The following is a 55578-nucleotide window of genomic DNA, read 5'->3' on the forward strand; positions in this document are numbered from 1 at the left end:
GGTTGCGGTCACATGACCGGTCGCTGCGATCTGGATCTGTTCGCCGTCAACATCGACGCGAACAACTACGGAGAGCTTGTCGCTGGACAATGTGTTGCCTTTCATCAGGTTGCTGCCACGCTGCAGCGACCCCCAGCGTATGTGTCCGATGTGACCTACGCAACATTGCGACGGCGGGGCTGGCCTGGGTGCGGCCACCCGTTTCGCAAGGTGGGCGGGTGCAAGCGGCCACCAGCCGGGCCACTATGTCCGCAGCGTGGATATGGGCTCGTGGCCCACAATCCAGCTGTCCCGGAAGTTGTCTTAGTGACAGCTGTTTGAAGGGGATGTTTTGGGACAACATACGGGACGGCAATGTTACGCGGACGCTGGACGGGGATTTCATCAGCCCCGACCGCGTCTGAATGCATGCGCAAAGCCGCCTGCACGGCATGGTGCGACGGCAGGAATGCTGCGAATGGCCCCGAATCCGCAAATGGGCGGTGTCCCACCAGGAGTGTCCCAGTTCCAAGGATGTGGGACGGTTCAATGACGGCACTTTAACCGCAAGGAGCTCTGCGCCCGCTTCTCTACCCTAGGAGCGGGAGTTTGAAGTTCAACCCTGTCACGCGCTGGGACGACTGCCTGCCGGGACTAACGTCCCTTCCGTCCAATGTCATCAGAGCGCCGATGGCTGACCCCGACTTCTCAACGATGAGGATAACTTCGCGGGTCGGAGGTTCGGGGGAGCAGGTATTTACCCTAGAGCATCACATTGCTAGTCTTGTCTGACAATCTGTCACCCAAACAAAAGGAGCAATGCGCCGTGAGGGTTCTCGTAGTAGGTGGGAGTGGGTTGCTAGGCTCAGTGGCCGCGGCGGCACTTGATGAGCGACATCAAGTCATCAAGGCCTCCCGGTCAAGCAAGATTCGGGTGGATTTGGCAAAGCCTGAATCCATAGAAAACCTGTTCAGGGATATCGGGGTGGTGGATGCGGTCATCTCTTGCATGGGGTCCGCTCCATTCAAGCCGCTGGCCGAGCTGACCAGTCAGGACTTCAGGGCTGGCTTCGAGGACAAGGTTCTCGGCCAAATCAATCTCGTTCAGGTTGGCATCCAGTATTTGGCGGAGGGGGGCTCCTTTACCCTGACCACGGGAGTCCTCGCGCGCGAACCCATCCTCGCGGGGGCGGCTGCTTCCCTTGCCAATGGAGCGCTTGAATCGTTCGTGATGGCAGCGGCCCCGGAACTTCCAAATGGCATTCGCATCAACGCCGTCAGCCCGTCGGTACTGGCCGAGGCCAGGGGATATCACGCGTCCTTTCCGGGCTTCCCGCAGATCGCGGGCAGTGAGGTGGGCCGAGCCTATGTGAAATCCGTTGAGGGCATCCAGACGGGCCAGGTTTATGCATTGGGCTAGACCCAGGTGCCCCGCAGATCTTCGCCAGAAACTATGCGCTAAGGGCTGGACGTGGCGCTAGTCACAGCACTAAGCTGACTTTATTGTTTGACAATATAACAATCTTTTTAGCTGTCCAATCAGCGATATCAATAGGAACCGAGAGGTCATAGTGTGCACACCTTAGTGATTGGTGGAGGCGTCATTGGCCTGACGCAGGCTTACCACCTCGCCCGCGAAGGCGGGACTGTCACCGTCATCGACGCCCGAGCCACAGGCCTGGGAGCCTCCAAGGTCAACGCTGGCTGGATCTGCCCGGCGGAATCGGCACCGGTACCGGGCCCTGGCGTCGTCCTGAAGTCCATGAAATGGATGCTCCGCCCTGACAGCCCCCTGTACATCAAGCCCTCACTCCAGCCAGACTTCGTGAGATTCATGTTTGGCATGTGGCGCAAGTCCAACGCCCGTGACCAGCGCGCGGGATTCGAAGGTCACCTCCGCCTTGCCGCTGACACCCTGCAGATCTTTGACGAGTACCGCGCCGATGGCATGGACTTCGAAATGCACACCGACGGACTGCTCATGGCGTTCATGGAACAGGACAACTTCGACCATCACATCGACAACTTGGATCTCGCCTCGCAGTACGGGCGCCAACCACGTGTACTGAACCGGGACGCCGTTCACGAGCAGGAACCACAGCTCACCGACGAAGTCCTCGGCGGCATCTACTTCCCACACGAACGGCACGTTGATCCGGGAGCAATGACGGCAGCGCTGCACCAGCGGCTGTCAGCAATGGGCGTCGAGATCATCGAGAACTCGCCGATCGATGCTGTGGAACGCAAAGGCGACCAAGTAACCACGGTGCATAGCGGGGGAAACCGGTACACCGCTGACAACTTTGTCCTCGCTGCAGGCGCCTGGAGCGGGAAGCTGTCCCGGCAGTTTGGGGTGGCGCTACCCGTGCGACCAGGGAAAGGCTACAGCGTTGAGGTTCCCGCCCTGGGCCTGCGCAGCGCGGTGAACCTTTGGGACGCAAAAGTTGCGGTGACCCCGTTCAACGAACGACTTCGCCTGGCCGGCACCATGGAGTTCGGCGGACTGGACGAGAAGATCAACCAGGTCCGCGTCGATGCCATCCTGCGCGCGCCCTCGAAATACTTCCGCAACTGGGAGGCGCCCGCTGTGAAGCCAACACCGATGGCCGGCATGCGGCCGATGACGCCTGACGGACTTCCGGTCATCGGCCACCTTGGACAACTGCAGAACACCTTCGTCTCAACCGGCCACGGAATGATGGGCATCACCCTGGCACCCGGCACCGCCGCTGCCCTCACGGATCTGATCGTTCACGGCCGTACGGCGCCCACCCTTCAGCCCTTCAGAGCCGACCGTTTCCGGGGCGTTCAACGCCAACCGGTCCCGGCCCTATAAGACCTCCCCCTCGTCAAACACCCGAAAAGGACTTCACACCATGTCTCACATCAAAAAGGAACTCCGCGGCATCCTTGCTGCCGTCACCACCCCGTTCAACCAGGACGGCAGCGCAATCGACGAATCCGCCCTGCAGCGCCAAGTTGACCGCTTGGTTAAGGCCGGCATCCACGGCATCGTCCCCACCGGCACCACCGGTGAATTCACCACCCTGTCAGCTGACGAATACCGCCGCGTCATCGAGCTTTACGTCAAGGGTGCCGACGGACGGATTCCTGTAGTCGCAGGCATCGGCGCACTCTCCACACAGGGGGCCATCGATCTTGCACAGCACGCCGAGTCTGTCGGTGCCGACGCGATCATGCTGGTCCCGCCCTTCTATGATCCCCTTGACCTGAAAACCCTCAAGTCCTTCCTGTCAGCAGTCGCAGAATCCATCACCATCCCGATCGTCTACTACAACGTTCCGGGAGCCACCGGAATCCAGCTCACTGCCGCTGAGCTCGCCGAGCTGGGCGACATCGACGGGGTCGACTACATCAAGAACACCTCCGACGACGCTGTTGGCCTTGCCGAACTCTTGGCCGCACGCACCGACCGCATCAAGGCCTTCAACGGCTGGGACACCCTCACGTTCTTCGGCATCGCTTCCGGCGCTGAAGCCTCCGTATGGGGCACCGCGGGTGTGGTTCCAGAACTCGCCGTCGAATTCTGGAACGCGCTGGCGGAAGAGAAGGACCTGATCCGCGCCCGCGAACTGTGGAAACACCTCTGGGCCATCAGCGACTTCCTCGAGTCCGTCAACTACGTAGCGGGCATCAAAGCCGGTCTGGAACTCATCGGTGAACCCGTGGGACCGGTCCGCCTGCCCATCCAGCCCCTGCCCGCCGAAGAGCGCGAACGCTTCGCGACTATCCTGCGCGCCGCAGGCGTCCATCTGGTAGCGCCATAGCGTCTCCTGACGCTCACGCGACAACCTGATTACCCCAGGATGAAGGGCCTCTGGGACATCTCCGGCAAATTGCCGAAGGACCCAGCGGCGCTCCCGTGGTCACAGACAGCCCCAGTAAAGGGACGCGCGCCAAGTGCCCAATCCACAGCAAAGAATGAAAGCAGGAGTTGTGAGCCAGTTCATTAATGGCAAGATCGTCAACGGAACCACCGGGGAAACCGTGGACATCATCGACCCGTCCAACGGAACAACCATCGCCACTCTCACCCTCGCCGGCAGTGACGATGTAAAGCTCGCCGTTCAGGCTGCCCGGAATGCCTTCCCGGCCTGGTCCCGCGCCACCCCGGCTGAGCGCTCCGCGGTGCTGACTAAGTTCGCGGCCCTCATGGAAGAGCGAGCCGAGGAATTCGCGCAGCTCGAAACCCGCCAGGCCGGCAAACCCATCCGCCTCACACGGGAGTTCGACGTCCCGGGCACCATCGACAACATTGCTTTCTTTGCGGGGGCTGCCCGCAACCTCGAAGGCAAGGCCACCGGCGAATACTCGCCAGATCACACCTCTTCCATCCGCCGCGAAGCGATCGGCGTCATTGCTTCCATCTCGCCGTGGAACTACCCCCTGCAGATGGCTGCATGGAAGATCCTGCCAGCCATCGCCGCCGGCAACACAATCGTCCTCAAACCCGCCGAGATCACCCCCTTGACCTCCCTGCTGTTCGCCGAAGTGGCAACGGCAGCGGGCCTGCCCCACGGTGTCGTGAATGTCCTTACGGGCCGCGGGTCCACTGTCGGAGCCGAGCTGCTGCGCCACCCGGACGTGGATATGCTCTCCTTCACCGGCTCCACCAGCGTGGGCCGGACCGTACTGGAGGCTGCAGCAACCACCGCCAAACGGGTTCACTTGGAACTCGGCGGCAAGGCACCATTCGTAGTGTTCGACGACGCCGACCTCGAAGCAGCCATCCACGGTGCGGTCGCAGGAAGCCTCATCAACACCGGTCAGGACTGCACCGCAGCCACCCGCGCCATAGTCCACCGCTCCTTGTACGAAGACTTCATTTCCGGTGTTGCTGAGCTGTACGCCAAAGTAAAGCTCGGCCGCACCCAGGACCCCGCAACGGACCTCGGCCCACTCGTCTCACAGGCCCACCGGCAGAAGGTAGCCGAAATGGTGGACCGGGCACGCGGCTACGCCCGTGTCTTCGGAGGCGGAATTCCCGGCGGCGACTTAGCCGCCGGCTCGTACTACCGACCCGCCCTGGTAGCCGACGCGACTCCGGACAGCGAAATCTTCCGAGACGAAGTCTTTGGACCGGTCCTCGCCGTCACCCCGTTCGATACCGACGACGAAGCCATCACCCTCGCCAATGACACCCCTTACGGCCTCGCCGCTTCCGTCTGGACCAAAGACATTTACCGCAGCCTCCGAGCCACCCGCGAAATCCGCGCAGGCGCAGTCTGGGTCAACGACCACATCCCCATCATCAGCGAAATGCCCCACGGCGGTATGAAACAGTCAGGCTTCGGCAAAGACATGTCCACCTACTCCCTGGACGAGTACACAGTCATCAAGCACGTCATGTTCGACCTCACCGGAGATAAAGCCAAGAGCTGGCACCGGACCATCTTTGCCCTCGAACAATAGGCAGAACTGGCGGGCAGGGACTCTTCGCGGCCCCCGCCCGCCCGTTCTTCCTTGACCACACAGGAAACCTGACGCAATTGAAGCCATTGTCCGGAGCAAACAAGTAAGAGAGGAATTACCGTGGACCTCAGACGCATAGATGACTGGTCAACACTGAGCGGCGCCAACGTGCAGATCCGCTTGCACGGACATACTGTCTGCGCCGGAATTGTGGATGCAGTTACCGAGAACGGACGGATTCTCTGGATCCTGCCCACGGGGGACAGCAGAAGGCTCTACGAGCAGGACGGATCTTATGAGGTCTGGGCTACTGAAGAGAAGGCCGGCTTCCATTACCGAGTGTCGCTGGGTCTAACGTGCGCGCTTAGGGTCTGACAGACCCGCGGACCGTGACGTCCTAAGGCGCACCGACACGAAAGAGATTCGGGCAGGCTGGTGGTAGAAGCCCTTTCCTGGAGCTAGGACGCACTCCGGCTGGCAAGCAGAGTGATGAGATCCTGAGCGCTTTTAATCGTGTGGTCAGTAAAGGCTGCCTTGATGACTTCCAAGTCACGCGTCCTCAAAGCTTCCACCAAGTGCTCGTGTACGCGATGGGCGCGGGCTGGGTCGGCGCGGGTCGCCTGATCCTGGGCAAGCACAATGGTGAGATGGGCCTCTGTGACTGGCCAAAGCCTCAGCAGAAGCGCGTTCTCAGATGCAGCCCAGATATTGCGGTGGAAAGCAACATGGTTTTCGTGTTGCACCAACGGATCGGGATCCATGGACAGCCGGCTGTACTGTTCCCAACTGTCTTCGACCATCTGCATCCGCCGCCCTGAGGGGTCATCGACTATGGCAGAGGCCGCGAGGAGATCCAAGGCAAGCCTGGCATGGGCGAGGTCCATGATTCCCGTGGCATCAAGAGTAGCGACTCGTAAACCGCGATACGGCTCCTGCACAAGAAGACCCTCCTGGGCCATCTGATTCAGGGCCTCGCGAACCGTCGGGCGACTAACGTTGAGCCATTCTGAAAGCTGCACTTCGGTGAGCTTCTCGCCCGGTTTAATGTTGCCGAGCACAACTGCCCGCCGGATCTCGTTGACAACGCCATCCCGGCGCGAAATCGTCGCCACGGGAGACATCCTTGTCACTTCAGGAGCTGACCCCACTTTTACCTCCATAAATATCCGCAGATTGTCTGACAAAACGATAGTGCATTTGGGGCCGGGTGTAAATCACCCGGCCCCCAGAGCGAACAATATCGAGTGAACTCGTACCGCCTCGCAGGATCAGACCATGGTCGTCGTTTCCTCCGCTGTCATTGGTGCAGCTTCGGTGACGCTCCCTTGTCGGACATATCCCTTGCGCTCCACGTCGGGAAATGCGTCACCGCTGACGACGAACCGCGATGACGCTTCAACGGTTGAGCCGGTCTTCCAGTCACGAGTCCGGCCCATGGAGAGCGCTTGGGTAACCAGTCGTCGGTCGTTCTGGCTGGAAATGATGCGTTCTCGGAGACCTATGACATCGAAGCGTTCGAAGATCAAATCCCGGAGGTGGAGTTCCACTTCCTGGTGTTCGTCCTGTCCTGCCAGGTTTTTGAGTTCGTGGGGATCGAGTCTCAGATTGAACAGCATTGGGGCGTATGCCTCCGAGTAAACAAGCTTGTAATCACCTTCCCGGACCATGAACCGCGGCGCGACGGTGGCGTTGTCGTGTCCTTCAACGAAAGCCACCGTCGAGATGTCTGACTTTGTGTTGTCCAGAAGGTCAGGGGCAAGGGATGTCCCATCGAGGTGTGGGTGTCCTTGCTCGCTTCTTGCGCCGACAAGATCCAGCACCGTTGGCAGGACGTCAACAAGTGAAACCGGCCCTGTGGAGCGCCGTGGTGTGATCCGACCGGGGTAGGAGATCAGCAACGGGACTTGAACTGAAGGTTCAAAGAATGTCTTTTTGAACCACATTCCTCTTTCGCCCAGCATCTCGCCATGATCAGAGGTGAATACGACCACGGTGTCCTGGGCTTGACCGGTTTCTTCGAGGGCTTGGAGAACGGCGCCGATTTTAGTGTCAACGTAACTGATCATCGCGAAGTACGCTCGTCGGGCCCGCCGGGTCTCGGATTCACCGATGGAGTATTTGGCCATTCCGTTGATTTCGTAGACGAGTTTGCTGTGCTCGTCGAGGTCCTCGTAATTGACGGGGGACACGGCAGGCATCGGAATTGTGTTCTCGTCGTAGAGGTCGAGGTACTCCTGTGAAATCACGAAGGGATCGTGGGGGGATGTGAAGGAAACTGTTGCCATCCATGGGCGTAAACGGCCGGCCCTGGCGGCATTGAGAATGTGGTGGCGCGCCAGAAGAGACACTTCTTCGTCGTGTTCCATCTGCATTGTCCAGACCGCGGGTCCCGAGTCCAGGACCGTCCCAACGTCCGAGTTGCCTGCTCCCGTTTCGTAGGGGTATCGGGTAGCATCGCGCTGCCACCGGGGTGTCCAGGAGAAGTCACATGGATAGAGCTCAGGGGTCAGCCGGTTCTCGAATCCGTGTAATTGGTCGGGTCCGAGGAAGTGCATCTTGCCGATCAGTGTCGTGTCGTAGCCTTCGTTGCGTAAGTAGTGGGCGATCGTTGGGACCGATGCGGGGAATTCAGCGCCGTTGTCGTACGCTCCGATGTTACTGGGCAGGCGCCCGCTCATCAGCGATGCCCTTGAAGGGGAGCAAAGTGGGTATGCGCAGTAGGCGTCGGCAAAGTTGGCCGAGCGCTCAATGAGCTTGGCGATGTTTGGCGCGACGATATCGCCCTTGGTGATTAGGTCGATGCTTGCGGAGGTCATCTGGTCCGCCATCAGAACCAGAACGTTAGGTTGAGAAGCCATGGAATTCCTAAAGGTAGTATCGCGTATCAATGCGTGAAGGTCGGTGGGAGGCAAGCCCGGTAAACCAGCGAGGCCATTGCTGTGAAGTCGAAAACTGGCAGGCCGGTTTCTCTTGCCAGGCGGTGGGCGTAGGGAGGGATGTCTGAGCATTCCAACACCAGTGCACCAACGTCAGGATGGCTGCGGAGCATGTCAGCAACTTCGCCTACCAGCTGGTCCTCAAAGGCTTGGGAGTCGAGATCGGGTTTGCGCTGAGTGCGGATGACGTCCACGAACTCGGGGCAAGAGTCGACTGCGGCGACGGCCAGAGCTGTTGATTGGCTAACTCCGGACTGTTGAAGGAAACCGTGTTCGAAAATGCGGTTTCCCGCAGCGGTCACCACACCGACTTTCCGGTCTGGGCCGATCATTCCTGCGACCATCGGGATCAGCATCAGCGGCGAAGTGAAGACTGGAACATTCAATTCTCGTGCCGCATGTTCCTGGAAGACAGCGAACAGTCCGCACGTCGTTGTAATTGCGGCCGCGCCCTGTCGTTCCAGTTCCAATGCAGCCGTCATGAAGGCCTCACGGATGGATTGGTCTGGTCCCTGTCCTTCAAGCCACCATCCGGGCCTGATCTTTGCAGTGGCATACTTCACCGGGAAATCGAAGCTGGACGGGTTGGCCATGTTGCCTCGCGCCTTGGGATAGGTCGAATCCAGCTCAACAATTCCAAGGACCGGACGTGTGGCGTAGTCCCCTGAGGTGAGCCTTTGCGGAGACGCTTCAGTGTCGTGAGCTGTCGTCGGCATTGGTGGGTGCCTCCTCTGTAGTTAGCGGCTGGGGGAGGGTGCGCTGCCCTTTGGCCCTCGCGCGGCGCTTGCGGATAAGGCGGAATGCCGAGTAGGCCGCAGCGGCCACTGCCAGCGCTATCAAGGTTCCAGAGATCGGGCGGGTCATGAAGATCGTCAGGTCCCCACGTGAGAGCAGGAGTGATTGACGGAAGGCGGGTTCCAGGATGGATCCGAAGACGAATCCGAGGATCAGCGGTCCGCCTTCGAAGCCGGCCTTGCGGAGGAAGAAGCCGACGATGCCGGCGATGATAGCGACCCAGATGTTGAAAACGTCATTTGCTGCCGAGAAGGCGCCCACGAGGAGTACAAGCATCGTGCCGGTTGTCATCAAAGCGACAGGCACCCTGGCCACCTTCACCCATACCCGGACGAGCGGCAGGTTGAGGATCAGGAGCACAAGGTTACCGATGAACATCGAGGCGATCACGCCCCAAAAGATGTCAGGATGTTCCACGACCAAGGAAGGGCCCGGCGTGATGCCCTGGATCAAGAGAGCGCCGAAGATGACGGCAAGAATGGGATTGGGAGGCAACCCCAAAGTCAGTAGCGGGATGAATGTCGCAACGGCTCCAGCGTTGTTTGCCGTCTCAGGCCCGGCAACCCCTTCGATGGCGCCCTTGCCGAAGCGGCTTGGGTCTTTGGCTAGGCGCCGTTCGAGCGAGTAGGACGCCACGGAGGGAAGATCCCCGCCACCGCCCGGGACGGTTCCCAAAAGACTGCCCAGGATCGAGCCCCGAATGATCGGTCCGGCGCTCCGGCGCATGTCGTCTCGCGTAGGAAGTACCTTCCCGACGGGGCCTGCGGCGGCAGTGGGTGTCGGCTCCATAAGTCCGGAAAGCAACTCGCTGATGCCATAGACACCAATGATGATGACCACAAGGTTGAACCCGTCCAGCAGTTCGGGCACACCGAAATCCAAGCGTGGGGCGGCGTCAACGGGGTCCAAACCTACGACAGCCAGCAGAAGACCGATGCCGGCGGAAATGACGCCCTTGATCAGCGGGCCTTGGCTCATAGCGCTGACCAGCAGCAAGCCCAAGAGTGCAATCACCGTGTATTCCGGGGGGCCAATTCTGAGGCCGAACTCGGCCATGAGCGGAGCGATGAGCACCAGGGCGCAAGTGGCGACCAGGCCGCCGACGAAGGAGCCGATTGCCGCGATACCCAGGGCCGCGCCGGCTCTTCCTTGGCGTGCCATTTGGTAGCCGTCAAAGGTGGTCACTACCGAGGCGGACTCGCCAGGAAGTTTTAGTAGCACGGCGGTGATGGTGCCGCCATACATGGCCCCGTAGTAGACGCCGGCCAGCATGATGACAGCTGTGGAAGGCTCAAGTGTAAAGGTGAGCGGGAGGAGTAAAGCGACCGTTGGTCCCGGGCCCAGCCCGGGAAGAACACCGATCAGCATGCCGATCAGCACACCAATCAAGACGAAGAGAAGATTCGCAGGCGTGAAGGCAACCATGAATCCATCAATGATTCCCTGCATTAGAGGGACCCTCCAAAGATCAGCCCGGCCGGCAGTGAAATTCCCAGCCCGACAATGAATATTACGTAGACCGCAGCAGTAAGGATCAATGCCCAAAGCAACGAATACTTCGTTGAGCATCCGTGGAGCACCTTCAACGAGTAGAAGGCCAGCAGGGCAGCGGCGATCGGCGTTCCGGCCACTAGAAGAAGAGGCACGAAGAGAAGCAGAGGCAGGATGGCCAACGCGAGGAGCCGCCACTGGCTTATAGTCAGCGGTTGATTCGAAGCCGAATCAAGGTGCGGCGTAAAGAGAAGTACGATGCACAGCACAATGACCACCGAGGCGATAATGGCTGGCCAAAATCCGGGACCAGGCGCTGTCGGATCTCCAACCCGGTAACTCAACGAGATAGCGAGTATTGCTGCAGCCGTGGCCATGATGCTCAGGGTGACAACGTGTTTGGACAAGAAGCCGTGTCGCTTACGTTCCACGTCCTCGATCCTTTGCTCGTTGTCCGGGACGGTGTTCCCCTCATTGAAGGGCTTTTTGTTCATATCTACAAGCATTGCTTCCACCCCTACTGGGCGACCTTGATGTCCAATTTCGTGATCAGGTCATTGACTTGGGTCAGGGTCTGGGACATCTGGTCATCCAGTCCCGCGCCGGAGACATCCCCGGCCTCGTAAACGCTGTTCTTGAGGAATCCTGAGACCTTCTCGGTTGCCAGGGCGTCCTTGACCGCTCCCTCGAGAGCATCTGCGATTTCCTTGGGCAAGCCCTTCGGTGCCAGCAACACTTCACTGGCAGTAATGCCTGCGTCAGGGAAGCCCGCTTCACTGACGGTTGGGACGTCAGGCAGCTGCTCGACGCGCTTTGGCGTTGAGACGCTCAGGGCTTTGAGCTGACCGGACTTGATGTACGGCAGAGCAACACCAACTTCGGTAGCTGTGGTGTCCACCTGGCCTCCCAGCAGGGCTGTGACAGATGGCGCGGACCCGTCGAAGGGAACGCCTTGGGCGTCGACCTTAGCGGTACTGAACAAGGAAGCCTGGCCAACCTGCACCATGCCACCTACGCCCGGGTGGGCATAAGTGAGCTTGCCTGCTTTGAGCATGTCACCCAAGCTGTTCCAAGGAGAGTCTGCTTTCACGACTTGAACCAAACCGTATGAGCTCTCCTCCGCAATCGGGTCAAAATTCTCCGACGTGTAGGACGTGTTGCGCAGCTTCTGCTGCGCTGTGAAGGCAAAGCTGTTGGTCGACAGCAGCGTGTAACCGTCGGGCTTGGCCTTGCTCACGGCATCAGTGCCCAACACTCCTGCTGCCCCGGGCTTGTTCTCGACGATGAACGTACCGTCCAACTCGTCCTCTAGCTGAGAGGCGATCTGGCGCGCCACAGCATCACTGCCACCACCGGCATTGAACGGAACAACGATCTTTACCGGACTCTTGGGGTAATTCTGCACAGCGTTGGCAGCTCCACCTGAACCGCAGGATGCCGTACCGAGGAGAACGACGGCAAGAGCAGCGAGGGAGGGAAATAGACGTTTCTTCACAGTGACACTCCGTTGAAGTAGGATGCTGATTGTTAGACGATCTGCATTCAGGCTAGTTACTTGGGTCACACAATTCAAGGGGTGGTCGGAAATAGCGGCAGCCAATCACGGGGCTACGTCAGCCCGACGTCGCTGCATGGCTGAGTAAGCGGGCCGCGTACAAAGAAGAAGGAACACATGGAGACACGTCAGGACTCGGAAGAACCCGAAAGCAGGGCATGTTGTACGCCGCCGCGTCGGGCCGCAGCTCCGGTCAGCTCAATGAATCTGTCGGGAATCACAGGAGGGCTGAGGGGCGCGATCTCCCACGAAGATGTACGCATTCCGGCCGGCAACTTCCGTATGGGCGATGCCTTCGGAGAGGGGTACCCAGCAGACGGCGAGGGTCCGGTTCATGAAGTAGAACTCGACAGCTTCCAAATCGATGTCGTAACCGTGACCAACGAAATGTTTGCTACTTTCGTCCAAGCCACCGGGTACACGACAGAAGCGGAAGTCTTCGGCTCATCCGCGGTGTTCCACCTGATTTCCACCGCCCCTCAGAGCTATGTCCTAGGCGTTGCTGAGGGAGCGCCATGGTGGCTAAATGTCCAGGGTGCAGATTGGGCCCACCCGGCTGGGCCATCATCGACAGTCGAGGAAATACTCGACCATCCCGTGGTGCACGTGTCCCACAACGACGCCAAAGAGTACTGCCGCTGGTCAGGCCGCCGGCTACCGACAGAAGCTGAATGGGAATTCGCCGCCCGGGGCGGTCAGAGCGGCAAGCGCTATCCCTGGGGGGACGAACTGACGCCCCAGGACGAACACCGTTGCAACATTTGGCAGGGCACGTTCCCGCAGTCGAACACCATCGAAGACGGATATCTTGGCACCGCTCCCGTACGTTCCTACCCGCCTAACGGGTACGGACTCCATGAAATGGCAGGGAACGTCTGGGAGTGGTGCTCAGACTGGTTTCTGCCCAAGTATTACCGCGCCTCGCCTTCTAGCAACCCCTCGGGCCCAAGCATAGGGGCGGGACGAGTCATGCGTGGTGGCTCCTACCTCTGCCACGAGTCGTACTGTAACCGCTACCGCGTAGCTGCAAGGACAGCTAACTCCCCGGAATCATCGTCCGGTAACTGCGGGTTTCGAACGGTAACCATCTAATGAGCCGACAGACCACCGAGGAACAGGGGGAGGAAGTGCAAGCAGCGTTACTCGAGCGCGCACACCTTGATCCTGCCGTCCGCAGCGGCTTATCGGCTCGGATCCTGCGAGGGGGTAGCGAGCCCGATCCGCGCTTCACTCTGGGCCTCGGTCAAGGTTTCACGACTGACGGATTGAACGGGTTGGGTGTTCGGCCACGTATTATGCCCTTTTCTTCTTTTCCGGCCACGGGCCAACAGGCTCCTTGCGCGACGAGTCCACGGTGGACGTGTCGGCGAGGTCGCCTACCTTGTGGACCTTCAGGGAGTTGGTGGAACCGGCCTGTCCTGGAGGCGAACCGGCTGCGATGACCACCAGGTCGCCTTCCTCCACAAGCTTCATGTCCAGAAGGCTGCGGTCAACCTGTGCAGTCATTTCGTCGGTGTGGCCCACGGTGGGGACCAGTACCGGCTGAATGCCCCAGGTGAGTGCCAGCTGGTTCCAGACGTGCTCCACCGGGGTGAAGGCGAAGACGGGCTTGACGGGGCGCAGACGCGAGAGGCGTCGTGCCGAGTCGCCGGACTGGGTGAAAGTACAGATGTACTTCGCGTCCAGCTGGTCGGCGATTTCGACGGCGGCGCGGGTGATGGCCGCGGGTCTTGGGCTTGGTGCCCAGCGGGGGTACGCGCTCAAGACCGTGCACTTCGGTGGACTCGATGATCCTTGCCATGACCTTGACGGTCTCGATGGGGTACTGGCCCACGGAGGTTTCGCCGGACAGCATCACCGCGTCGGCGCCGTCGAGAACTGCGTTGGCGCAGTCGGAAGCCTCGGCGCGCGTCGGACGCGGGTTGTCGATCATGGACTCGAGGACCTGGGTGGCCACGATGACCGGCTTGGCCCAACGGCGTGCCAATTCAATGGCGCGCTTCTGGACGATCGGCACCTCTTCAAGCGGCAGTTCCACACCGAGGTCGCCACGGGCAACCATGATCGCGTCGAAGGCGTCGATGATTTCGTGGAGCTGCTCCACTGCCTGAGGCTTCTCGATCTTGGCGATCACCGGTACGCGGCGGCCTTCTTCATCCATGATCTCGTGGACGCGCTTGATGTCTGATGCATCACGCACGAACGAGAGGGCGATGAGGTCAGCGCCACGCTTGAGGGCCCAACGGAGGTCGTCCTCGTCCTTTTCGCTCAAAGCGGGGACGTTGACGGCAACACCGGGCAGGTTGATGCCCTTGTTGTTGGATACCTTGCCGCCGACTGTCACGACAGTGACCACCTTGACGTCGTCTACTTCCACGGCACGCAGTGCCACCTTGCCATCGTCAATGAGCAGGGCGTCGCCCACGTTGACGTCTTCGGTAAGGCTCTTGAGCGTGGTGGAGCAGATGTCCTTGGTGCCGGGGACATCTTCGGTGGTGATGGTGAAGGTGTCTCCGACGGCCAACTCGTGGGGTCCGTCAACAAAACGGCCAAGACGGATCTTGGGTCCTTGGAGGTCGGCCATGATGGCCACAGGCTTGCCGAGCTGGGCAGCAGCCTTGCGGACGTTTTCGTAGGTGATGTCATGCACGGAGTAGTCGCCGTGGCTCATGTTCATGCGAGCAACGTCGACGCCGGCCTCCAGCACCGCGAGGGTGTTCTCGAAGCTGGAGATAGCCGGTCCGAAAGTTGCCACAATTTTCGCGCGTCGCATATACCTACCCTTGTACCTTTCTGTTGTCTGGATTTCGGGCATGGAAACACTCGCCTGCGTTTCCCCGGGCGGGTGTTTCTGCTTCCGGCGGTATGTAGTTCGGCTAGAGGAGGCTTGTTCCGATGTCTTTGCCGATTTGTTGGAGCAGGGCGGCGGAGAGATAGGAGTCTTTGGAGGAGTCTTGATCGGTGTATTCGGTCAGGGTGTAGACCCGGGTGAGGGCCATCTCGGACCATCGGTTCTGGGGGAGCAATGAGCGGCCGGCCACGGCGATGATAGGGAGGGTGCCTGAGCGTCGTGCAACAGCAGCGGGCAGTTTCCCGGCCAAGGTTTGTTCGTCGATGCTTCCTTCTCCGGTGATCACCACGTCGCAGCTGTCCTTGCGGGTGTTGAAGTCCAGCAGGTCCAGGAAGTAGTCGGCTCCGGATACCTGTTTGGCGCCCAGGAGCAGGCAGGCGTAGCCAATGCCACCGGCGCTTCCGGCGCCTTCATGTGCTGCCAGTGACTCGGCGTCGGCGAATCCGGCTTCTGCCATCTTGGTCACGAAGTGCCTCAGACTCTCATCAAGGAATGCAACGTCCTCCCTCGTGGCACCCTTTTGTGGGGCGAAGACCGCCGGTGCGCCGTGGGGGCCACGGAGGGGGTTGTGGACATCGCTCGCAACGACAAGTTCGGTGTCGTGCAGTTCCGGGAGGGCGGTGCGGTGAACGGATTGGATCTGTCCCAACGCCGCTCCACTGCCATAGAGCTGGTGCCCTTCGGAGTCGTGGAAGCTGTAGCCCAGGGCGGTGAGCATTCCCATGCCGCCGTCGGTGCTTGCGCTGCCGCCCAATGCCAGCACGATCTTTGCAGGTTTAAGGCTGAGCGCGAACTGGACGGCTTCACCGAATCCGCGGCTGGAGGAGTTCAATGCTTCCAGTTCGCCTCCGGGTAGCAGTCCGAGCCCGCAGGTGTTGGCCACCTCGACGACGGCGGTGCTGCCGTCGAATGCGATGCTGGTTTGGACGGGCTGTCCGGTGGGGCCGACCACAGTGTAGTTGTGGCGGGTGAATCCGGAGGTGACGGCGGCATCGACGCTCCCGTCACCTCCGTCCGCCAGGGGAAGCAGTTCACAATGAACTGCTCCGGCCGTGCCTGGGACGTTCGCGGCGGAGCGGATCCCTGTTGCCAGGGCCTGCGCTACTTCGCTGGCTGTGAGGCTGCCCTTGAACTTGTCGGGTGCGATGAGGGTCCGCACGGTTTTGGGGCCGGTGGTTGTGTTCATGTCAGTTAGACAGTCTCCGAGTGGGTGGGGCGAGTCCCTGCTGGGGCAAGCTCGGTAACTGGGCCTGCGGGCTTGGAAACACTTTCCTTGGATCCGTGGTGGCCGTATTCGGTGAGGTCTTCATCGATGTCGGTGACCTCCTCAAGGTGGATGGGGTCCTCCGAGGGCATGGGCTCGACGGTTTCGCCGGCGAAGACGCGGCGGGCGCGGTCTGCGTCGAGTGTGCGGTCCCACCAGGCGATGAAGAGGGTGGCTACGGCGTTTCCGGTGAAGTTCACCAGGGCGCGGCATTCGGACATGAACTTGTCGATGCCGAAGATGAGCATGATGCCGGCCGCGGGGATGGTGCCGATGGTGGTCAGGGTTGCGGTCAGGGCGATGAATCCGCCACCGGCAACTCCTGCCGCGCCCTTGGATGTCAGCAGCATGACTGCGAGGAGACCCAGTTGCTGGCCGATGGTGAGGTCCGTGTTGGTGGCCTGAGCGATGTAGAGGGCAGCGAGGGAGAGGTAGATCGCGGCCCCGTCGAGGTTGAAGCTGTATCCGGTGGGAACAACCAGGCCTACTGTTTCCTTCTTCACGCCGGCGTGCTCCAGCTTGCGCATCAGGCCGGGCAGGGCAGGTTCCGCGGTGGAGGTGCCCAGGATGAGCATGTACTCCTCCTTCAGGTGGCGGATCATCGTAAAGATGTTCAGCTTCAGGAAAGCCATGACGGAACCGAGGACAACGACGACGAAGAGGATCGAGGTGACGTAGAACAGGGCGATCAGTCCGCCCATGCTGGTCAGCGACGAGACACCGTACTTGCCCACAGCGAAGGCCATCGCGCCGAAGGCACCGATGGGGGCGGCCTTCATGATGAAGCTCAGGATCTTGAACATGACACCGGTGAGGCGCTGCACACCGTCCAGTACAGGGGCGCCGACCTTGCCCATGGCGTTCAGGGCGATGCCGAAGACCACGGCGATGAAGATGATCTGCAGGATGTCGCCCTCGACGAAAGGGCCAACAATGCTGTTCGGGATGATGTGCGTGAGGAATTGCCACCATTCCTGGTGCGCGCCTGCGTCAATCAGCTTTGCCGCGGAATCAGAGGTCTTGATGGTGCTGGCGTCCGCGTTGACGCCGTCGCCCAGACGGAAGATGTTGATGGCCACGAGGCCGAAGACCATTGCGAAAATGGTGCCGACTTGAAAGTACGTCAGGGCCTTCAGGCCGGTCATGCCGACCTTTTTCAGGTCAGCGACGCTGGCGATTCCGCCAACGATGGTGAGGAACACGATGGGGCCGATGAGCATCTTCATCGAGTTCACGAACGTAGTGCCGATGGGCTCCATGGCGATTCCGACGGCCGGTGCCAGCCAGCCGACCAGGATGCCGATAACAATGGCTGTCAGTACCCAGAAGTAAAGCTGCCGGTACCAGCGGGTTTTGGGCGCCTTCGTGGCTGCCGCTGTTCCGCCGGCGGTGTTGATGTGATCCATGATTCCTACCTCGTTGTGGAATAGCTGGAGAGTCTTTGATGAATGTGGGGCCGACAGAAATGAGCGGCGGCGGTATGCTGCACCGCCGCCCATTCCGGGCTGTGTACTGAGCGCCAGGGCTGGTCGGCCCCGGCGGCCGGAGTTTCTGGTTAGACGGTCGCTGGTGCGAGGGTCAGTGCCTTGACGATTGCCTCGGTGACATCGTCAGTGTTGGCGCTCCCGCCGACGTCGCGGGTCAGGTGACCGGAGCCGGTAGCGGTCTCGATGGCGGCTTCAACCTTGCGCGCTTCCTCATGCAGACCGAAGTGGTCCAGCATCAGGGCGGCGGAGGCGATCGCACCGATCGGGTTGCTGATGCCCTGGCCGGCGATGTCCGGAGCCGAACCGTGGACCGGTTCGAACATGGACGGGAAGCGGCGCTCCGGGTTCAGGTTCGCGCTGGCCGCAAGACCCAAGCTGCCGGCAAGCGCCGATCCGAGGTCAGAGAGGATATCGGCGTTCAGGTTGGACGCCACGACGACGGACAGGTCTTCGGGCTTGAGGATAAACTTGGCGCTCATCGCATCAACAAGTACGCTCTCGGTCTGCACGTCCGGGTAGTCCAGGGCAACGCGGTTGAAGACTTCGTCCCAGAGGACCATGCCGTACTGCTGGGCGTTGGACTTGGTGACCGAGGAAACCTTCTTCACGGTGCGGGTGCGGGCCAGGTCGAAGGCGAAGCGCATGATGCGTTCGCAGCCCTTCTCAGTGAAGAGCGCGGTCTGCAGGGCTACTTCGTTGCCGGGGCCGCGTCCGCTGAGGTTGCGCCCGCCAAGGCCGGCGTATTCGCCTTCGCTGTTTTCGCGGACTACAACCCAGTCCAGTTCGGTGTTGTCGGCCTTGCGCAACGGGGACTGGACGCCGGGGAGGAACTTCACCGGGCGGATGTTGGCCCACTGGTCAAAGTTTTGGGTGATGTTCAGGCGCAGGCCCCAGAGGCTGATGTGATCCGGGACGTTTTCCCAGCCGACGGCGCCGAAGTAGATCGCGTCGAAGTCCTTCAGGGTCTCCAGGCCGTCGTCGGCCATCATTTTGCCGGTTTCTGCGTAGTAGCCGCAACCCCAGGGGAATTCGGTCCAGTCGAAGGCGAACTTGCCGTTGGAGTTCTCGGCCAGGGCATCCAGGACGCGGCGGCCGGCGGAAACGACTTCCTTGCCGACACCGTCGGCGGGGATGGATGCGATGCGGAAATTCTGGGTGGCGCTCATGTGCCTACCTCCTCGTTGAGTGTTTAGCAGTGAGCCTGTTAGCGGGGTCACACTGTTCTTCCTCTTCAAGTAGACGGCTTGCTCTTATGCGGCGTCCAAGACCAAGATTCGATACGGCTTATAGGAGATGCCTATCGATGGGGGTGGTGGCTGCTCAGGGTCCAGGGGAGGCATGGAGTTCTGCCACGGCCAGGAAGGCTAGGGCGGCGGGTGTCAGATCTTCCTTCCGGCTCAAGATCGCAACGTCCAGATGGGAGACGGGTTCGATGAGCCGGGTTCTGAGTCCTGACTTGTGGGCCAGGGGCGCCCAGGATGAAGGCATGACCGCGTGCCCGACGCCGGCGAGCACGAGGGGGAGGATGGAGGTCCGGTGGGCGACTTCGACAACGATTTCGGTGTCGACACCGTGGGCCAGCGCGTCATCGACCAGCCAGCGCATCAGGGAACCCCGCTGACTTGCGATCAGCCGGTGACCGCCCAAATCTTCTCGTTGTATCGCGGTTCCGGGGTTAAAGGTGTCCGCATGCGGGTTGACGATGAGAATCAGAGGTTGGCGCTCCAACTCAAGGACCTGGACTCCCGGCACCTTGATCGGCGTGGGAGAGCCGGCGAGCCCGATCTCGGTGCTGCCGGTCCGGACGGACTCTATGACTTCTTCGGGCGTGAAGGCGGCGCTGACGTTGAGCCGTACAGAAGGATGCAGCCGGGTGAAGCCGGCGATCATGGATGTCAGCGGTTCGATGCCCGGGGAGGGCATGGTGATGATATCCAACCGACCACTCCGGACGCCGCGCAGTGCCTGTACGGCCGAGGCCGCAGCATCAAGGTCCCGCATAACCAGCCTGGCGGGTCCGACGAGTTCCTTTCCCGCTTCGCTGAGGACGGCGCGGCGGCCAATGCGATGAAACAGCGGCACTCCTAAGTCCTTTTCCAGACTTGCGATGGTCTGCGAGAGCGAGGGCTGGGCGATCAGTAAATGTTCTGCCGCTCGGTTGAAGCCGTCGTGATCAACCACGGCCAGAAAGTACTTCAGCTTTCGCGTATCCAAGTCAGCTTCCCTAGGTTTCAGTCATTACGGTTGCAGGCAATTCTGCCCTGCTGCGCGTTGGCGAGGCGCCCTTTGATAGGTTGCGCCTATCGAGTGTATTGCTTCTAGGTCTTGGACGCTGCCGCAGAGGAGTGGCTCTAATGGGAACAATAGAGCAACCTGCTTGGAAGCGATGTTTGCGTAAATCAGACGTCTCCACTGGCATCCTACGAAGGTCATCACATGTACATCTCGAATCAACGGGCCTCCCTTGCTGTGCCCAGCTCACTTCGCTTGGAAGTGACGACCTGGCACCAGCTGAACGCCGGCGACACGATCGTGCTGTTGACCTCAGACAAACTCAATCCACGGTTCGCGGGACGCGTCGATGACATCTCCCCGGATAGTCGCTACTTATGGCTGATCCAGAGCAACGGTGCCGGGCGCCGTCTATTCCACCGCGCCGAGGGGTTTACGACCCTTCTGGACTCAGTAGCGCCTAGGAATACGGATGCCGATATAAGGTAATTCGAAGCCACGCGCGGCCTCCGCTTTAGCGGTTTTATGGGCAGAATGGGCTCATGTGCGGCAGATACGTGATGTCCAAAGCAACAAGCGACCTTCTGAGCCACTTCGATGCCAAGGAAGTTGAAGGCAACCCACCGGGGCCGAGCTGGAACGTCGCCCCCACCCAGAACGTGCCGATCGTAGCCGAACGCTTAGACGAAGGAGCCCTTGACCGGCGCCTCCTGATCGCCAAATGGGGTCTGGTGCCGTCCTGGGCAAAGGACACCAAGATCGGCTCCAAGCTTCTCTGCACTAACTGATCATCAGCAATTGGGCAGTGTCCCATCGAGGAGTGTTCCACTTCTAAGGAAGTGGGACATGGAATTAAGCTCCGTATATGCCCGGGCACGAGGGGCTCATGACCTGATACGTGTATCGCGGTGCGTCTGGGGCTGCGGGTCGATGCGGGGAATGCGTATTAGACGTCAGAGAATGGGGGGATGGGAAAACCTTCACGCCGTGAGAACCGACGGAACCGAAAGAAGGACCGCCAAGTTCCCCTTAGCGGGCTGAAAGTTGCTGTCGCTACGACTCCTGGTTCGTCTTCCTCGCTGTCGGTGGTAAAGGAACTCGAGCTTGTGAAAGCGGCGGTTCTCTACGCTGACCAGGTGAGTCTCCTAAGCCCTGTGGCTGCCCTGACCCTCGGCGTGCACCAACTTACGATTTCTGATGATGAACAGCTGCTGGATTTCATGTTCAGTTTGGACGATAGAACCCTTAGCAGGATCGGCGTCAGCCAGCAGCATTCCGAGGCTCTTAACCCGTTACGGAAGCTGACGTCACATTACGGATCTGCTCACCTGGCGGGCATACGGGATTCCACACTCACTTACGAAGATGCTAGAGACATGCTGTCACGGGATACAGGCCAAGAGGCCTTGAACAAGATGCGGCAGGACCTCCAGTCCGATCTAGGCCTCCGTGGCGGGACGGAGCTGCAACTTGGTGTTGCCTCGGGGCTCGTCCAAGTGTCCGACGGAAGCCTCCCGGTTGATATCACGTCTAATGATGAGCTGATAAGAATTTATGTCGACACACTGGTAGGCATGCTCCGCGATCCATCGACCCACCTGATCTTTGATGACTCAACGGGGACGCTGGTCCAAGCCTTGATCGACGGAAACAAAATCAGTCCAGATGCTCTCTCCCTTGCTCACTCAAAGAATGTGTCGGTAGGAAGCGGCCTCATCCGCAAGCTTCCTGCCCTCACGTCGGCACCGATGGACGAAATCCTTGACCTTCGCCGAGAGGCAAACGGTTCTCTGAGCAGATACCGCCGGGCCGTATCCAACCTCACCCCGAAAATCGCTTCGGCAGCGTTTGGTTCTGACTTCAACGAAGAAGTAAACGACCTGTGGTTAAGGGAAGTCGAACCAGCCATCGACGAAATCAAAGAGACCCTGGCCGATCACACCCTCGTCCGAGAAGCTGCCCGTCATCTTTCGATCGATCTCAAGAGTTATGTCTTTGCCGCCACGGGGCCATTCGTGGCAGTCGGAGTGCAGACCCTAGGCACTCTGGACACCTTGATGACAGCGGCTCTTTCGGCCACACCAGCCGCACTAGCTGGAGTGCAATTGCTCGCCGGAGCTGATCGAGATCGCCGAGCAGGACTCAAACAGGCGCAGAAAAGCGATCTTTTCTATCTCTATGATCTTGGGTCGAGACTCAAATCTCGCTAGGGCATCTCTTCAGAAAGTCTGGACCTGTTTGTGGCGGTCGAGGTGAGCATGGAAGGTAGTTGTGATGGATGGATCTGGTGGACGACCGCTTGGACGTCCTGACGTCGCGCCCGTGGATCTGGTTTGGCCTCCGGATCTGCTGCCGCCTTCAAGACCGCCAGCGTTGCTCTATCTGGACCTGAATCATTGGATCGGACTCTCTAAAGCGCGGTTGGGCCGGGAGACTGGAACCCGGTATCAGCCATTGCTTGAAGCTTTGCGGCTGGTCATCGAAGGTCGCAGGGTTAGGATTTTGCTGTCGGGTTCCCTTGTCCAAGAAATCTCCGCAATCCGGGATCCTGGCCAGAGGGAGCACCTGGCCGCGGTGATTGAGGAACTCACTGAGTTTGAGTACTTAGCGGGACTTGTTGATGTAAGAAAACTTGAGCTACAGGCGGTCATGGATGCCATGACCGGGACACGCGGTCTTGGTCATGGGCCTGTTCAACTGATAGGGAAATCTCTCCTTCATTCATTTGGAATGGTCGGCGGCCTGCGGGTCGTCGACGCAAATGGTGAACCGATGGCCGTTGGAGCCCAAGATCGCCAGCGTCTCGCTGGGCTTGAACGGATCGCGGAAAAGATGTTTGTAGCCGGCCCGACTGATGACGAGGTGTCTGGACTGCAGGAATTGGGCTACGCACCCGAGATCCCAAGAGATGCTTTGGTAACCAACGCTTTGATTGAGCAGAATTTCGCGGATAGCCAGTTGAGCGAAACGTGGCGCCGCGGGCGTCTCCGTGACGTACTCATAGCCCGTGAAGTAAATCTGGAGCTGAACGAGATGCTCGGAACGGAGTTGCATGCCAGAGGACTGAGTCTTGCAGACGTAGCAACGAGCCTTCCCGAGGCCAGGGGGCTTGTTCTTAGCATGCCGAGCAGCTGCGTGGTGGTGGAGATGAAAACCTCTTATCATCGAGACTCACGTAAGAGATGGACGATCAACGACCTTCACGACATCAGTGCCATGTCTCTTGCGGTTCCATATTGTGACATCGTATTCACCGATGCCGCGGCGCGTGACGCACTCAGGAGAGCCAAGTTACACGAACGAATGAACACTCTTCTACCTCGAACGCCGGAAGAACTCCGCGAGATTCTGCAGGGACTGCCGGGGAGCGGTTAAGGTAACCAGCCGGGAACCGGCATTTGCGTAGTTCTTGTCATTCCCAGCAGGGTGTCCAGGTACCAAGGGAATGGAACATCCTTGGTTGGGAACGACCGTGTTAGTTACGTGTGTTCTTTGTTTTTTTGGGGCTACCCGGATGCTCTGCGCCAGGGCTGCGGTGCCAAGCCAAAGTGGACTCTATTCAAATTGACATTGCCTGTACCGGTAACAGACGTGAGTTTGGAGAACTTTGGGTACAGTTTTCAGTGTTGGGCCGATGGTGCGGCGCAGGTGGACAGGACGACGCCCGGGTGGCGTCTGAGTACAGAGCGATTCTGGTCAATATCACTGGAAGCTATCGCCCGCCGGCTTGCCCAGCCAGACGTGGCGTGCCTCGTAGAGGAGCCCTCGGTAGATGCCGGGTTGGAACGTCAACCTCCTGCGGCGCAGCCGGCAATCGGTGGAACCGCAGGAGGTTACTAAACCCGGCGGGTGCGCAGGTTGCTATCAATCCGTGCGCCAAGGCTGCGGAGCTCACGGATAAATCTGTCGAATTCTTGATGTTGTGCAGCGCCAGGTGAAGACAATTTGAAGCTAGACCGGGCGGCTCGTGGGCTGACCACCCTGAGCGTCGTGCGCGCAGGGTTCCACCGGACCCGCCAACCTTGGGCCACAAGATTGTTTTCCAAGGTTTCAAGGTCATTGCTGAGGTGCGGGCGGTTGGCTGAAACAACCGTCGTTAACGAAACAGTCTCCCGAACTGCTCGTGGCCCTCTTCTGTGTATCTGATCGCCGAGCGTCATCACAGCAGGGCGGAGGGCAGATCTAAGGTTGCCGTCTGAACGAGCCGCGCTGTACCGGGCCTGAGTAATCCCTGCAAGATCCGATGGGAGCTTTAGGGAAACTCCGTTCGGGTGGACCATATAGGTTCGGTCCTTGCCCAAGGCGCCTACGAACAAGCCCAGCTCAAAAATGACATTGTCGCGCGGCGCCTGAAACAACACCTCTCTGCTTTCGACGGCATCGTCAGGGCTCAGAACCAAGACGGCGTAGTCGACAGACTTTGCTTGCTCCATCAAGCCATCGAGCACATGAGTGCCGACGTCGAACACGCCCTGAGTCCAGACCGTGGACTCAATCGAGCCCATCTCCTCGAGGCCTACAGCCAACCGCTCGGCCACGTCCTTGCCTTCGCTGGAAGAACCGATGAACACACGTGAGACAGTCAAGCCTCCTACTTCCCCGGATTGGCAGGAATTACCACTCCCGCAGACCGGAGCCGCACCAATACTTCATGTGCGGCATGTTCGAGAGCTTCTCCGGAGATTTCGTACCGAAGTGCATCCACCGCGACCGCGTGGAGCTCCTCGTAGGTGGGTGCTAGATGGTTATGGGTCATACAAGGCAGATTACTTTACGGCCGAATGTAAGGGTGCACTTCCCTCGTGCCCTGCGAAGGTGTTCCGTGTTCCGGTTCCGGGGATGTGGGAGGCCGGTACGTCTCGGTGGGCAACCCGCAGCACAAGGATCCACCTGGATCTCCACAGGGGAGTGTCCCACTAATGGTGTCCCACTTCTAAGGATGTGGGACACCGAAACCGCAATGGAGCAGGGAGGCCCGATTAGGGTGATTTCCTAGCGAGTAAGAAGGCGCGAGTACATTTACATGTCCTTGCGCTGGCCGCCAATCTCTAGCCAGCTCCTCAAGGTCCCTTCCCGTACGAACCCGCTGCGCTCGGCTGCGCGCCAGGAGCCCTCATTCCAAGGCTCGACGTAGAGTTCCAATCGCTGAATCCCGGGTTGCGCAAGACCCCAGACGGCGAGGGCAGCTAAAGCAGAGGAAGCAGCTCCCTTCCCACGATGACTTGGCGCCACCCAATAGCCAATGCTCGCCCGGCCCTGGCTGAGGTTCTTCAGCCACAGCCCGATTTGGCCAACCGCCTGATCGGAGGAGGAATCAGCAATAGCGAAGGAGTACCCGGTGCCATCAACTAGGCGTTGGTGCTGTCTTTCGATGAAGGCCAGAGCTGCCTGGCGTGAACCGCTGGCGGGAACTGTCGTGATGGCAGGAATTAGTGGATCGCGCGAGGCTTCCTGGACCACAGGAACATCGGCTGTCGTAAACGGACGGAGCCTGTAAGGGGGCGCAACGAGTACAGGCTGCTCCAAGGGGTTCATTCTCAGACTCTACGCGGAGCCCCCATAGCAGCGTTCGAGATACCGAAACTGCCACCGTCCCACTCCCAAGGAAGCGGAACATCCGGATGACCTAGGTCAGGGAAACGCCAAGTGCCGCCGTCGTACTTCTACATGAAGTACGACGGCGGCACTTGCCGTATGTGCCTCGGTGGCCGCTAAGCGGTCTGGCCAGCGTGCTGCCCCTCGGAGATTTCCTCCACGAGCTTGCTATTGAATGCCGGGAGGTCGTCCGGGTTGCGGCTGGTGACCAGGCCTTGATCGCACACCACTTCTTCGTCGGTCCAGTTGGCGCCGGCGTTCTTCAGGTCCGATTGGAGCGTGTGGTACGACGTGACGTTGCGGCCCTTGATCACGCCGGCGTCGATGAAGATCCACGGTCCGTGGCAGATCGAAGCCACCGGTTTGTGCTGCTCAAAGAAGGCCCGCGTGAAGTTCTGCGCGTCCTTGTCCACGCGGAGGTTGTCCGCGTTCACGACGCCACCCGGGAGTACCAGTGCGTCAAAGTCGGAGGCGTTGGCGTCGGCCACTGCGAGGTCGACGTCGAACGTGTCGCCCTTCTCCACGCCGTTGAATCCCTGGAGCTTTCCTGTGGAAAGCGCTACAAGCGTGGGCTCGCCACCTGCATCCTTCACGGCCTGCCAGGGGCTGGTGAGCTCAACCTGCTCCACGCCGTCTGTCAGGAGAAAAGCGACCTTCTTGCCTGCGATGTTGTGTTCTGACATTGTTCCTCCTCGTTGCGCAGCGGGGTGCTTTTTGGGCGATACCGCCGCTGTGAGAGTTGTTTGTCTGACCTGTTCCAGCCTAGGTAAGGGCGCTTTAGTAAGCAAGCTGACTATTTCCTCTCCTAACATTGGATCGATTGCATAACGATCGAATCTCGATAGAATCAGGTTGTTGTTCGATAAAGGAGTTCCGATGGGTAAGCTGACGATCCTCGCATTGCGGGTTGTGATCGCGATGGTGCTGGCAGGCTCGCTGTTCGTCCAGGTGTGGATGGTGCCGCTGCTTTCTACGGACCTTGTTGAGGTCGGTGCGCCCGACGGTCCGCGGATTACGCTGCTGGTGATTGTGGTTCTGGGAATCCTCTGCATGCAGGTAGTTGCGGTCTGCGTGTGGAGGTTGCTGACGATGGTGCGCCGCGGGACGGTGTTCTCCCACGGGGCTTTCCGGTTTGTGGACATCATCTTCGGGGCTGTATCTGTGGCCGCACTGCTGATGTTTACGATTGCGGCGCTGCTGGCTCCGGGCGACATTGCGCCCGGTGTTGTTCTGCTCATTTGCGGCGCTGCGTTGATGATCGGGGGAGTGGCTCTTCTGGTGCTGATCTTGCGTACGCTGCTGGCCCAGGCCGTTGCGCGTGACGTTGAGGCTGCTGGCTTGCGGGCCGAGCTCGACGAGGTGATCTGATGCCGATCATCGTGGACATCGACGTCATGCTGGCCAAGCGCAAGATGCCGGTGGGTGTGCTTGCCGAGCGAGTGGGGATCACGCCGGCCAACTTGGCTGTGCTCAAGAACGGGCGGGCGAAGGCGGTTCGGTTTACCACGCTGGAGGCGTTGTGCGAGGTGCTCGAGTGCCAGCCCGGCGACCTGCTGCGCTGGGAGGCCTAAGCCGGATAGTAGGCTGTGCTGAATGACGTGGGGGCGCCGGTTCCTCCCGCACTCCTAAGGAATCGTCGAATGAAGTTCTCCATGTCCCGCTGCCCAGGTCGCCTGAAAGCCACGGCTGTGCTGCTAGCCACCGTGGTGCTCGCCGCGTCGGGGGCAGGGGCGGCCATCGCGTCTGAAGAACCGCCCGCAACCCAGAACGACCACGCCATGGGATCGACACTTCGTGATCATGAAAGAGCGGACCAGAAGTTGTTTTCCATCCAAGGCACGGAGTCCGCTTTAGCAGTGCCGTCCGGCGTGCGCGGAATGGACGTCAGCAGCCACCAAGGCGTGGTGGACTGGACCAAGGCCGCAGCCAACGGTGCCAAATTTGCGTACGTGAAGGCCAGCGAGGGGACCGCCTACCGCAATCCCTACTTCCAGGCCCAATACTCGGGGGCTGCTTCTGCCGGCTTGCTGCACGGCGCCTACCATTTCGCCCTCCCCAATGCGTCGTCCGGTGCAGCGCAAGCCAACTACTTCCTCCAGAGCGGTGCGGCCTGGAAGCCGGATGGGAAAACGCTGCCTGCCCTGCTGGACCTGGAATACAGCCCCTATGGCGACGGCGCCTGCTATGGAATGACCCCCGCCCAGATGGTTTCGTGGATCTCCGACTTCGCAACCACCATCCTGTCGCGAACCGGCCGCCTTCCCGCCATCTACACCACCACTAATTGGTGGGAGGACTGCACGGGTAAGGCCAACGGTTTCGGGAACCATCCGCTCCACATCGCGAGCTGGGCGTCGACGCCCGGAGCGATGCCGGCCGGTTGGAAAAACTACACCTTGTGGCAGCACGCCGAGTCCGGAGTGTTCCCGGGGGACCAGAACGTCTTCAGGGGTTCGCTCACCGAGTTGACCGCGTTCGCCAAGAACCCGGGATCCATCTTCTCTGATATCTCCGGCGGCCAATTCACTGCCGAAGTCAACTGGCTCGGGTCCCGCGGCATTTCGACAGGGTGGACCGAGGCCAACGGTGCCAGGACCTACCGACCTCTTGCCCCTGTAGCCCGTGATGCGATGGCCGCGTTCATGTACCGTTTGGCCGGCTCGCCCGCCTTCACGGCCCCTGCCAAGTCGCCGTTTGCCGATGTTGCCACGGATAACCCGTTCTACAAGCAGATCACGTGGCTTGCCAGCAAGGGCATCAGTACCGGGTGGACCGAGGCGAATGGGACCAAGACGTACCGGCCGCTTGAACCGGTAGCCCGTGATGCGATGGCCGCGTTCATGTACCGTTTGGCCGGCTCGCCCGCTTTCACCGCTCCCGCGAAGTCGCCGTTTGCCGATGTTGCCACGAACAACCCGTTCTACAAACAGATCACCTGGCTCGCGAGCAGCGGCATCAGTACCGGGTGGGCCGAGGCTAACGGGACTAAGACGTATCGGCCGCTTGAGCCGGTTGCCCGTGATGCCATGGCCGCGTTTATGAGCCGTTTCGACACCAAGTTCGGGAGCTAGCGGGGCCGCCGCTTCAGCACCAGCGCGGTGTTAGCGTTCGAGAGTGCATTCTGTTGAATTTGGGGCGGGGACCCCAGTCCTGGTCATCCACGGATTCTGCGTCGATCATCGACTCTTGCTTGGCCTCGACCCGGTGTTCGATGCTCACGGTCAATGGCGGCGGGTCTATGTCGACTTGCCAGGTATGGGCCAAACCGCGGCGGGGCCTGAGATCGACAGCACAGATGCTGTCGCAAACGCCGTTGTCTCGTTCACGCGGGAGACTTTCGGCGATGCGGAGTTTGCCATCCTCGGAAACTCCTTCGGTGGCATGATCGCCCGTCACTTGGTAGCCGAATTCGGGGATCAAGTGCTGGGCGTTGCACTCCTCTGCCCGGTGGTCCTTGCGGATCACGGGTCACGAGCGGTGCCTCAGCGAACGGTGATCCGAACAAACCCTGCGCTGATGGCAACCTTGGATCCCGTGGATGCTGCGGACTACGAAGCAATGTCCGTGGTCCAATCTCCCGGGAACTGGTCCCGCTTCCGGGATGCGGCGCTGCCAGGGTTGCGGATCTTCGACCCGGCCGCCATTGAGCGAATATCGAAGAACTATGCGCTCCGCGAAGAGCCTGAGGGCCGGTTCGCCGCCTTCCAAGGACCCACTCTGATCCTGGCCGGGCGCCAAGACCATGTGGTCGGGTTTCAGGATCAGATTGCTCTGGCCAATAGTTACCCGCAGTCCACGATCGTGGTCCTCGATCACGCTGGCCATAACGCACATTTGGACCAGCCTGTGCTGACAGCGGCCCTCGTCAAAGATTGGCTAACCCGCGTCAAAGCCTGGAAGAAGTCCTCGAACGTCAGTAAGACTTGAAATCCATCAGGAGATCACCGTTGGAACTGCACGACACGCCCAGGGTGACACTAACGTTCGCATCCCTCGGTCCGCGACCCAACCATAGAGACATAGAGCATTTCCTCCGTGAAAATGGCTGGGCGTCTTGCGGCGCTGGAGACTGGGCGATTGCGCTCCGCTCGCCGAATGGCGCCGTTGTAGCGCGAATCAGCCCATTCGATCCAGTGGGTCCCTTCACAGCAGAGTTCTACCGTGAAGCAGCCGGCACTCGTCAGGTCCCGGAACTCCATGATCATCGCCGTTTGAACGGGGGAGGTGACCTGCAGATCATGGAATGGCTTCTCCCGGTATCAGAGGAGGAGGCAAAGGGGTTCTTGCTGAAAATAGCGAAGGGGAGCCCTGAAATGGAGGTCCTTGCCGGCATATTGCGAGGCGTCCACGAGCAGGCCAGAAACAGCTTGCCTTGGTGCGGGCCTCTGGACGAAAATCCACACAACGTCATGCGCACCCGCGACGGACGCCTGGTCCTCACCGATCCCTTTTACGCCGACGGACCCAACCTGTACGCCGCTGCTGCGTCCACGCCCGATCTCGTTGCTGCCCGGATTCCGAAGGAACAGAGAAAGTACATCACCGAAATCCCCCTCGCCGGTTCAGGCGGCTGGGACGAGGGGGGTCAGGAAAAGATCCGGCAAGGTCTTAGGGCGGCCGACGCAGAGGTACGTCGCTGAGCCAAGCCCGACGGCGGTCCTCGCCTTAGGCCGAGGTGAGGACCGCCGTCGTGGTTCAGCCAGCCACGGGCATCCCGCGTGCTGAACTTGAATCCTGCAAAGGCCACGAGACCGGCTGTCCAGGTAAAAGTTACTATCGCAGCGGTGAGGGCACCCAGGTCCGAGTCCGGGTAGGACCCTCTAACCAAGCATTGATGGGACGCATGATTCAGCATCAACCGAAGTTCTCCAGGTGACTAGTTCAAAGGAGTGGATTCCTCATCCGGAGATCACTCCCACCCCTACTTCCCCTTCTTCCCGCCCCGCTTGGCCGCCGCATTCATCGCCGACTTCACCGCAGGTGGCAGCCCCGCCGTCTCAGTTTCCGGCTCAGCGACGGTCCCGCGCCAGCGAGCCAGCCCCTTCATGCCGTGGTAGATCACCAGGGCAGCAGCGGAACCAAGGGCAATGCCCGTGAACTTCAGCTCGCCGATGGTCCACGTGTAGTCGGCGATGCCAATAATCAAAGCCACAGCGGCCGTCGTCAGGTTGATCGGGTTGGAGAAGTTGACCTTGTTCTGCACCCAGATCTTAACGCCGAGCACGCCGATCATGCCGTAGAGCATCGTCGCGGCACCGCCCAGCACACCAGCCGGCACGGTCGCGATCAGTTCGCCGAATTTCGGGGAGAAGCTCAGCAGGATGGCGAAAATACCGGCCACCCAGTAGGCCGCCGTCGAATACACCTTGGTGGCGGCCATGACGCCGATGTTCTCCGCGTACGTCGTCGTACCGGAACCTCCGCCGAACCCGGCAAGTACCGTCGCCGCGCCGTCGGCCATCAGCGCGCGGCCGGAGACGCCGTCGAGGTTCTGCCCCGTCATCGCAGCCACGGACTTCACGTGCCCCACGTTCTCAGCCACCAGCACCAGCACCACCGGAACAAACAACCCCACCACGCCGATGTGGAACTCGGGCGTCTGGAAGAAAGGCAGTCCAATCCACGCGGCGGCGTCCATCTTTTCGTAGGAAACCTCGCCACGCATAATCGCCACGAGGTACCCCACCACCACGCCCACCAGGATGCTCAAGCGGCCCAGAATTCCGCGGAAAAGAACAGAAACCAGGATGATCGTGACCAACGTGATCAGTGCGGTAACCGGTGCGAGGTCGAAGTTCGCCTTGGCAGCCGGGGCCAGGTTCAGGCCGATCAGCGCCACGATGGCGCCGGTGACGATCGGGGGCATCAGCCGGTTGATCCACTCGGCGCCGAACTTCTGGACCACCGCACCAATTAGCGCCAGTACGACGCCGGCAAGCACCACGCCGCCCAAGGCGCCACTGACGCCGTACTGCTGCTGGGACGCCATGATCGGGGCAATGAACGCGAAGCTCGACCCCAGGTAGCTGGGCACGCGGCCCTTGGTGATCACCAGGAACAGCAGGGTGCCGATGCCGGAGAAGAAGAGGGTGGTGGCCGGCGGCATGCCCGTGATGATGGGGACCAGGAAGGTGGCGCCGAACATGGCCACCACGTGCTGCATGCCGATGCCGATGGTCAAAGGCCAGGCGACCCGCTCGTCGGGTGCCACCACGTGGCCGGGGCGAATGGACTTGCCGTTGCCGTGGAGCTTCCATTTCATGCCGAGCATGCTCATGGCCGGGCCTTCCTCAGAAAAGTGTTGGGATTCGGTGCAACATTACCGCCATTGCGGGGCCTGCTCTACGCGCCTCGCGCGCTCGGGAGCGCGCACAACAGGCCTCACAACTCAAAGAAACGACACGCGAAGTCACGCTGTGTGCCCAACGTCACGGGCCGTCACGGGAAGAGGACAACGGAAGTTGAAGTTGCAACCATGGAAAGCAGAAGTGCCCGGCCGCCTGTAAGGCCAGGGCCCAGCGAAAGGTTTACGAATGACGATCGCCCACGAAGAAGCAGTCATTGACGCCGCAGCAGTCGACGCCATTTTTGCCGAAGCCCGCACCGCCAACAGCTTCGCCGGTGAGGTCACCGACGAGCAGGCCCGCGCCATCTACGAGCTCACCAAGTTCGGCCCCACCGCCTTCAACTCCCAGCCGCTCCGCGTGACCTATGTCCGCTCGGACGAAGCCCGCGCCAAGCTGGTGGACACCCTTTCCAACGGCAACAAGGCCAAGACCGCCTCCGCGCCGCTGGTCGCCGTCCTCTCCTACGACACTGACTGGCAGGGTCAGTGGGACAAGTTCCTGCCCGCCTACGGCGCGCCGAAGGCAATGTACGACGCCGATCCCGCCTTCGCCGCTGCTACTGGAAACAACAACGCTCATTTGCAGGCCGGCTACTTCATCCTGGCCGTGCGCTCCCTCGGTTTCGCAGCCGGCCCGATGACCGGCGCTGACTTCTCCGCCATCGACGCCGAGTTCTTCCCGGCCGGTGACCAGAAGAGCTTCCTGGTGGTCAACATCGGCCAGCCCGGTCCGGACGCCTGGGGCGAAGCAAAGCCGAAGTTCGCTTACGACGACGTCGTTCGCACCGTCTAAGACTCCACAAAAAACGCCCGCTCACCGTACGTGAGCGGGCGTTTTGCGTTCGTGGCGGTCAGGCAGCTTCGTCGAAGTCGTCGATCCCCGCAGCTTCCGCATTCCGGCGCCGTTGCACCCGGGACGGAACAACGAGCGCAGCGAGGAGCGCCAGCACGCCAATCCCGGCGGATACCCAGAAGCCGATGGTGAACGCATCGTCCGAAGGCGCGCCCTGCGGGGTGATGTTTGAGGAGATGAGCGCGGCAATGACGGCCGTACCAATGCTGCTGCCGACGGTGCGCAGCACGGTGTTGGCACTGATGGCCTCGCCGGTCTGGGTCGCAGGAACACTTTCGACAATCGCGTTTGATGTCGCGGCCAGTGCCATGCCGATGCCGATGCCGGTGAGGATGCCCGAGACCACGATCTGCCACTCTTCACCGTGTCCCAATGCCGGAATGATGAACGCGACGGTGACGGCCACAGCGCCGAGGATCATCGGAATCTTGGGCCCCACCTTGCGGATGAGGGCGCCAGCAATGACGCCGGAGATCACCATAGCGACGACGGTCGGCAGCAGGTAGATGCCAGCTTCGCTGACGGTCTTGCCGAACCCGTAGCCAAGGACCGTTGGCAGTTGAAGGATCGTGGGAACCAGGACGAAGGTTCCAAACATTGCGAAGCCGAAGGCCAACGCCACGATGTGCGCGGTCCACACGCCACGGTTGCGGAACAGTCGCACGTCAATCAGCGGTTCTGCCACGCGCAATTCCACGAACACGAACACGATCAGCGCGATGCCGCCACCGAGGAGCAGGCTGATGGTCTTGCCGTCGCCCCAGCCCCAGGTCTGGCCCTCGCTGATGGCCAGAAGCACGGCTACAAGGCCGACGGAAAGAATGCCGGTGCCCAGGAGATCGAGCTTGCCTGGGGTTTTGACGGGAGATTCGGGCATTCCGAAGATAGCTCCGAGGAGGGCGATCAGTACGAGCCCGGCCGGTAACCAGAACAGCCAGTGCCAGGACAGTGCCTCAACAATCGGACCAGCAGCGACAATTCCAACACCGGCGCCGATGCCGAAGATCGCGGACAGCAGGCCGATGGTGACGCTGACGCGTTCCTTCGGAAGCTCGTCGCGGACGATGCCGATGGATAGTGGCATCACCGCACCCGCGGCGCCTTGAAGCACGCGGCCAATGATCAGGACCGTCAGGTTGGGTGCAATAGCGGCGAGAACCGCGCCGACCAGAAGCAGGGAGAGCACCACGATCAGGACCTTGCGCTTGCCCACCATGTCGCCGAGGCGCCCAAGGATCGGAGTCAGCACGGAAGCGGAGAGCAGGTAAGCCGTCAGCACCCAGCTTGCGTCGCTTGTTGCTACGCCAAGGTCCTTCCCGATGGTGCCCAGGGCGGGTGCGACCAAGGACTGCAGGACCGCGAATGAAAGGCCGCCGAGGGAGAGATAGGCGATGATCGCCTTGCCGCGTTTGCGGTGAGCCTCCGTACCCGGTGCCGGTGCGCTTGTCGGGCGCTCAATGGTGCTGGACATGGTTCTCCTCGGCATGTAAACGATTGATTACTTAGAGCGTAAATCAATTTAGTTACCTATGTCAACAATCGTTTACTTGCGGGTTTGCCGGGCTAGAGTGGGGGAGTGGGCAACGAAGTACAGGAACCAAAACATCTCGACGGCGGGGCAGCTTTGGCGGACGACGAATTGATTCGTTCGGGTCGGGACGCGGACGTCACCCGGCGGGCGCTGGTTCGCGCCGCCCGCAGGCGCTTCGCAACCGAGGGCTATCGCGCCACCACTGTTCGCCACATCGCAGCGGATGCGGGCGTCAACGTAGCCCTCATCAACCGGTATTTCGGCTCCAAAGAGGGCCTCTTCGAAGCGTGCATGAACCGCACTGTGGATGAGCTGGATCCCCAAACCCGGGCTCGCGCGGCCAGCGTTGACGAGGTGATCGCCCGGCTCCTGGCGCACGTCGTCGAGGCTCCCAACGCCGACGACCCCCTGCAACTCCTGCTCCTGCTCCGTTCATCCGGCGACGAGAACGCCGATGCGATCCGCCGCAGGACCTTGGAGCGCTTCACCGAACAACTCGCCGCAGCCGCAGGTTGGAGTGCGGATGACTCCGCTTCGCAGCCGCTTCTCCTTCGAGCCCAAATGGCTATCGCGCTGATGCTGGGATTGGTGATGCTGCGGACGGCCACGGAAGTGCAGCCCCTCGTCTCAGCTTCCGCCGATCAACTGACGGAGCCCCTCGAGCAAGTCCTCCGAGTCCTGCTCGACTCCCGAGGTGCGTAAGTAAAGAGAGCATCCGCCCTTCCGACGCTCTCTCACCTTTCGTCGCCTTTCCGGAAACGCTCGATCACTTCCGGCGTGTGAACGCGGGCGGAAGCATGAGGGCCAAACCTATTGGCGGAATGCGCCCGGATCTTGATCGTCGTTTCGGCTGGCAAGAGTTCGCATAACCAGGCCAACTATCAGGATCACTGCGATCGCGACGACCACGGCCACAAGCAGGCCGAGAATTACCAGGACGTGCCAACCTTCAAGCCTCATCATTTCCCCCAGATTCAGATTGCGCTTGCCCCGACCCTATAGGGAAGTGAGAGAGGGCTTGGGATATTGCCGCGGGAGGTGGGAGAGGATCCGGGAATTGGGGCCGGGAGGTGAGAGGGCGATGAAGCCGGGGTGGCAAACTATGCCTATGCGGAACCTCATCTGGGTGGCGTTCACGGAGCCCGTGCAGCCGGGGCTGGTTTTTCCGCGCAGCGACTGGCCGCTTCACATCACGCTGCTAAGGTTCGACGCCGGCACTGAGGTGAGTGCCGACGTCGCCGATGTTCTGACGGACTTGGCCGAAGCGCCAGTCAAGGGAGCCCTCGGAACCAGGCTAACCGTGGGTGAAGAGGCGGGCTTTGGGCACATGGGGTCCATCCCGGTGAGCTTGATCCACCACAACCCGTTGCTGCAGGGACTGCACGAAGAGATGGTGGATGCCGTGACCAGCATCGGCGGGAGGATCGCTACGCCGAACTACATCCTTGACCACTATCGGCCGCACATCTCGCACCATGACGGCAGGCGCCCCAAGTCAGGAGACGTCGTCGTGCTTGACCACATAGCCCTGGTGGACATGGCGCCGGAGGGCGACCACACCATCCGGCGCATCCTCAAGCTCTGGACCCGGGACGCCCAGAGCCACTGAGGAACCTACGCGATGACTCCGTCCACCAGCGCCTTGGCCTCTTCCTGCACCTGCTTCAAGTGGTCCGCGCCCTTGAACGACTCGGCGTAGATCTTGTAGACGTCCTCGGTGCCTGAGGGGCGGGCTGCGAACCAGGCGTTCTCGGTGACAACCTTGAGGCCGCCGATCGAAGCGCCATTGCCCGGAGCCTCAGTGAGCTTGGCCGTGATCTCTTCGCCGGCCAAGGAGGTAGCGGTGACGTCGGCGGCGGAGAGCTTGCCCAACTTGGACTTCTGCTCGCGGGTGGCGGCAGCGTCGATGCGGGCGTAAACGGGTGCGCCGAACTGGTCAGTGAGTCCCTTGTAGAGCTGCGACGGAGACTGACCCGTAACGGCCGTGATCTCGGACGCCAGTAGCGCCAGCAGAATGCCGTCCTTGTCCGTGGTCCACACGCTGCCGTCCAGCTTGTTGAAGGAAGCGCCGGCAGATTCCTCGCCTCCGAATGCGCCCTCGCCGGAGAGCAAGCCGGGCACGAACCACTTGAAGCCAACGGGAACCTCCACCAGCTTGCGGCCCAGGCCGGCTGCGACGCGGTCGATGATCGAGGAAGATACCAGGGTCTTGCCAACCACGGACTCCGGGTTCCAGCCGCTGCGGTTCCGGTAAAGGTAGTCGATGGCGACGGCGAGGTAATGGTTCGGGTTCATCAGGCCGCCATCGGGTGTGACAATGCCATGCCGGTCGGCGTCGGCGTCGTTTCCCGTGGCGACGTCATAAGCAGTGGTGCCGTTGGCGCCCGCAGCCATCCGCTTGATCAGCGACGCCATGGCCGACGGCGACGAGCAATCCATGCGGATCTTCTCATCCCAGTCGAGCGTCATGAAGGCCCACTGCGGATCAACGGTGGGGTTCACTACTGTGAGGTTGAGCTGGTGGCGCTCGCCGATCTCGCCCCAGTAGTCAACGGAGGCGCCACCCATGGGGTCGGCGCCGATGCGTACGCCGGCGTTGCGGATCGCGTCCAGGTTGAGAACGGAGGGGAGGTCGTCGACGTAGCTGCTGAGGAAGTCGAACTTGCCCGTTGTGTCGGCGGCGAGAGCATCGTTCAAGGGGATGCGCTTGACGCCACGGAGGCCGTTTTCGAGGAGCTGGTTGGCGCGGTCGGCGATCCAACCGGTGGCATCCGTATCGGCGGGTCCGCCGTGCGGAGGGTTGTACTTGAAGCCACCGTCGCCTGGCGGGTTGTGGCTGGGGGTGACCACAATGCCGTCGGCCTGGGGAGTGCCGGGCGCGGCTTCGCGATTGTACTTGAGGATCGCGTGGCTCAATGCCGGTGTCGGGGTGTAGCCGTGGCGTGCGTCCACCAGGACAGTCACGCCGTTGGCAGCCAGCACCTCCAAAGCGGAGTTCTGCGCCGGCTCGCTGAGGGCGTGGGTATCGCGGCCAATAAACAGCGGCCCGGTGATGCCCTGGCGTCCGCGGTATTCAACGATTGCCTGCGTGATCGCAAGGATGTGCGGCTCGTTGAACGACGCTTTCAAGCTGGAGCCGCGGTGTCCCGACGTTCCAAACGCCACGCGCTGCGCGGGATCGCCCAAATCCGGAGCTACGTCGAAATACGCGTCCAGCAGGGCTGTGATGTCAACAAGGTCCTGGGGAAGGGCAACTGTGCCCGCTCGGCTAGCCATGGGGTCCAGCATGCCAGACCACACGGCCCGCTGACAGGAAATGTCCGGGATCTGGCCCCTGTGACGCTGGAAGGCGGCAGGGGCACGCCATGAACAGGCAGGTTTCACGTCACGTTCAGGAACAGGTGCTAGTGAAAGAGAACGCTCCGCCCCGGTTGTCGAAAACCGGGTCGGAGCGAAATTCAATAGCAAGGGTGCCAAAGGCTAGACGGCGGTGTACCCGCCATCGACCAGCACATACGAGCCGGTCATGAAGCTGGCTTTGTCGGAGAGGAGGAACGTAGTGACGTTGGCGATCTCCTCCGCCTTGCCCAGCCGGCCCAGCGAGTGCTTGGCCTCAAGCCCGTTAATCACTTCTTTCGGTGCAGCTGACAGCAGGGGAGTATCGATGTAGCCGGGTCCAATCGCGTTGACGCGGAGACCCTGCGCGCCGTATTCGGCCGCTGCGTTCTTGGTCAGGCCCACCACGCCGTGCTTGGCAGCTGTATAGGCGGCGTTGCCGGGGGCGGCGACAGCTCCATGGATTGAGGCCATGTTCACAATGGCACCTTCGGAAGCGCCGGCGGCAAGGATGGCCGGGATCTGATAGCGCATTCCATAGAGGACGCCGCTCAAGTTGATGGCGATGACCCGGTCCCAGTCCTCGATGTCGACGTCGCCCACAGGTGCGCTGGCCCCGCCGATGCCCGCGTTGTTCACGGCGTAGTTGAGGGCGCCATAGGTCTCCACGGCGAAGTCGACGGCCTTCTTGCTGTCCTCGGCCACAGCCGTGTTGCCTTGGAACGGAACTGCAGTGCCGCCGTCGGCCGTGATTTCGTTGGCCACGCGGGTGGCGGCGTCGAAGTTGACGTCCGCAACCACGACGTTGACGCCGTTTTTTGCGAGGTCCTTGCTGATCGCTTCCCCGAGTCCTGAGCCGCCGCCGGTGACGAGCGCGGTCTTGCCTTCGAAGTTACCCATGATTCCTCCTTCGCGGGACGGATCCCGCAGATTTCTGTGGTGAGCGCTGTTTAAGTCGCTGTTGACGTAAACCGAGTCAGACTCGGAAAAATTCCATGCTTATGCATGAATCTTTCCGGATGGGCCCTTGTGCCCATGTCTTCAGCCCTGCGCTACCTTCTGTGGCACCGCGGACGGCGGTAGTGTTGGGATCAAAGACCAAATTCAGGGGGATTTTCCATGTCAGATCAGCCAGCCAAGGGCAACGAAGACAAGCCGGCGGGTTACGAACCGCCGCAGTACGTCCCGCCCGCACAGTTCAGCGCACCCGAACCGGCCGCGCAGAGTGCCCCTGAGCCCGGGGCGCCCGAGCCCGGCGCCCCCGTGCCGCCGCCATTCGAGCAGGGTGCCAACCCAACGCAGCCGCTCCCGTCCTATGAGCAGAGCGCGCACGGGCAGGACGCTTACACGCAGAACGCCCAGGGCCAGAGCGACTTCTACACCCAGCCTCAGCCGCCCGGCAGCCAGAGTGCGTACACCCCGGGCGACTACAGCCAGCAGCCGCCGTCGCCTTACGGACAGCCGCCCAGCCCGTACCAACAGCAGCAGGCATTCGGTCAGCAGCCCTATGGCCAGCAGCCGTACGGCCAGCCCAGCCCCTACGGACAGCCCGCGTACTACGCCATGCAGGCCGAGCCCAAGGGCCTGAGCATCGCCAGCATGTGCTGCGGTATCGCCATCTTTGTTGGCTTCGGGTTCTTCATCCTTCCGCAGATCGCCGCCGTGATTCTGGGCCACCTCGCCCTCAAGCGTGAACCTGCGGGCAAGGGCATGGCAATCGCCGGACTCGTGATGGGATACATCGGCGTGGCGCTGACGGTGATCTTCGGCATCATCTTCTTCGCGGCCATTGGGGCCTCGTCCACGAGGTTGAACTACTAAGCAAACACGCACGACGGCGACCCTTGCGTCAGGTGGGAATCCCACCGAACGCAAGGGTCGCCGTCGTTGTTAAGGCCCATCGGCGCGACCCAAACCCGCGGCCGACACAGAAACGGACCAGCGCCACCTGAATATAGGCAACGCTGGTCCGTTTGCGTGGCGTCAGGCGCTGTGCGCCGCGTCAGCCGAGCTAGCGAACGCCACCCATCAACTTCTTGATCGCCGGCGAAGCAGCTGCAAGGCCAACGGCAAGGACCATTGCCACGCCGCCGATGCCCAGGAAGTACGGGAGCTCGTCGTCGGGGTTGTACAGGCCAGCCAGGATGCCCGCCAAGGTCGTACCGAGCGAGACCGACAGGAAGAACAGTGCCACCATCTGCGTGTGGAACGCCTGCGGGGCGAGCTTGGTGCTCACGGACAGGCCGATGGGGGACAAGAACAGCTCCGCCAGGGTGAACATGAACAGGATGCCCACCAGTGCCAGCAGCGGGGTCTTGCCGTCGCCGGCCAGCGGGATGAACGCCAGGAATGCCAGGCCCATGATGAAGAGGCCGGCCGAGAACTTCAGCGGCGAACTGGGCTGCTTGGAGCCGAGCTTGGTCCAGAGGGTAGCCATGACGCCGGCGAAAATGATGATGAACACCGGGTTGATGGACTGGACCCAGGCGGCCGGCATTTCCCAGCCGAACAGGTTACGGTCCAGTTTCTCCTGCGAGTAGACAGCGATGAACGTGAACTGCTGCTGGAACAGCGCCCAGAAAGCAGCCGATGCGATGTACAGCGGGATGAACGCGACCACGCGCTTTCGCTCCACACTGGTGACCAGGGGGCTGCGGAAGATCAGGAACAAGTAGATCACCGAGGCCGCGATGGCCGCGTAAGCCATGCTGCGGGCCAGGTTGTTGGCGTTGACGAAGCCCGTGCCGAGCAGGACGCCGATGACAATCAGGATGCCCAGGAAGATCAGGCCGTAACGGGTGCGGTCCTTCGCGGGGAGCGGGTTCGGCACGCGGTGTGCTTCCTCGGGGAGCCGTTTGCGGCCCAGCGAGTAGATGACCAGGCCGATCGCCATGCCCACGGCCGCGGCGCCGAAGCCGATGTGGAAGCCGTAGCTCGTCTGCAGGAAACCGGTGACCAGTGGACCGATGAGCCCACCGATGTTGATGCCCATGTAGAAGATGGAGAAGCCGGCGTCGCGGCGCTCGTCCTTCTCGCCGTACAAGGTTCCCACCAGGGCGGTGGCGTTGGCTTTCAGGCCACCGGAACCGATGCCCACCAGTACCAGGCCGGCGATCAAGCCCGGAATTCCGGGAAGAAGCGCCAGCGCTATGTGGCCGGCCATGATCATGATGGCCGAGCCGAACAGGACCTTTTCGGAGCCGAAGAGACGGTCGGCGAGCCAGGCGCCGAGGATCGTCGACAGGTAAACGCCACCACCGTATGCACCCACCAAACCAGCGGCGAGGCCCTGGTCAATGGAAAGACCGCCCTGCTCAGCGGTGAAGTACATGTAGTAGAGCAGAATTCCCTGCATGCCGTAGAAGGAGAATCGCTCCCACATTTCCACGGAGAAGAGGCTGGCCAACATCTTTGGATGGCCGAAGAATGACGTATCGCCCGCTGGCTTTGCGGACTCAGCCGTGGTTTGAGGTGTGCTCATTTTCTCAATGCTGGCACTGACTGCGGGCATTGTCACATCGATATATGCCCGGGGCAACCACTTTCCATATGTTAGACGCCCCTGTTACCTGGCCTCGAGGGCGGCTGCGAGCTGGAGAAGCAACAGCTCAGATCCCATGCGGCCAATGAGCTGAATTCCCATCGGCAGGCCAGCGGCAGTTGCGTGCACAGGAACGCTGATCGCCGGAAGCCCGCACACGTTCACCATGGATGACCACGGCGCGTATTCGCACTGCCGCTTGTAGTCCTCGTCAGCGTCGCCGGCCCACTCACTCGGCCACGGCTCGCCGCTGTGTCCGCCGCCCGTGAACCAGCCGATGGGACGAGGTGTCTGCGCGAGCGTTGGCATGAGGATGACATCCCATTCCGCGTATTGCGCGATGGTGTCGTGCTCGAATTGCCGCAGGAATCCGAGTGCCTCATTCACCTTGAAAGCGCTCCGCTGTTGCGCCCGACGGCGGAATGTCCGGGTCAGCGGGGTCAGCAGTGCTTCGCGCTGGGGTGCTATCCGGGCACTCCCGACGCCGGCAGTCCAGGCTGCTGTGAACGCTTCGGGATAGCGGTTGTCGTACCGGATTTCGGCTTCGGCAACGCTGTGGCCGGCGTTTCCCAGGAGCTTGGTCCCCAGCGTGAGGGCGTCCATGGCTTCTTGCTCGATCCCAAACGGATAGGCACCTGCCCACGGGCTGTCCAGGCTCACGCCGATCCTGAGGGGCTCCGGCGCCCGGCCAACATTGGCGAGATATCCGCCGTCGGGCGCTTCATCCCGGGGGACCAGCGCGTCCATCAGCAGCGCAGCGTCCGCGGCTGTTCGCGCCAGCGGTCCGGCGACCACCAACTTGGCAGTGTCCCCGGCGCTTGCACCTGACGGCACCACGCCCCGGCCCGGCTTCAACCCGACCAGTCCGCAGGCGCCGGAGGGAATCCGAATGGACCCGCCTCCGTCTGTTCCGGGCGCGAATGGAACCAGGCCAGCTGCCACGGCTGCCGCTGTGCCGCCTGACGAACCGCCGGAGCTTCGCCCCAAGGAATGGGGATTGCGCGACGGCGGTGCGATGCGGTTCTCGCTGTACGCGGTCAGCCCAAACTCCGGAACCTGGGTTTTGCCCAGCGAGATGACGCCTTGACCCTTCAGGGTTGCTGCGAGGGCGCCGTCCTCGGGCGCGGGTTTATGCTCCAGGGCAGCGCTGCCGTGGGTTGTCGGTACCCCGGCGACGTCGGTGAGGTCCTTGAATGCGGTGGGCATGCCGTGAAGCAGGGGCAGCTCATCGCGGCGGCCCTCGCGGACCACGATGGCGTGCCGTCGATCCGCCGCGGCGGCGTCCCTGAGAGCCTGTTCTGCTGTGACTGTGACAAAGGCACCCAGTTGCTTGTTCCGGGATTCGATTGCCGAGAGGAAGTGGGTGGTGGCCTCCCGGGCGGACAGGTCGCCCGAAGCCAGGGCATCGCGGAGTTCAACAGCGGTCAGTCGTGAAAGGGCCTGCAGCGAAGGATCAACCAAGGAAACGCGACTCCAACCGTTCCTCCACAGCAACGGCATCCACACTTTCGCCGGCACCGGCGGTGACCCGGAAGGCTGCCTTGTTCTTCACTTCGGACACCACCTCCACAAGTTCCGTTCCCTGGTAAACCAGCCCCACGCCGTCGTCCGTGCAGTGCGTTTCGCCGAGCGTGCCGTTGGCCACCAATTTGTGGATGGCAGGAGCGCGGCGGGGTTCGGAGTCATAGTGGACACCGCTGGCGTAGGGAAGGAAGCCGAGGGCGTTGGTGACGGGCCTGAGCTCCGGGCCGAACGAATCGGTGACGCCGCCCTGGTACCAACAGATGGATCCTGCTGAGACGCCAGCCAGCACCACGCCGCCTTCCCACGCTTTCCGGAGGATCCGGTCCAGTCCGTGGGCACGCCATACGGCCAGCAGGTTCACCACCGAGCCGCCGTTGACCCACACCACGTCCTGTTCCAGGAGATGGGCTTCCGGGTCCTCGATATTGGGCATGGGGAAGAGGGTGAGGTGGCTGAAATCGAACCCCGCAATACGTGCGGCCTGATCCATTTCCGCGGCCCACCAACGCTGATCCCCGGATGCCGTCCCGATGTGTGTCACGCGTGGCGGGCGGCCGCTCACCCCGGAGAGCTCCACGGCATAGTGCATCAAGTGGTTGAACTCTATCCGGGTGCGTTCGCCTGGTTTGTAGCCACCGGATGTCGCCAGAATGGTGGGTTGCCCAGCAGCCATGGAGTACTCCTAACGGGCCAATGTTCGGGGAGGGCTTGGGTCCCAGTCTTAGCGTCCGGACCTCGTGACGCAAGCGAACGTTCTGGCCGCACGCCGCTGCGACTAGGCTGGATGCTGGACTAATCGATGGGAAGGGACCGCAATGAGCGACTTCGATACCGTGCCTGTGGGCGATATTCCGGCTGACGCCAGCATTCTGGACGTCCGCGAAGACTACGAGTGGGTGGCAGGGCACGCTGAAGGTGCACGCCACATCCCCCTGGACCAGCTGCCGGCACGACTGGACGAGCTCGATCCCGACGACGACCTCTTCGTCATCTGCCGCACCGGTGGCCGTTCCTTCCGCGCTGTCCAGTGGCTGGTGGGCCAGGGGTATTCGGCGGTGAACGTGGCCGGGGGCATGGATATGTGGTTCGAGGCAGGCAAGCCGATGGTGTCCGACAACGGTCTCAAGCCGGTAGTCCTTTAAACCGCGCATATAACCAGCAAGGAATATTCGATGTCAGCGCTCACCTACACGTTCCTTGGCCCCGAGGGCACCTTCACCGAGGCCGCCCTCATGCAGGTACCAGGTGTTGCTGACGCCATGAGAATTCCCTGTACCAACGTGAATACGGCACTGGAACGTGTCCGTGAAGGCCAAGCTGATGCTGCCATGGTTCCCATCGAGAACTCGGTGGAGGGCGGAGTTACGGCCACGCTGGATGCGATCGCCACGGGCCAGGAGCTCCGGATCATCCGTGAGGCCCTTGTTCCCATCACCTTCGTGCTCGTGGCGAGGCCCGGCGTCGAACTTTCCGACATCAAAAGGATCTCGACGCACGGCCACGCGTGGGCGCAATGCCGGCTCTGGGTGGACGAGCACCTTCCGAACGCTGACTACGTTCCCGGATCCTCGACGGCCGCTTCCGCCATGGGGCTGCTGGAGGAGGATGCTCCTTACGAAGCGGCCATTTGTGCGCCGCTGATCGCTTCCGAGCAACCCGGCCTCAACATCCTGGCCCAGAACATTGGCGACAACCCGGATGCGGTCACACGGTTCATCCTGGTGAGCCGGCCCGGACCCTTGCCGGAGCGCACAGGTGCTGACAAGACCACCGTGGTTGTGCCGCTGCCGGAGGATCACCCGGGCGCCCTCATGGAGATCCTGGACCAGTTCGCCTCCCGCGGAGTGAACCTGAGCCGCATCGAATCACGCCCCACTGGTCAGTACCTGGGCCACTATTTCTTCAGCATCGACGCCGATGGACACGCCACCGATTCACGGGTGGCCGATGCCCTTGCCGGCCTCCACCGGATCAGCCCGGCAACCCGGTTCCTGGGCTCCTACGCACGGGCTGACAAGCAGCCGGCCGTGGTCGCTCCGCATACGTCAGACGCGGCTTTTGCCTCGGCACACGCGTGGGTTGATTCGATTCTGAAGGGCTCCTAGCCGCAGTCCACAGGGCATGCCATTCCCCTTTCGCACTGATGCTTCTGTGCGTATGCTTGCCTGATCCATAAACGATGGATGAATAGCAAACGAAAGGGATGGGTCATGACTGTCCACAGCGATGACAAAGACGGCCAGGGCATGATCGTCAATCCCAAGCCGTCAATCGATAACAAAGATGACTGGGACGGCGACGATGCTGATCGGGCGGATCGTCTGCGTTTTGAAGAAGAGCAAGCCATGATCAAGGAGCAGTCCGAGGCCCGGGCTGCCGCCAAGGCCGCGGCTGATGAGGCCGAAAGAAACACAGCCCAACCCGAAAAGGGCGCTGTCTAAACGGTTTTGGCTTTCGGCACGCGCACCAGCAAGGATCCTGGTGCCACTTGGACGGTGACTGTTGTCGCTTCGCCCGAGGGGTCGCCGTCGAGCTGTGTCGCCATCGGTTCCTGACTGCGGATGGTGACTTTCCCGGAACGGTAGAAGCTCATCATCGGCAGGTTCGCGTTGTGCTTGAACAGGACCTTTGTGTACATGGCCAGCCAGCCGAAGGCGCTGCGCGGGCTCATCACCACGATGTCCAGCATGCCGTCGTCGATCATGGCCTGCGGGATGAAGTCGATACCGCCGGGGATCAATCCACAGTTGGCAAACAGCACGCTGCGGATTTTGCGCGCCTGTTCGGGCTGGTCATCCATGGTGATGGTGACCCGTTTTCGGCGGCCAGGCAGGTGGCGGACGCCGGCCTCGGTATAGGCGAGCCAGCCGACGCTCTTTTTGAGGTTGTCCTTGGTGTCGCCAACAACCTCGGCATCCAAGCCCATGCCGGCGATCACCAGGAAGGTATGTTCTGCGGACTCGCCGGTAATTTCGTTGTCGATCCCCATGGTGGCGGTATCGATGAAGCGCTGATGGCCGAACAGGGCGGTCTGGATGCAGCCAGCGAGGTCTGTGACGTCCAGGTCCACGTTTCGTGCCAGCAGGTTTCCGGTGCCCAAAGGGATGAGGCCCATGGCCACGTTCTTGTGCGCCAGCGACTCTGCCACCACGCGCACGGTCCCGTCGCCACCGCACGCCAGAACGACGTCGGCTCCGTAGGCCAGCGCCTGGCGCGACTGCCCGTAACCGGGGTCCTCGGGGGTGGTTTCAAAGAATTTGGGGGCGTCCCATCCGGCGAGGTCACAGGCATCGGTAATGGCCTGACGGGCTACGGCGGCGTTGTTTTTCACGGGGTTAAGGATGACTGCAACGCGTTGGTCCCCGGGGCCGGGCTTGTGGGCGTCCTCCCGAACCGCGCTCCTGGTGTGCCGGGCTTTCAATCGGCGCACACCCCACCAACTGGAGACGGCAAACGCCACGCCCCCAGCGAGAATCACGTACAGGATCCAGTCGCTCATGGTGCTCCAACACTATCCTCCTGGGCACTCCTCTCTTTGCCTCGTCCCCGGGACGGCCAGCCTTTGCCCACTACGGACCGGTAATCCGCGGCGGATTCGATACTCTTGTCTGGTGATCGACGTAAAAGACCTCAGCGAAAATCCGGACAAGTTCCGTGCCAGCCAGCGCGCCCGTGGCGCCGACGAGTCCGTTGTGGACGCGATCATCTCCGCTGACTCCGATCGCCGTGCCGCGCTGATCCGCCATGAAACCCTCCGCGCAGAGCAGAACGCTTTCGGCAAGAAGGTGGCGCAGGCCAAGGGCGAGGAGAAGCAGGCTCTTTTGGCCGAGGTCAAGGAACTGGCCAACTCGGTCAAGGCCGCCGCCGCTGAAGCCTCTGTCGCTCAGGCGAAGCAGGAGGAACTGCTCCGCGTCATCCCCAACCTCGTCGTGGACGGTGTCCCGGAGGGCGGCGAGGACGACTTCGTGGTGGTCAAGACCGTGGGTACCCCCCGCGAATTCAACGATTTTGAGCCGAAAGACCACCTGGAAATCGGTGAACTGATCGGCGCCATCGACATGGAGCGCGGTGCCAAGGTTTCCGGCTCGCGCTTCTACTTCCTTCGCGGCGTTGGTGCCCGCTTGGAGATGGCACTGCTGCAGATGGCCATGGAGCAGGCCATCGATGCCGGTTTCGTCCCGATGATTACCCCCACTTTGGTGCGTCCCGAGACCATGCAGGGCACCGGTTTCGACGTAAAGCACGACGCCGAGATCTACCGCCTCGCGGAAGACGACCTTTACCTTGTGGGAACCTCGGAGGTGGCCCTCGCCGGCTACCACGCAGATGAGATCCTGGATCTCTCCGCAGGCCCCATCCGATACGCCGGCCAGAGCTCCTGCTACCGCCGCGAGGCCGGTTCGCACGGCAAGGACACCCGCGGCATCATCCGCGTGCACCAGTTCAACAAGGTGGAGATGTTCATCTACACCACCGTTGAAGAGGCCGCTGCAGAACACGAGCGACTGCTGGCTTGGGAAGAGGAAATGCTGGCCAAGTGCGAGCTGCCCTACCGCGTGATCGACACCGCAGCAGGAGACCTCGGCATGTCCGCGGCCCGCAAGTTCGACTGCGAAGCCTGGGTCCCCACGCAGAACGCCTACCGCGAGCTCACCTCGACGTCCAACTGCACCTCGTTCCAGGCGCGCCGCCTCAACATCCGCGAGCGTGCGGTCAATGAGGAAGGCGTTGCCAAGGGAACCCGCGCTGTTGCAACACTGAATGGCACCCTGGCCACCACACGCTGGATCGTTGCCATTCTTGAACACCACCAGAACCCGGACGGCTCCGTCAACGTTCCCAAGGCACTGCAGAAGTACCTTGGCGGACTTGAGGTTTTGCCGGTTCTCTAGCGGGGCTTGCGGGCAAGCGCGATCAGTTCGCCTTGCCCGCTGCCCACGTCCTCGCCGGCCCAGCCGCCGAGAATGTGGTCCACCTCGAAGCCCGCGAGGCCCAGGTCTTGGCGCAGCTGGTCCTCGCTGCGGAACGCCAGGACCGACGACTCTGTTTCATCGATGCTTCCGTCAAGGAGCCGGTGCTCGGTTAGCGCAACGAGCCCGCCGGGCAGCAGGACACTCTCCATCCACGTTTCCAAGGCGGAGCCATCGGGGAGCGTGTGCGTGCGTCGCGTCGTCGGCGGATTCCAGCCTTCCCATGCCTTGGCCGCCGGGTCGCGGGTATCGAACACCAAACGCCCGCCGGGTGCCAGCGCGCGGTGAACGTCGGCAAGCGTTCGCGACCAGTCGCCGTCGTCGTTGATCGCCTGGGCCACGTGCGCCGTCATGATCGCGACGTCAAAGGTCCCTTCAGGGATTTGCGTTGACGTACCTTCGATCCACGTCACGTGGTCGGCGCCGCGCTTCCCACGAGCGGCCGCAAGGGAGTGGGGGTTTGGGTCGATGCCAACAACGGCATGACCCTCCGCAGCAACCGCAAGGGTCATCCTGCCCGTGCCGCAGCCCAGATCCAACACCCGGCTGTTCGGCCGCTCATTCACGAACGCCAGGAAGAAGTCGTCATCCGCGGCCCACAAGTTCTCTACGTCGTAGAGGGCTGACAGCCGGGCGCCGGTCATTCGGGAAGACATCCGACTACCCTACAGTTCCGGGGTTGTCTTTCGGCGGGCATTTGCGCACAAAAAAAGAAGGGAATGATCCCTTCCATATTCAATTTATAACGCACATGGGGGCTTGCGGCAAGGCCCCCCTGATGCCGAACAATTGATCCACGAACCCCACAACAAACGGAAAAGGGAGTCGTGGAATGCCCGAAATCAGCCCCTTGAAATCCAGTGCATTTGCCCTGCCGGAGCAGCGTGCACGTAAGGCCGATCCGCAGCTGATAGGCAGCGACGAGCGGCAATTCGAAGCCATCGCCAAGAACCTGTCGGAATCCATTGCGGACTTGTCGGGCCGCCTCGACCTCACGCGAAAGCAGCCAGGGGGTCGTGGCCAAGCTGCCTTGGACCGTGACCAGGAGATTCATCGGATCACCGCGAGGCTTAGGGCCCTGCGGCGCTTCGGTCTGGACCTTTGCTTGGGCCGGATGGTGAGCGCGGACAGTCCGGATCCTGTGTACGTTGGCCGGCTGGGACTCAATGACAGCCAAGGGCACAGGCTCCTGATCGACTGGCGCTCGCCTGCTGCCGAGCCGTTCTTTGGTGCAACCCACGCCAATCCGATGGGCTTGGTGAGCCGGCGCCGGTACCGCTGGACACAGGGCCGGATCAGTGACTATTGGGACGAAGTGTTCACCGCTGACGGGCTGCAGGGGAACGCGGCCCTTGATGACCAGTCTGCCTTCATCGCCAGCCTGGGAAGCACCCGCTCACCACGGATGCGCGACGTTTTGGGCACCATCCAGGCGGACCAGGACCAGATCATTCGCGCGGGCTCGCGCGGGGCGTTAGTGCTCGACGGCGGTCCAGGTACCGGAAAGACTGTGGTTGCGTTGCACCGGACGGCTTATCTGCTCTATTCGGATCCCCGACTCAGCCACCGCGGCAGCCATCGAAAGAGTGATGTTCTGTTTGTTGGCCCCCACCAGCCCTACCTCGCCTACGTTGCCGATGTTCTTCCCAGCCTGGGTGAGGAGGGTGTGCAGACCTGCACGTTACGGGATCTGGTCCCCGAAGGTGCCACGGCCGCCGTCGAAAGCGATCCGGAGGTGGTTCGCCTCAAGTCGTCCGTGGACATGGTCACGGCGGTGGAGCGCGCGGTGAAGTTCTACGAGGAGCCGCCGGCCAAGGGTATGGAGGTCGAGACCCCCTACGCCGACGTCTGGCTCAGCGCCGAGGACTGGGCCGAGGCTTTTGATGCCGCAGAACCAGGGACCCCGCACAATGAAGCGCGTGATGATGTGTGGGAGGCGCTGCTGGAAATCCTCATGGATAAGCTGGCCGGGCACGATCTTCCGGAGAGTTTGCTCCGCAGGGCGTTCACCCATAACGCTGGGCTGCACACGAATTTCAACCGTGCGTGGCCGCTGCTCGACTACAAAGGGTTGGTGGCCGAGCTGTGGCGGGTGCCGGCGTACCTGCGCCTGTGCGCACCATGGCTGCAGCCTGATGAAAGAACCACGCTGCAGCGTGAATTCCCCGACGCGTGGACGGTCGAGGACCTGCCACTCCTGGACGCAGCCCGGCAACGGCTCGGTGACCCTGAAGCCGCGCGGCGAAGGCGAAGCCAGGAGGCAACACTCGCCGCTGAACGGGAGCTCATGGATCGGGTGGTGGATGACCTGATTGCAGCGGACGACTCCGAGAACATGGAGATGTACATGCTGCGCGGCGATGACATGCGGGACAAACTGGTGGACCTGGACGCCTTGCCCACCCCGGATCCGGATGTCCTCGCAGGACCGTTCGCGCACATTGTGGTGGATGAGGCACAGGAACTGACGGACGCGGAGTGGCGCATGTTGCTGCTTCGCTGCCCGTCACGAAGCTTCACGGTGGTGGGGGACCGTGCCCAGGCCAGGCACGGCTTCACTGAGTCGTGGGAAGAACGCCTGGAACGCGTGGGCCTGGGCAACGTGGCGTTGGCCAGCCTGAGCATCAACTACCGCACGCCTGAAGAGGTCATGGCGGAAGCGGAGCCGGTCATCAGGGCAGCCCTCCCGGACGCCAACGTTCCCACCTCTGTCCGCAGCAGCGGCCTCCCCGTGGTCCATGGAAAAACGCAGGAGCTCAACTCCTTCCTGGAAACCTGGCTCGCCGAAAACCCGGAGGGCACGGCTTGTGTCATCAGCCGGCGGGACGACGTAGCATCCAAGGCGACATTGAACCGCGTCGGCTGGCTCACCCCTGAATTATGCAAGGGCCTGGAGTTCGACCTCGTGGTCCTGCTGGACCCGGAGGAATTCGGGGATGGCCACGAAGGCGCCGGCGTAGAGGGCGCCGTCGACCGATATGTCGCCATGACCCGGGCCACCCAGCAGCTTGTGATTCTCCGGAGCGGCGGGCAAGCATCCAAATGACCACTGTTCATCGTCCGTTAATCCCCCGCTGTGGCGCCGGTCCTAGTTCAGTGTCGGAGGTGTCTGCTCTACTGTAAGCATGACTATTTTGACTGATACTCCAGTTGCTGGCATCGATGACCAGCCAAATAACAACAACAACCTCATGGTCGCCTTGGACGTTGACGGCACGCTCGTTGACCACGATGGCCACATGTCACCGGGCGTTCGCTCCGCTGCCCAGGCTGTGGTTGCCAGCGGACACGACGTCATGATCGCTACCGGCCGTTCGCTCAATGCGACGCTCCCGATCATCGAGCAGATCGGCCTTGAGCGAGGCTACGCCGTTTGCTGCAATGGCGGCGTGACACTTCGACTGGATCCTTCGCTGGACAAGGGTTACGAGATCATCCACAAGGCCACCTTCGATCCCGCGCCAGCTCTGAGGGCCCTGCGCGAGCGGCTGCCCAATGCCAAGTACGCGTTGGAGGACGAGGACGGAAACTTCCTCTCCACCGAGCGCTTCCAGGACGCCAGCTTTGGCGTGGAGTCCATCGGCGTCGATTTCCAGACCATGCTGGATGCTACGGCGGTACGCGTGGTGGTCTTCAGCAGCGAGAACACCTCTGACGAATTCAACGAGGCCATTAAGCACATCGGGCTTTCCGGCGTGACCTACTCGGTGGGCTGGACGGCATGGCTGGACATTGCCGCTGAGGGAGTCACCAAGGCCAGCGCCCTGGAGGCACTGCGGCGGAAACTGGGTACTGACCAAGCCAACACAGTAGCCGTGGGTGATGGGCGCAACGACATTGAGATGCTCACCTGGGCGGGTCGCGGTGTCGCCATGGGTCAGGCTCCGGACGAGGTACTCGCCGTTGCGGATGAGGTCACTGCGTCAGTGCTCGACGACGGCGCGGCGCAGGTGTTGCGCAGCCTGCTGTAACTGTCGCGGGCCCCGGCGGGATTTGTCGCGGAGCTACCTAGACTGGGGCTGTGTTCTACGAAGAGTGTCCCGCGCCGCCGGGTTTGCAGCCGTTCGTCACCTCCCTTTGGTTTGTCCGCGCCCAGCCTCAGGCCCGGTACGAGAAAATCCTCCCCGGGCCGGAATCGCACCTGATTCTCAACCTCTCGGAGCCGTACCGTCTGATCAGGCCGTCCGGAAACGCCAGCGAACCCACGGCAACGGAAGTTGCCACAGGTTTCTATGCCGGCCTGCAGCGCAGCTACGTCATCAGCGAGAACCCGGATCAGCTCTTCAACGTTGGTGCCCGCCTGACTCCCTACGGCCTTGCGGCGTTCACCAGCCAACCGCCGTCGGGGTTTCAGAACCGCGTGGTGGATGCCGAGATCATCTTCCCGGGCTTTACGGAACTGCGCTCGCATCTTGGGGGAGCCGAGCCCGGGCAAGCATTCGCGGCCCTGGCAGGGTTCTTGCAACAACAGATCAGGCCCGGCTACCGAGCGGACCCGAGAACCGTGCAGGCTGTCGAAACCCTCGCCAGGGAAGACGTGGAGATCAGCGTCCTTGCGGCAAGGTTGGGGGTCAGCTCCTCCACCTTGGAGCGGGTCATGATGCGGGACTGCGGGACCACCGCCAAGGCCTACTCGGACGTGTGCAGATTCAACCGGATCGTCAACCAGGCGGCAGCGCTGCCCCAAGGCTCGGTGCCGGGCCGTGAACTTCTGCACCTGGCCGATTACTACGATCAGCCGCACCTGATCCGGGCCTTTAGGCGCTTCAGCGGCTTTACGCCCACCGAGTACCTTGAGGTGGTGCGGAGTTACGGCGCTGAATACGCCACTTTTGTTCCGCTGGAGGAAGTCTCCCGATAACGTGCGGGTTTTATACAAGCCCCCTCACCTTCCCGGGCGTACTGTGCATTCAGGAACTGCACACCTTGGAGAGGACCCCCATGGAGATTCAGATCAATTGGCTTGCGGTGCTGTTGGCTGCCTTGGCGACATTCGTGGTGGGTGGGCTCTGGTATTCGTTGCTCTTCGCCAAGCCGTGGCAGAAAGCCGCCGGCGTGAGCGATGAGCAGTTGAAGTCCGGAACTGCGCGGGTTTTTGTGGGTTCATTCATCCTCGCCGTGGTGATGGCCGTCTTCCTGGCGGCGTTCATTGGCCGTGGCGGCTTCGCGTTCGGGACCTTTGCAGGGTTGGCTGCCGGTTTGGGATGGGTGGCCACGGCGCTTGGCGTGAACTATCTGTTCGAGCGCCGCAGCTTGACGCTGTTTGCCATCAATGGCAGCTACAACGTGGTCACTTTCACGGCCATGGGCGCCATCATCGGTGCCATGCAGGGGTAGCGACCTACTTGAAGACAGTCTGGATCGGCCCTCCGCCGGCCGACTCAACGATGGCCTGCGCCACCACCCGCAGTTTGACGTTGCGGTTGCTGGAGGCCCTTTTAACAAGCTCGATGGCCTCCACCTGGGTGCACCGGTTCTGGGCGATGATGATGCCTGTGGCTACGTCGATCACCGTCCTGGACTCCATGGCAGCCCGCAGATTGGCGGCTGTTTGGCTGTGCTGTGCGATCAGGACTGCCAGCTGAAGACCCTTGGACGCCTGCTCCACGTAGTCGTTGGCGCGCTGCACCGCTGCTTGGTCAAAGGCGTTGGGACGGTCTGAGTACAGATTGAGGCCGGCCATCGAGGCGTTGTCCGGGAGCGGGAAAGGAACCGCCAACACGGAACGGAGCCCATGGCCTGTGATGGCCTCGTTGTAGTCCGGCCACGTGTTGTCTTTCTCAAAGTCGGGGATGTGGACCTGGGTGCCTTCGCGGCAAGCATGGAGGCAAGGACCGTCCGGGTAAGCGTACTGGACCTCGTCCAATTGCCGTGCACGTTCGCTGCTGCTCGCCACGGTGCCGGCTGTGCGGTGGCGCATCAGTGTGATCCCGCAGTAAACCTCTGCGTCAGGGCTGCTGAACATGGTTGCCGAGTGGCGGGCCAGCTCTTCAAGAAACGCTTCGACATCCGGAGTGCTGAGCAACAGATCCTGAATATCGGACAGCACCGTAGTCGGCTCTGCGAGCTGTGGGTCTTCCATGGAGATCTCCGATCCGGTGGACATGGCTACCTTGTGAGCCTAACCCGGTTGTATGCCAATAGTAAGTATGCTTTCCTTTTGGTGGAGTCTATGACGAGTCAAAGGGCGCAAGCTTCCCTGCTTACGCGGCGCCCGCTATCGCAGGGGAGGTCAAGAGATACCTTCGTGATCACTGCTGGGTAGTACGCCCGCCGCGGACCATCCAGGACCTTAGGCGCCAAGTGCTGGCGCGGACCGAAGAGCTGACGCAGGGGTGCCCGACTGACCGGATTGAGGATGTGTTGGCACTGCGAAATGCCATGCGGGAATTGAGCGCAGAGGACAGGCACCTGCTCTATCGGCGTTACTACCACGAGGAAACGCAGTCCACCATCGCTGGAGCTCTCGGGATGTCCCGAATGCAGGTCTCACGCAGGCTCTCGAGAATCCTCGGGGACCTCCAGGCCCGGTTGCTGGACGGAATGGGTGCCGGAGGGGCCGGGATTCCTCCCCGGCGCTCGAACCTCGGTGACGGCATTAGTCCACGGACAAGACAACCGTAAGGATCCGGCGCAGGCTCATGGCCACTGACGCCGGTGCGTTGACAGGGGACTGATTTGCAGCGGCCTCGGCCACGGCATCGCTGAGGGCGGTGATGCCGTCCTTGGCCTCCGCCAAGCGGCTGGCCAATTCGCCGGATTCCGCATCCCGCCAGTGGTCAATGACGGCCGCAACGGCATTCAGGGACTCGGCCAGATTGCCCACCACGGCATCGGGGACGACTGTCCCGGCGCCTTCCTCCCAGATGGCGCTCGCAAGGACGTCGGTGATGTCCTGGACATGGAACGTGAGCCGCTCAAGCGTCCGCAGTTCAGCCAAATCGCCCGGAAGGCGGGTGGCTCGACGGCGGGACCTGGGGTTCGCTTTGGCGCTCAGCTCAGCTTGGTGCACCGCAGTCCGCACGGCTGCGGCCGTGAGGGACAGCTCGTCGCTGCGGGTGGCCCATGCCTCATGGTTGGGCGGCCATGACTCCTGCATTGCCTTGGCCATGTCCTTGAGCTGGCGGGACAATGCGCCTTGGTGGCCGGCGATTGCGGGGTCGATGTCGTCGAGGTGCAAAGGCGGGAAAACCAGCCAGTTCACGGCGAAGCCTACGGCAACGCCCAGGGCCATCTGGAGGACGTACGCAAAGGAGAAGCCTTCGGCATTTGAGTCTCCCAACACCAGCACGAACAGGGCTGCCATGGGAATCCATTCGGACGCAGTGCCCAGCCGGGGAAGACCGCCGATCAGAACGCCTAGTCCCACCACCAAAGCGACAGCGAGGGCCGTTGGTGCTGCCACGGTGGTGATGGCAAAGGCCATGCCGATGCCCAGGACCAATCCGGCCAGGCTTTGCAGCCCATGCTTGGCGGAGTCCGCCACGGTGGGGTGCATGCTGACCAAGGCGCCCAGCGGGGCGTAGTACGGATAGGCGGCCGCGGACCCTGGCATGAAGGGTGCGAGGTACCAGGCGAGTCCGGCTGCAACGGCTGTTTTGGCCGCGAAGAGGAGTCGGTGGCGTGTGACGGTTTTTCGAAGCGCGGGGATCAGCCGCCGCCTGCTTGGCAGTTGGCTCATCAAGCCAACGTTCGCAGGTATGTCGTCACCTGTCGAGCCGAAAGTGTTGAACGTGAGCGAAGCATCAATTTCCTCTGTGATTGTGATTGGAACCGCCGCAAGCGGGTACACAACCATTGATAGTAACGATACTTACTATCCCGGCTGCTGTCCGCAGCCTGCCAACTGTGGAAAGAGA

The 55578-nt window shown here is 61.6% G+C and carries 53 protein-coding genes and 2 pseudogenes (1 of these 55 only partly in view); 28 read left to right on the top strand and 27 right to left on the bottom strand.

What is annotated here, in order from left to right:
• Positions 1-105: the beginning of a hypothetical protein gene (locus J3D46_RS04885; RefSeq protein WP_253465376.1), read on the bottom strand. Its footprint begins 216 nt before the window's first position; only the first 105 of its 321 coding nucleotides appear in the window; it begins with the start codon at positions 103-105; its stop codon lies off the left edge, out of view.
• Between the two features lie 700 nt (positions 106-805).
• On the opposite strand from J3D46_RS04885, the gene J3D46_RS04890 reads away from it, so the two are divergent.
• The 5 genes from J3D46_RS04890 to J3D46_RS04910 all read left to right on the top strand — a co-directional run bounded on the left by J3D46_RS04890 (position 806) and on the right by J3D46_RS04910 (position 5787).
• Complete coding sequence (locus J3D46_RS04890; RefSeq protein ID WP_308292038.1) at positions 806-1399, top strand: short chain dehydrogenase; 594 nt, start codon at positions 806-808, stop codon at positions 1397-1399.
• 153 nt (positions 1400-1552) lie between these two features.
• Positions 1553-2815, top strand: a complete 1263-nt coding sequence (locus J3D46_RS04895; RefSeq protein WP_253465380.1) for an FAD-binding oxidoreductase — start codon at positions 1553-1555, stop codon at positions 2813-2815.
• Positions 2816-2855: 40 nt separating this feature from the next.
• On the top strand, positions 2856-3767 hold the full coding sequence (locus tag J3D46_RS04900; RefSeq protein WP_253465382.1) for a dihydrodipicolinate synthase family protein: 912 nt from the start codon (positions 2856-2858) through the stop codon (positions 3765-3767).
• Positions 3768-3936: 169 nt separating this feature from the next.
• Positions 3937-5412 carry a gamma-aminobutyraldehyde dehydrogenase gene (locus tag J3D46_RS04905; protein WP_253465384.1) on the top strand — a complete coding sequence of 492 codons (1476 nt, stop codon included), beginning with the start codon at positions 3937-3939 and terminating at the stop codon, positions 5410-5412.
• Between the two features lie 120 nt (positions 5413-5532).
• Positions 5533-5787 (top strand): hypothetical protein, encoded by a 255-nt coding sequence (locus tag J3D46_RS04910; protein ID WP_253465385.1) that lies wholly within the window; start codon positions 5533-5535, stop codon positions 5785-5787.
• Positions 5788-5870: 83 nt separating this feature from the next.
• Here the strand turns inward: J3D46_RS04910 and J3D46_RS04915 are convergent, their stop codons facing one another.
• The 6 genes from J3D46_RS04915 to J3D46_RS04940 form a co-directional block, all read right to left on the bottom strand.
• Positions 5871-6533: a GntR family transcriptional regulator gene (locus tag J3D46_RS04915; RefSeq protein ID WP_253469147.1), complete on the bottom strand. Its 663-nt coding sequence runs from the start codon at positions 6531-6533 to the stop codon at positions 5871-5873.
• 147 nt (positions 6534-6680) lie between these two features.
• Positions 6681-8270, bottom strand: a complete 1590-nt coding sequence (gene betC / locus J3D46_RS04920) for a choline-sulfatase (RefSeq protein WP_253465388.1) — start codon at positions 8268-8270, stop codon at positions 6681-6683.
• A 26-nt stretch (positions 8271-8296) separates the two neighbouring features.
• On the bottom strand, positions 8297-9064 hold the full coding sequence (locus tag J3D46_RS04925) for an aspartate/glutamate racemase family protein (protein WP_253465391.1): 768 nt from the start codon (positions 9062-9064) through the stop codon (positions 8297-8299).
• Entirely contained in the window at positions 9039-10592 is a 1554-nt protein-coding gene (locus J3D46_RS04930; protein ID WP_253465394.1) for a tripartite tricarboxylate transporter permease, read from the bottom strand. Before J3D46_RS04930 ends, J3D46_RS04925 begins: the two co-directional genes overlap by 26 nt.
• Positions 10592-11128, bottom strand: a complete 537-nt coding sequence (locus tag J3D46_RS04935) for a tripartite tricarboxylate transporter TctB family protein (RefSeq protein ID WP_253465397.1) — start codon at positions 11126-11128, stop codon at positions 10592-10594. The genes J3D46_RS04930 and J3D46_RS04935 overlap by 1 nt, the downstream gene beginning before the upstream one ends.
• A 23-nt stretch (positions 11129-11151) precedes the next feature.
• The gene (locus J3D46_RS04940) at positions 11152-12129 is read right to left on the bottom strand and encodes a tripartite tricarboxylate transporter substrate binding protein (RefSeq protein WP_253465400.1); all 978 of its coding nucleotides are present in this window, start codon (positions 12127-12129) and stop codon (positions 11152-11154) included.
• A 261-nt stretch (positions 12130-12390) separates the two neighbouring features.
• Between J3D46_RS04940 and J3D46_RS04945 the strand changes: the two genes are divergently transcribed.
• Positions 12391-13281 (top strand): formylglycine-generating enzyme family protein, encoded by an 891-nt coding sequence (locus tag J3D46_RS04945; RefSeq protein ID WP_253465402.1) that lies wholly within the window; start codon positions 12391-12393, stop codon positions 13279-13281.
• 201 nt (positions 13282-13482) lie between these two features.
• Here the strand turns inward: J3D46_RS04945 and pyk are convergent.
• The 5 genes and pseudogenes from pyk to J3D46_RS04970 all read right to left on the bottom strand — a co-directional run bounded on the left by pyk (position 13483) and on the right by J3D46_RS04970 (position 20005).
• Positions 13483-14962 (bottom strand): annotated as a pseudogene (pyk, locus tag J3D46_RS04950) (pyruvate kinase).
• A gap of 103 nt (positions 14963-15065) precedes the next feature.
• Positions 15066-16226: a glycerate kinase gene (locus J3D46_RS04955; RefSeq protein ID WP_253465405.1), complete on the bottom strand. Its 1161-nt coding sequence runs from the start codon at positions 16224-16226 to the stop codon at positions 15066-15068.
• A gap of 5 nt (positions 16227-16231) precedes the next feature.
• Positions 16232-17710 carry a C4-dicarboxylate transporter DctA gene (dctA, locus tag J3D46_RS04960; protein WP_253465407.1) on the bottom strand — a complete coding sequence of 493 codons (1479 nt, stop codon included), beginning with the start codon at positions 17708-17710 and terminating at the stop codon, positions 16232-16234.
• A gap of 149 nt (positions 17711-17859) precedes the next feature.
• Positions 17860-18957: a tartrate dehydrogenase gene (locus tag J3D46_RS04965; RefSeq protein ID WP_253465410.1), complete on the bottom strand. Its 1098-nt coding sequence runs from the start codon at positions 18955-18957 to the stop codon at positions 17860-17862.
• 154 nt (positions 18958-19111) lie between these two features.
• Complete coding sequence (locus J3D46_RS04970) at positions 19112-20005, bottom strand: LysR family transcriptional regulator (RefSeq protein ID WP_253465413.1); 894 nt, start codon at positions 20003-20005, stop codon at positions 19112-19114.
• A gap of 222 nt (positions 20006-20227) precedes the next feature.
• Here J3D46_RS04970 and J3D46_RS04975 point away from each other — a divergent pair, with 222 nt between their 5' ends.
• From J3D46_RS04975 to J3D46_RS04990, 4 genes are all read left to right on the top strand, one after another.
• The gene (locus J3D46_RS04975; RefSeq protein ID WP_253465416.1) at positions 20228-20512 is read left to right on the top strand and encodes a hypothetical protein; all 285 of its coding nucleotides are present in this window, start codon (positions 20228-20230) and stop codon (positions 20510-20512) included.
• Between the two features lie 53 nt (positions 20513-20565).
• Positions 20566-20811 (top strand): SOS response-associated peptidase family protein, encoded by a 246-nt coding sequence (locus tag J3D46_RS04980; RefSeq protein WP_253465418.1) that lies wholly within the window; start codon positions 20566-20568, stop codon positions 20809-20811.
• Between the two features lie 180 nt (positions 20812-20991).
• Entirely contained in the window at positions 20992-22233 is a 1242-nt protein-coding gene (locus J3D46_RS04985) for a hypothetical protein (RefSeq protein ID WP_253465420.1), read from the top strand.
• 244 nt (positions 22234-22477) lie between these two features.
• A complete protein-coding gene (locus tag J3D46_RS04990; RefSeq protein WP_253465423.1) occupies positions 22478-23398 on the top strand; it encodes a hypothetical protein in 921 nt (306 codons plus the stop codon).
• A 461-nt stretch (positions 23399-23859) separates the two neighbouring features.
• Here J3D46_RS04990 and J3D46_RS04995 read toward each other — a convergent pair whose 3' ends face one another.
• The 3 genes from J3D46_RS04995 to J3D46_RS05005 all read right to left on the bottom strand — a co-directional run bounded on the left by J3D46_RS04995 (position 23860) and on the right by J3D46_RS05005 (position 26301).
• On the bottom strand, positions 23860-24609 hold the full coding sequence (locus J3D46_RS04995) for a TIR domain-containing protein (RefSeq protein ID WP_253465425.1): 750 nt from the start codon (positions 24607-24609) through the stop codon (positions 23860-23862).
• A 433-nt stretch (positions 24610-25042) separates the two neighbouring features.
• On the bottom strand, positions 25043-25558 hold the full coding sequence (locus J3D46_RS05000; RefSeq protein WP_253465428.1) for a GNAT family N-acetyltransferase: 516 nt from the start codon (positions 25556-25558) through the stop codon (positions 25043-25045).
• Between the two features lie 176 nt (positions 25559-25734).
• Positions 25735-26301: a type 1 glutamine amidotransferase domain-containing protein gene (locus J3D46_RS05005; protein WP_253465431.1), complete on the bottom strand. Its 567-nt coding sequence runs from the start codon at positions 26299-26301 to the stop codon at positions 25735-25737.
• Positions 26302-26494: 193 nt separating this feature from the next.
• On the opposite strand from J3D46_RS05005, the gene J3D46_RS05010 reads away from it, so the two are divergent.
• From J3D46_RS05010 to J3D46_RS05030, 5 genes are all read left to right on the top strand, one after another.
• Positions 26495-26986 carry a DUF2975 domain-containing protein gene (locus tag J3D46_RS05010; protein ID WP_253465434.1) on the top strand — a complete coding sequence of 164 codons (492 nt, stop codon included), beginning with the start codon at positions 26495-26497 and terminating at the stop codon, positions 26984-26986.
• Positions 26986-27189: a helix-turn-helix transcriptional regulator gene (locus tag J3D46_RS05015; RefSeq protein WP_231343434.1), complete on the top strand. Its 204-nt coding sequence runs from the start codon at positions 26986-26988 to the stop codon at positions 27187-27189. Before J3D46_RS05010 ends, J3D46_RS05015 begins: the two co-directional genes overlap by 1 nt.
• A 69-nt stretch (positions 27190-27258) precedes the next feature.
• Positions 27259-28689, top strand: a complete 1431-nt coding sequence (locus J3D46_RS05020) for a lysozyme (RefSeq protein WP_253465436.1) — start codon at positions 27259-27261, stop codon at positions 28687-28689.
• A 43-nt stretch (positions 28690-28732) separates the two neighbouring features.
• On the top strand, positions 28733-29545 hold the full coding sequence (locus tag J3D46_RS05025; protein WP_253465438.1) for an alpha/beta fold hydrolase: 813 nt from the start codon (positions 28733-28735) through the stop codon (positions 29543-29545).
• A 482-nt stretch (positions 29546-30027) separates the two neighbouring features.
• Entirely contained in the window at positions 30028-30258 is a 231-nt protein-coding gene (locus J3D46_RS05030) for a hypothetical protein (RefSeq protein ID WP_253465441.1), read from the top strand.
• A gap of 281 nt (positions 30259-30539) precedes the next feature.
• On the opposite strand, the gene J3D46_RS05035 is transcribed toward J3D46_RS05030, so the two are convergent.
• Positions 30540-31895 carry a uracil-xanthine permease family protein gene (locus J3D46_RS05035; protein WP_253465444.1) on the bottom strand — a complete coding sequence of 452 codons (1356 nt, stop codon included), beginning with the start codon at positions 31893-31895 and terminating at the stop codon, positions 30540-30542.
• Between the two features lie 256 nt (positions 31896-32151).
• On the opposite strand from J3D46_RS05035, the gene J3D46_RS05040 reads away from it, so the two are divergent.
• On the top strand, positions 32152-32757 hold the full coding sequence (locus J3D46_RS05040; protein ID WP_231343430.1) for a malonic semialdehyde reductase: 606 nt from the start codon (positions 32152-32154) through the stop codon (positions 32755-32757).
• A 58-nt stretch (positions 32758-32815) separates the two neighbouring features.
• Here J3D46_RS05040 and J3D46_RS05045 read toward each other — a convergent pair whose 3' ends face one another.
• On the bottom strand, positions 32816-34288 hold the full coding sequence (locus tag J3D46_RS05045) for an MFS transporter (RefSeq protein WP_253465447.1): 1473 nt from the start codon (positions 34286-34288) through the stop codon (positions 32816-32818).
• Between the two features lie 105 nt (positions 34289-34393).
• On the opposite strand from J3D46_RS05045, the gene J3D46_RS05050 reads away from it, so the two are divergent.
• Complete coding sequence (locus tag J3D46_RS05050; protein ID WP_253465449.1) at positions 34394-35050, top strand: TetR/AcrR family transcriptional regulator; 657 nt, start codon at positions 34394-34396, stop codon at positions 35048-35050.
• 108 nt (positions 35051-35158) lie between these two features.
• On the opposite strand, the gene J3D46_RS05055 is transcribed toward J3D46_RS05050, so the two are convergent.
• Entirely contained in the window at positions 35159-35311 is a 153-nt protein-coding gene (locus J3D46_RS05055) for a hypothetical protein (protein ID WP_253465452.1), read from the bottom strand.
• 145 nt (positions 35312-35456) lie between these two features.
• Here J3D46_RS05055 and J3D46_RS05060 point away from each other — a divergent pair, with 145 nt between their 5' ends.
• Positions 35457-35957: a 2'-5' RNA ligase family protein gene (locus J3D46_RS05060; protein ID WP_253465455.1), complete on the top strand. Its 501-nt coding sequence runs from the start codon at positions 35457-35459 to the stop codon at positions 35955-35957.
• Positions 35958-35962: 5 nt separating this feature from the next.
• Here the strand turns inward: J3D46_RS05060 and pgm are convergent, their stop codons facing one another.
• Together pgm and J3D46_RS05070 are read right to left on the bottom strand one after the other, a co-directional pair.
• Positions 35963-37624, bottom strand: a complete 1662-nt coding sequence (gene pgm / locus J3D46_RS05065) for a phosphoglucomutase (alpha-D-glucose-1,6-bisphosphate-dependent) (protein ID WP_253465458.1) — start codon at positions 37622-37624, stop codon at positions 35963-35965.
• Between the two features lie 204 nt (positions 37625-37828).
• Complete coding sequence (locus tag J3D46_RS05070) at positions 37829-38584, bottom strand: SDR family NAD(P)-dependent oxidoreductase (RefSeq protein WP_231341180.1); 756 nt, start codon at positions 38582-38584, stop codon at positions 37829-37831.
• 219 nt (positions 38585-38803) lie between these two features.
• Between J3D46_RS05070 and J3D46_RS05075 the strand changes: the two genes are divergently transcribed.
• A complete protein-coding gene (locus J3D46_RS05075; protein WP_253465461.1) occupies positions 38804-39505 on the top strand; it encodes a DUF4190 domain-containing protein in 702 nt (233 codons plus the stop codon).
• 190 nt (positions 39506-39695) lie between these two features.
• Here the strand turns inward: J3D46_RS05075 and J3D46_RS05080 are convergent, their stop codons facing one another.
• Genes J3D46_RS05080 through J3D46_RS05090 form a run of 3 tightly spaced genes read right to left on the bottom strand, consistent with a single transcriptional unit; the run spans position 39696 to position 43422 of the window.
• Positions 39696-41195: a peptide MFS transporter gene (locus tag J3D46_RS05080; RefSeq protein ID WP_253465464.1), complete on the bottom strand. Its 1500-nt coding sequence runs from the start codon at positions 41193-41195 to the stop codon at positions 39696-39698.
• Positions 41196-41249: 54 nt separating this feature from the next.
• Positions 41250-42686 carry an amidase gene (locus J3D46_RS05085; protein WP_253465467.1) on the bottom strand — a complete coding sequence of 479 codons (1437 nt, stop codon included), beginning with the start codon at positions 42684-42686 and terminating at the stop codon, positions 41250-41252.
• Positions 42679-43422, bottom strand: coding sequence for a peptidase E (locus J3D46_RS05090; RefSeq protein WP_231341176.1), 744 nt, complete (start codon positions 43420-43422; stop codon positions 42679-42681). Before J3D46_RS05090 ends, J3D46_RS05085 begins: the two co-directional genes overlap by 8 nt.
• Before the next feature lie 142 nt (positions 43423-43564).
• Between J3D46_RS05090 and J3D46_RS05095 the strand changes: the two genes are divergently transcribed.
• The 3 genes from J3D46_RS05095 to J3D46_RS05105 all read left to right on the top strand — a co-directional run bounded on the left by J3D46_RS05095 (position 43565) and on the right by J3D46_RS05105 (position 45190).
• Positions 43565-43891: a rhodanese-like domain-containing protein gene (locus tag J3D46_RS05095; protein WP_026540906.1), complete on the top strand. Its 327-nt coding sequence runs from the start codon at positions 43565-43567 to the stop codon at positions 43889-43891.
• Positions 43892-43921: 30 nt separating this feature from the next.
• Positions 43922-44854 carry a prephenate dehydratase gene (pheA, locus tag J3D46_RS05100; RefSeq protein WP_253465470.1) on the top strand — a complete coding sequence of 311 codons (933 nt, stop codon included), beginning with the start codon at positions 43922-43924 and terminating at the stop codon, positions 44852-44854.
• 105 nt (positions 44855-44959) lie between these two features.
• Entirely contained in the window at positions 44960-45190 is a 231-nt protein-coding gene (locus tag J3D46_RS05105; RefSeq protein ID WP_253465473.1) for a hypothetical protein, read from the top strand.
• Here J3D46_RS05105 and J3D46_RS05110 read toward each other — a convergent pair.
• Complete coding sequence (locus tag J3D46_RS05110) at positions 45187-46248, bottom strand: diacylglycerol kinase family protein (protein WP_231341173.1); 1062 nt, start codon at positions 46246-46248, stop codon at positions 45187-45189. The genes J3D46_RS05105 and J3D46_RS05110 overlap by 4 nt on opposite strands.
• Before the next feature lie 112 nt (positions 46249-46360).
• On the opposite strand from J3D46_RS05110, the gene serS reads away from it, so the two are divergent.
• The gene (serS, locus tag J3D46_RS05115; RefSeq protein WP_253465476.1) at positions 46361-47641 is read left to right on the top strand and encodes a serine--tRNA ligase; all 1281 of its coding nucleotides are present in this window, start codon (positions 46361-46363) and stop codon (positions 47639-47641) included.
• On the opposite strand, the gene J3D46_RS05120 is transcribed toward serS, so the two are convergent.
• On the bottom strand, positions 47638-48375 hold the full coding sequence (locus tag J3D46_RS05120) for a class I SAM-dependent methyltransferase (protein WP_253465479.1): 738 nt from the start codon (positions 48373-48375) through the stop codon (positions 47638-47640). The genes serS and J3D46_RS05120 overlap by 4 nt on opposite strands.
• Before the next feature lie 176 nt (positions 48376-48551).
• Here J3D46_RS05120 and helR point away from each other — a divergent pair, with 176 nt between their 5' ends.
• The 4 genes from helR (at position 48552) to J3D46_RS05140 (ending at position 53056) form a co-directional block, all read left to right on the top strand.
• Positions 48552-50765, top strand: a complete 2214-nt coding sequence (gene helR, locus J3D46_RS05125; protein WP_253465482.1) for an RNA polymerase recycling motor ATPase HelR — start codon at positions 48552-48554, stop codon at positions 50763-50765.
• A gap of 79 nt (positions 50766-50844) precedes the next feature.
• The gene (locus J3D46_RS05130) at positions 50845-51690 is read left to right on the top strand and encodes an HAD family hydrolase (RefSeq protein ID WP_231341169.1); all 846 of its coding nucleotides are present in this window, start codon (positions 50845-50847) and stop codon (positions 51688-51690) included.
• Between the two features lie 50 nt (positions 51691-51740).
• Positions 51741-52580: an AraC family transcriptional regulator gene (locus tag J3D46_RS05135; RefSeq protein ID WP_231341168.1), complete on the top strand. Its 840-nt coding sequence runs from the start codon at positions 51741-51743 to the stop codon at positions 52578-52580.
• An 80-nt stretch (positions 52581-52660) separates the two neighbouring features.
• On the top strand, positions 52661-53056 hold the full coding sequence (locus J3D46_RS05140; protein ID WP_231341167.1) for a DUF1761 domain-containing protein: 396 nt from the start codon (positions 52661-52663) through the stop codon (positions 53054-53056).
• A gap of 4 nt (positions 53057-53060) precedes the next feature.
• Here the strand turns inward: J3D46_RS05140 and J3D46_RS05145 are convergent, their stop codons facing one another.
• On the bottom strand, positions 53061-53801 hold the full coding sequence (locus tag J3D46_RS05145) for a GAF and ANTAR domain-containing protein (protein WP_253469149.1): 741 nt from the start codon (positions 53799-53801) through the stop codon (positions 53061-53063).
• 104 nt (positions 53802-53905) lie between these two features.
• Between J3D46_RS05145 and J3D46_RS05150 the strand changes: the two are divergent.
• Positions 53906-54343: pseudogene (locus J3D46_RS05150) on the top strand (sigma-70 family RNA polymerase sigma factor); the annotation flags it as partial.
• Here J3D46_RS05150 and J3D46_RS05155 read toward each other — a convergent pair.
• Positions 54318-55400 carry an aromatic acid exporter family protein gene (locus tag J3D46_RS05155; RefSeq protein WP_231341166.1) on the bottom strand — a complete coding sequence of 361 codons (1083 nt, stop codon included), beginning with the start codon at positions 55398-55400 and terminating at the stop codon, positions 54318-54320. The pseudogene J3D46_RS05150 and the gene J3D46_RS05155 overlap by 26 nt on opposite strands.
• Positions 55401-55578: the final 178 nt, after the last annotated feature.

Origin of the sequence: Paenarthrobacter sp. A20 (genome assembly GCF_024168825.1) — a bacterium.
In the GTDB taxonomy this organism is placed as follows: Bacteria; Actinomycetota; Actinomycetes; order Actinomycetales; family Micrococcaceae; genus Arthrobacter.

Excerpts from the sequence above, each read along its gene's own strand:
- J3D46_RS04900 (WP_253465382.1), top strand. The coding sequence starts at position 2,856 with ATGTCTCACATCAAAAAGGAACTCCGCGGCATCCTTGCTGCCGTCACC.
- J3D46_RS04915 (WP_253469147.1), bottom strand. The coding sequence starts at position 6,533 with ATGTCTCCCGTGGCGACGATTTCGCGCCGGGATGGCGTTGTCAACGAG.
- betC (WP_253465388.1), bottom strand. The coding sequence starts at position 8,270 with ATGGCTTCTCAACCTAACGTTCTGGTTCTGATGGCGGACCAGATGACC.
- J3D46_RS04925 (WP_253465391.1), bottom strand. The coding sequence starts at position 9,064 with ATGCCGACGACAGCTCACGACACTGAAGCGTCTCCGCAAAGGCTCACC.
- J3D46_RS04930 (WP_253465394.1), bottom strand. The coding sequence starts at position 10,592 with ATGCAGGGAATCATTGATGGATTCATGGTTGCCTTCACGCCTGCGAAT.
- J3D46_RS04935 (WP_253465397.1), bottom strand. The coding sequence starts at position 11,128 with ATGAACAAAAAGCCCTTCAATGAGGGGAACACCGTCCCGGACAACGAG.
- J3D46_RS04945 (WP_253465402.1), top strand. The coding sequence starts at position 12,391 with ATGAATCTGTCGGGAATCACAGGAGGGCTGAGGGGCGCGATCTCCCAC.
- J3D46_RS04955 (WP_253465405.1), bottom strand. The coding sequence starts at position 16,226 with ATGAACACAACCACCGGCCCCAAAACCGTGCGGACCCTCATCGCACCC.
- dctA (WP_253465407.1), bottom strand. The coding sequence starts at position 17,710 with ATGGATCACATCAACACCGCCGGCGGAACAGCGGCAGCCACGAAGGCG.
- J3D46_RS04965 (WP_253465410.1), bottom strand. The coding sequence starts at position 18,957 with ATGAGCGCCACCCAGAATTTCCGCATCGCATCCATCCCCGCCGACGGT.
- J3D46_RS04975 (WP_253465416.1), top strand. The coding sequence starts at position 20,228 with ATGTACATCTCGAATCAACGGGCCTCCCTTGCTGTGCCCAGCTCACTT.
- J3D46_RS04980 (WP_253465418.1), top strand. The coding sequence starts at position 20,566 with ATGTGCGGCAGATACGTGATGTCCAAAGCAACAAGCGACCTTCTGAGC.
- J3D46_RS04985 (WP_253465420.1), top strand. The coding sequence starts at position 20,992 with ATGGGAAAACCTTCACGCCGTGAGAACCGACGGAACCGAAAGAAGGAC.
- J3D46_RS05000 (WP_253465428.1), bottom strand. The coding sequence starts at position 25,558 with ATGAACCCCTTGGAGCAGCCTGTACTCGTTGCGCCCCCTTACAGGCTC.
- J3D46_RS05005 (WP_253465431.1), bottom strand. The coding sequence starts at position 26,301 with ATGTCAGAACACAACATCGCAGGCAAGAAGGTCGCTTTTCTCCTGACA.
- J3D46_RS05010 (WP_253465434.1), top strand. The coding sequence starts at position 26,495 with ATGGGTAAGCTGACGATCCTCGCATTGCGGGTTGTGATCGCGATGGTG.
- J3D46_RS05015 (WP_231343434.1), top strand. The coding sequence starts at position 26,986 with ATGCCGATCATCGTGGACATCGACGTCATGCTGGCCAAGCGCAAGATG.
- J3D46_RS05020 (WP_253465436.1), top strand. The coding sequence starts at position 27,259 with ATGAAGTTCTCCATGTCCCGCTGCCCAGGTCGCCTGAAAGCCACGGCT.
- J3D46_RS05030 (WP_253465441.1), top strand. The coding sequence starts at position 30,028 with ATGCGCACCCGCGACGGACGCCTGGTCCTCACCGATCCCTTTTACGCC.
- J3D46_RS05035 (WP_253465444.1), bottom strand. The coding sequence starts at position 31,895 with ATGAGCATGCTCGGCATGAAATGGAAGCTCCACGGCAACGGCAAGTCC.
- J3D46_RS05040 (WP_231343430.1), top strand. The coding sequence starts at position 32,152 with ATGACGATCGCCCACGAAGAAGCAGTCATTGACGCCGCAGCAGTCGAC.
- J3D46_RS05045 (WP_253465447.1), bottom strand. The coding sequence starts at position 34,288 with ATGTCCAGCACCATTGAGCGCCCGACAAGCGCACCGGCACCGGGTACG.
- J3D46_RS05055 (WP_253465452.1), bottom strand. The coding sequence starts at position 35,311 with ATGATGAGGCTTGAAGGTTGGCACGTCCTGGTAATTCTCGGCCTGCTT.
- J3D46_RS05060 (WP_253465455.1), top strand. The coding sequence starts at position 35,457 with ATGCGGAACCTCATCTGGGTGGCGTTCACGGAGCCCGTGCAGCCGGGG.
- pgm (WP_253465458.1), bottom strand. The coding sequence starts at position 37,624 with ATGGCTAGCCGAGCGGGCACAGTTGCCCTTCCCCAGGACCTTGTTGAC.
- J3D46_RS05070 (WP_231341180.1), bottom strand. The coding sequence starts at position 38,584 with ATGGGTAACTTCGAAGGCAAGACCGCGCTCGTCACCGGCGGCGGCTCA.
- J3D46_RS05075 (WP_253465461.1), top strand. The coding sequence starts at position 38,804 with ATGTCAGATCAGCCAGCCAAGGGCAACGAAGACAAGCCGGCGGGTTAC.
- J3D46_RS05080 (WP_253465464.1), bottom strand. The coding sequence starts at position 41,195 with ATGCCCGCAGTCAGTGCCAGCATTGAGAAAATGAGCACACCTCAAACC.
- J3D46_RS05090 (WP_231341176.1), bottom strand. The coding sequence starts at position 43,422 with ATGGCTGCTGGGCAACCCACCATTCTGGCGACATCCGGTGGCTACAAA.
- J3D46_RS05095 (WP_026540906.1), top strand. The coding sequence starts at position 43,565 with ATGAGCGACTTCGATACCGTGCCTGTGGGCGATATTCCGGCTGACGCC.
- pheA (WP_253465470.1), top strand. The coding sequence starts at position 43,922 with ATGTCAGCGCTCACCTACACGTTCCTTGGCCCCGAGGGCACCTTCACC.
- J3D46_RS05105 (WP_253465473.1), top strand. The coding sequence starts at position 44,960 with ATGACTGTCCACAGCGATGACAAAGACGGCCAGGGCATGATCGTCAAT.
- J3D46_RS05110 (WP_231341173.1), bottom strand. The coding sequence starts at position 46,248 with ATGAGCGACTGGATCCTGTACGTGATTCTCGCTGGGGGCGTGGCGTTT.
- J3D46_RS05120 (WP_253465479.1), bottom strand. The coding sequence starts at position 48,375 with ATGTCTTCCCGAATGACCGGCGCCCGGCTGTCAGCCCTCTACGACGTA.
- helR (WP_253465482.1), top strand. The coding sequence starts at position 48,552 with ATGCCCGAAATCAGCCCCTTGAAATCCAGTGCATTTGCCCTGCCGGAG.
- J3D46_RS05130 (WP_231341169.1), top strand. The coding sequence starts at position 50,845 with ATGACTATTTTGACTGATACTCCAGTTGCTGGCATCGATGACCAGCCA.
- J3D46_RS05140 (WP_231341167.1), top strand. The coding sequence starts at position 52,661 with ATGGAGATTCAGATCAATTGGCTTGCGGTGCTGTTGGCTGCCTTGGCG.
- J3D46_RS05145 (WP_253469149.1), bottom strand. The coding sequence starts at position 53,801 with ATGGAAGACCCACAGCTCGCAGAGCCGACTACGGTGCTGTCCGATATT.
- J3D46_RS05155 (WP_231341166.1), bottom strand. The coding sequence starts at position 55,400 with ATGAGCCAACTGCCAAGCAGGCGGCGGCTGATCCCCGCGCTTCGAAAA.